Source organism: Methyloceanibacter sp., from assembly GCF_049590335.1.
Classification (GTDB): Bacteria; Pseudomonadota; Alphaproteobacteria; order Rhizobiales; family Methyloligellaceae; genus Methyloceanibacter.
Genome location: NZ_JBAWCQ010000056.1, coordinates 1 through 40,667 on the forward strand (window position 1 = coordinate 1; position 40,667 = coordinate 40,667).

Genomic DNA, 40,667 nt, shown 5'->3' on the forward strand with positions numbered 1-40,667 from the left:
CGCTGATCGCCGCGCATACGGGGGCCAGAGGCGCGCTGCCCCTGTTCATGCGGGCGGTCCCGCGTGCGCGTGCCGACGGCTTGTCGGCAAACGCGGGCCGGCCAAGTGCGGGCTCGGCCGCGGGCGCAGTCGCCATCGCGCTCTTCGTGGCCTTGGTTTGTGTCGGGTTTGGCACAACCCTAGTCTCGGCGCTCCTGATCGCCGCCGCCCTCGCGCTGCTCGCCCGCATGGGTCTCCGAAAGATCGGCGGTCAGACGGGCGACGTATTGGGCGCCGCCGAACAGAGCGGCGAAATCCTGATCCTGCTCACGGCCGCAGCCCTTCTCTAGGACGCTCACCGGGTCCCGGCACGTGTGCGGGTCAGGAAACAGCTAGGATGCGGGTGAGGTGACAGAAAGCGTGGCGTGCTAGGATAATCGCGGAAATGGACGACAGCGGCCGTCAGTATTGGGGGCCATAAGGAATTCTGTCCCATGCGTATTGCGATCGCCATTCTTGTCTAATTTGGCGCGTTCTGGGCCGCCGCCAGCCCTGCGGGCGCTGCTCCCGTGCCACTGGCCGGAGCCGCAGCCCACGCGATCTCCGAAAACACCGGCTCGCTGGTGGAGACCGCTGCAAAGCGGACGCGCAAGGCCGCAACCCGGAGCGCCCGGAAATGCAGCTGGCGATGCAAACGCTATTGGCGTCCGTATCAGTACCGCTATTGGAAGTTCTACTATCCCCATGGCGGCCCGCTGTTCTCGTCGCGGCGGTAACCCAGTTCATCTCCCCGCAATAAAAGGGTGACACCGCAGCACTGCCTTGTGGCAGAGTGCGCCGCGTGACGCTGCCGAGACCCGCCATAACTGCCCGTGCGATCGCGCTTTTCGAGGCTGCCCGTCAGCAGCCCGGCGTGCCGGACCCTCTTCCCGAGCGTCTCTTCCTCGTCGACGTCGAGCGGCAAACCGCGACGCTAATCGAGAACGGCGCGGCCGTCGCGGCATGGCCAGTCTCTACGGCGCGCAACGGCATTGGCGGCGAGAACAACTCCTTCAAGACGCCGCCCGGTTGGCATCGCATCGATGCGAAGATCGGGACGGGCGCGGGTGCAGGCACGGTGTTTTCCTCGCGGGAACCCACTGGCGAAACCTGGCAGGGCGAACCTTGCGAGACCGATCTCATTCTCACGCGCATTCTGACGCTGGACGGTCTCGAGGAGGGCATCAACCGGGGGCCGGGCTGCGACTCGCGCCAGCGCTACATCTATATTCACGGATCCAACCACGAGGCGCTGATTGGACGGCCCATGTCGTGCGGCTGTGTTCGCATGTCCAACGCGGACGTGACGGCGCTGTTTGACCAGGCCCGCGAGGGCGACTTTGTCCTGATCGCACCGTCCGATCCGCGCGCGATCCCGGATCCGTCGTCGGGACGCTTTCACTATGCGGGCCTTGGCGGCTCTGGCATGAGCGCCATCGCCCAATTCCAGGCGATGAAGGGCGGACGCGTCAGCGGCAGCGACAGGGCCTTCGACCACGGTGAACGGGCGGCCGTACGCGCGCAGTTCGAAGCGCTGGGGATCGGCGTGTTCCCGCAGGATGGGAGCGGAATCGAAGACGACTGTGCCGCCCTTGTCGTATCCACCGCGGTGGAAGAGACCGTACCGGACTTTGCCAGGGCCAAGGCGCGTGGGGTGCCGGTCGTGCACCGGTCGGAGATGCTGGCCTATTTCGTCGGCGCCTTCCGGTCCATTGCGGTGACGGGCACGAGCGGCAAGTCCACCGTGACCGGCATGACCTTCGAGATTCTGCGCGGGATCGGCGCCGATCCTTCGGTGATCACGGGTGGAGACCTGCCGGCGCTACAGGCACAAGGGTTTATCGGCAATGCCTATGCGGGCTGTAGCGACCTTCTCGTGGTCGAGGCGGACGAAAGCGACGGTTCCCTGGTGCGCTACGCGCCATCCATCGGCGTCGTTCTAAATCTCCAGCGCGACCATAAGGAAATGGAGGAGGTGGCGGCCATGTTCGCTACGCTGCGCGCGCGGACGCGCGACACGCTCGTGATCGGCGACGATGAAAATCTCGACGCTTTCGCGGGCGGGGCAATCCGCTTCGGTCTCAGCGAGCGTGCCGATGTTCGCGCGACGGACGTGGAACACAGTGCCGAGGGCGCGCGCTTCCGCGTGGAAGGCATCCCGTTCGAGATTCCGGTTCCGGGCATCCACAACGTGACCAATGCGCTGGCCGCCATCGCGGCCTGCCGGGCCGCCGGTTTTTCGCTTCAAGGCATGGCTGCGCCGCTGGCCGGGTTCTCTGGTATTGGGCGGCGCTTCCAGACCATCGGCCGAGCCCGCGGCATCGAGGTCGTGGACGACTTTGCCCACAATGCGGAGAAGATCGCCGCGGCCATCCGGACCGCGAAGTTGCGGGGGCAGCGTGTGCTGGCAATCTATCAACCGCACGGCTACGGCCCGACGCGCTTCCTGTGGCAGGATTTCGTGCGGACGTTTTCAAGCGAACTCTCCGCTCAAGATCGCCTGTTCATGCTTGAAGTCTTCTACGCGGGCGGCACGGCCACGCGGGATTTCTCCGCCGACGACATCGTGCGCGAAATCGCCGCAAAAGGCGCGCTAGCCTCGTTCGCGCCATCGCGAAACTGGCTGATCGAGACGGTGGCGAACGAAGCACGCGAGGGCGACGTGGTGCTGGTAATGGGCGCGCGCGATCCTTCCCTCACCGCGTTCGCACGCGACATTCTCGGCGCAATCGAAAGCGCCTAATCTGGCGGACTAGTTGCCGAGGATTCCCGAAAGGAAGTTGTCGACGCCATTGGCGCTGCGGCGGCGGCGCGGACGGGTGTCCGAGTACCGGCGGGTGGGACGCGTCTCTGCGAAATCCGCCGAATACGGTGCATTGAAGTGCGCGGGATTCTTGAAGAGCTTCGCGGCCATGCCGCTGTCGATGCCGTAGACGTCGCCGTATTCCTGGATCGACCCGTAGCCGTCGGCAACGGCCGTATTATAGGTGAGGTGGACCGGTATCTTCCGCTTGAGCGCGATGACTTTGGTCTGCCCTTGCGCCCGCGCGAGCACGTCCTGGACCGTGGCCATGGTCCAGCCCTTATCCTCGCCGAGCAGCAGCGCGGCGAAGCGTGCCGGCTGATTGACGCGAATGCATCCATGACTCAGCGTCCGACTCCGCTGCGAGAACAACTCCTTCTGAGTCGTGTCGTGCATGTAGATGGCGTGGCTGTTGGGGAAATTGAACTTGAACCGGCCAAGCACGTTGTGGGGACCGGGATCCTGGGTGAACGTATAGGCATGCACATTCGCGCTCCGCCAGTCGACCGCGTCGGCGTCGACCGGCTTGCCCTTCTGGCTGACCGTGAGTCCGTAGCGGCGCAACATTCTGTTTCGGGACTCTGGGCCGCTGAACAAGCCGCCCGAGCGGCGGGGCCCTTTCAATTTCGGGGCGATGTCCTCTTTGACGATGGTCGGCGGCACAGTCCAATTGGGATTGAACACGATGTTCCGCATCGGCGCCGAGAAGAACGGCGTGGCGTATTTTACCTGCCCGACGATGGACTTCTCCTGATAGACCTCGCGGCCGCCCTTGTAGACGCGGAACTGGAACTCAGGGATATTGTTCCAAACGTGGAAGTTGCCGAGGTCGGACGGAAGCCAGCGCCAACGCTCCATGTTAATGACGATGATCTGGACGTTCCGGTCGTCGTCCGGGTTGCCGCCGAGGCTCTTCGCCGTGTCACGGGCGTGCACCAGCGCGGTATGCAGCCGCTGATATTGCTCCGTCTGCGGATGAAGTGCCAGGAGCGCCTTGTCCGGGGTCTCCGATGCCGCGATCTCGGTCAGCACGGCCTTTGGCTCGCGTGCCTTGGGGCGGTAGTCGAAGAGCTTGTGGGCCCGCGCGGGCGTGAGCCGCCCGGTCTGGGCATGGCGTGCGTATTTGAGCGCGGCGCCTGACAGCGCGAGTTCCGCATCGGCCCGCGCCTCGTCTGTCGCCAAGGTAGTACCAGCCGCGGGCACGTCATAGGCGCCGGCGTCGAGGCCCCAATCGTCGGCATCGTGGATCGTCGCGATCAGGGCCTTGGCCTTGGACGTCAAGCCGTCCCCCGTGACCCAGAGCGGGTTGTCGTTACGCTCGCCATAAAGAGTTTTAAGGGCTTCCAGATCGGCCGTGGCGACCTTAGGCGCCGCAGGCCCATCCAGCTTGGACCGAACCGCCGCGATCACCGGATCGACGGGCGGAAGCGGAGGCGGCCCAATATCGACCGCTTTGCCTACCGGTGCCTCACCTTCGGCGGCGGAACCGTCATCCGAGGCGAGCGCCGAACCCGGGCTGAGCGCAGCTATTTTGGTGTCCTCGGCTTCAGGCTTCTCGGTGCCAGGCGGCGGCGACACATCCAGGACGACGGTCGCGTCGTAGGCGCGTGGATCGGGCTTGGGCGCCGCGTCCGTAGGCGCGTCGGCGGCACGGCCAACAACGGTCACATCCGGCGCTTCCACAGACTGGGCCGAATCGCTCGGTGCCGTTGCCGGCGAGATCGAGGCTGTCAGCTCAGGATCTGTATCGGGCTCCGAACTCGTGTCGGATGCCGTCTTTGTGCTCGTATCGGCATTAGCGTCAGCTTCGTTCTTGGCGTCAGCTTCGTTCTTGGCGTCCGAGCCGGTCTTGTTTGCAAGACGTGCCGCCTCGGGCTTCGGCTCCGAAGCCGGGGGCGCTGGCGAAGCGCCGTCGTCGGCCTTTGCGCTTTCGGTTTCGGACTTCTCGGTGGCCTCCTTGGCGCTGTCGGCTTCAGCCCTTGCAGCGAGCGCCGCTGCTGTAGCCGCCGCGGCCGTCTCGACGTCGGATGGCGCAGTCTCGGTTGTCTTCGCCGCGGCGTCTGCGGCCTCAGTGGCCTCGTCGGCCTTCTTCTGAGCCGTCTCTTCTTCAGCGGTCTTGGCTTCAGCGGTCTTGGCTTCAGCAGTCGTGTCATCGGCCTCGCCGGCTTCGCTTACTTGCGTCGTAGCATCTTTGTCCGCTCCGTCCGCATCCTTATCGGCGCCGGCATCGGCGGGCTTTACGTCTTCGGCGGTCTCGGATTCGCTAGCCTTGGCATCAGCAGCTTTAGCATCATCGACTTTGCTCTCGGCATCCCGCGCCTCCGCCGTCTTATCGGCCTCATCGATAGCGCTTGCGGTCTCGCTTGGCTTTGAGTCCGCCGCTGCGCCTTTGCTCTCGCCTTCCGTCTCTGCATCCGCCTCGGAGTCGGCTGTCTTGGAACCGGACGCCGTCTCGGTCTCAGCTTTGCTCGCCGACTTCGAATCCGTCTCGGACGCTTTGGGATCCGCCTTGCTCGCCAATTCGGTGTCGGGCTTGGATTGCGTCTTGCCGGCGTCCGCGTCGCTCGCGACCTCGTCGGCCGAGGACGCATCGTCCTCCGCAACGGCTGTCTTGGATTCAGATGTCTTGGAATCGGTTGTTTCGGATTCCGCCGTCTCGGTCTCAGCGATTTCGGTTTCCGCGGTGTCAGTCTTTGCAGTCTTGTTATCCTGCGCTTCGGTCTCTGCAGACTTGGTCTCTTGAGGCTTCGTCTCTTCGGACTTGATCTCTTTAGGGTTGGCCTTGGCGACCTCGGTCGGCGCCGTGGCCTCGTCCTTGTCGTCGGCCTTAGCTGCTTCGGCGGTTCGCTTGGGCGCCGGCAACGCCAAGGCAATACTTGCGGCCGACGTGGTGCCGACGCCGAGCACGGCGTCGCTGTTCTTGGCGACCTCCGGCGAGATGGCCTGAACGGACACGGTCGCGGACACGCGAGCGGGGTTCCGGTTCGGTTGGACGGGCTTACGTGCGCGGTAGCGCTTGCGTTTGACGGCCGGCTTGCCGCCGAACAGGCCGGGTGCGCGGAATTCGGCCGTCGCCGTGGACGAGACGAAAGACGTCCCGGCCGCAAAAGGCAAAAAGGCCAACGCCGTCAAACCAATAATGGCGAATCGCCCACTCATTCGTCGCCCCTCAAACCTCCACACATCATCTCTTGGTGTAGACATTCCCGCCACTATTTTGGAGAGGATCGCGCAAGAGCTTAGAACTAATGGCAAAACAGGGCAGTTCCTTGACCTTGACCTTGGTTGACGCGACCCATCACAAAAACGCCAGCCTCGCATCTTTTTAACGGTTTCGCGACAGCGATCGCGGCCGCTCCCATAGTCGAGCTGATGACTTCACGACCGCTTTGCCTGAAAAATGGGCATCTGCGCCTATTTGACCCGGTCATTCTGCCTGCCTCGATTTGATCGATACAGTCCTGGATGCAATAATTCAGGCGATCATTGCAATTCTCAGTTCTTCAAAGCGCTGCCGCCAAGGTGCGCAAAGCCTAGCGAAGTCGGCCCCATTCTTGCTTACATCTTGGAATAGGCGCTCTCGGTAGACTGAAACCTTCATCCCAATAAAGGCAATAAGACATGTGCGGATTGTGCGGCGAGATCACGTTTGACGGCTCGCCGGCGTCGGTCGAAGCCATGAACGCGATGACCGGGTCGATGGTTCCGCGGGGCCCCGATGGGAGTGGAATCGTGTCCCGCGGGCCGTTCGCTTTCGGCCATCGGCGTCTCAAGATCATCGATCTGTCGGAACGCGGCCAGCAGCCCATGGTCGATTCGGAGCTTGGTCTCACGCTCGTCTTCAATGGCTGCATCTACAATCACAAGGGTCTGAGGGCCGAGCTCGAGGGCAAGGGCTATCGCTTCTTTTCGACGAGCGACACCGAAGTCGTTCTCAAAGCGTGGCATGCCTGGGGGTCCGATGCACCGAAGCGCTTCAACGGCATGTTCGCCTTCGTAATCTATGAGCGCGATACGGGCCGTGTCGCCATGGGCCGCGACCGGCTCGGCATCAAGCCGCTCTACTACACGCTGAACGACAAGCACCTTCGCTTCGCTTCGACGCTTCCCGCGCTCGTCGCCGCGGGCGATGTCGATACGGCGCTTGATCCGGTCGGCCTTGCCCATTTCATGACCTTTCATGCCGTTGTGCCGCCGCCCCATACGATCCTGCGCGGTGTTCGCAAGCTGCCGGCGGCGACGCTGCGTCTGATAGAGCCCGACGGTCGCTTCAAGGACACCCAATACTGGGATCTTCGGTTCGAGCGCTCGGCCGAGGATCTCACGATCAGCCATGCCGAATGGAAGGATCGCGTCGGCGCCGAACTGCGCCGGGCGGTCGACAGGCGGATGATCGCTGATGTTCCGGTCGGCGTCCTGCTTTCGGGCGGCGTCGATTCCAGCCTGATCGTGGGCCTCTTGGCCGAGGCTGGCCAGCAGCACCTCAAGACCTTCTCGATCGGCTTCGAAGCCGCGCACGGCGAAGCGGGCGACGAATTCAAATACTCGGACGTCATCGCGAAGCACTTCGGCACCGACCACACCAAGATCATGATCCCGACAGAGCACATGCTGGAGTCCCTGCCGGACACGATCGGCGCAATGTCCGAACCCATGGTGTCCTACGACAATGTGGGCTTCTACCTTCTCTCCCGCGAAGTGGCGAAGCACGTGAAGGTCGTGCAGAGCGGCCAAGGCGCCGACGAAGTCTTCGCCGGTTATCACTGGTACCCGAAGCTCGCCAGCTCCAATGACGTGCTGTCCGACTACATGGCCTTGTTCTTCGACCGAGACCGCGAAAAGCTCGCAAGCCATCTCAACGAAGACTGGATGGCCGAGGAGGACGACCCTGCGCGCATGGTCGAGGCGCACCTCATGAAAGATGGCGCCGAAAGGCCGCTGGACCGTGTCCTGCGCATCGATACCACGGTAATGCTGGTCGACGATCCGGTGAAGCGCGTCGACAACATGACCATGGCCTGGGGGCTCGAGGCGCGCGTGCCGTTCTTGGACCACGAGCTTGTGGAACTGGCCGCACGCGTGCCGCCGGAAATGAAGCTTAGGGACGAAGGCAAAGGCGTGCTGAAAGATGTAGCGCGCGATGTTATTCCTTCGGCAGTGATCGACCGGCCAAAGGGTTACTTCCCCGTGCCTGCGCTCAAATATATCGACGGCCCCGTGCTAGACATGACGCGCGATGCGCTGTCCTCCCAGGCCGCAAGCGATCGGGGTCTGTTCCGGTCCGAATATCTCGACAGCCTGTTTGCCGACCCGAAAGCGCACATCACGCCGTTGCGCGGATCGGAGCTTTGGCAATGTGCGTTGTTGGAGCTCTGGCTTCAGTCCCACAATCTCTAGGCACCGGCATGAGTACGGAAAAGAGCATCCCCCAAACCGCTAACCAGGACAGCGCTCCTCACGGCACGACGCCACGCGCGGACCTGTCTCCGAAGGGCGCGATCCAGAGCGATGTTGCGTTCGATTGCGGCTGGGGACGGCTGCTGTTTGGCCAGACCTTTACGAAGGCGTCGGACCTGGCCAATTGTCTGCGTGCGGAGGGGCCAGGGCGGCGCGATATCGCGTTTTACATTCTCGATCCGCATGTGGTGTTGGCCGCGGCGCCCCAAGAACTGTTCCTAGATCCGTCCCACACCTATCGGCTCAATTTCAAAAAGTACCAGCCAGCGCCAAACCCGCCGCGCGGGTTCCATATCCGGCGGCTGACCTCTCTCCAGGACGCCGAAGAGATCAATCGCATCTATGCGGCGCGACGTATGGTGACGGTCGCACCGAACTTCTACTGGGAGCACCGCGATAGCGAGGCCATCACCTATATCGTAGCCGTCGACGACCAGACCAACGCGATCGTCGGCACCGTCACGGGCGTGCATCACAACGCGGCCTTCGGCGACATCGAGGACGGCTCTTCGCTTTGGTGCCTTGCCGTGGATACACAATCCACTCTACCGGGGATCGGCGAGGCGCTCGTGCGCGCGTTATCGGAACACTTCAAGGAGCGTGGCTGCGCCTACATGGACTTGTCGGTGTTGTACGACAACAAACAGGCCATTGCGCTTTACGACAGGCTGGGTTTCATCCGCTGGGCCACATTCACGGTGAAGCGCAAAAACGTCATCAACGAAAAGCTGTTTACAGGAAGCTCGGACGAATATGAGGCGCTCAATCCTTATGCGCGCATCATTGTCGATGAAGCACATCGGCGCGGCATCCGCGTCGAGATCATCGACGCGGAGGGCGGCTTTTTCCGGCTCGCCTATGGCGGACGTTCGGTTGTCTGCCGCGAGAGCTTGACGGCCCTGACCACCGCTATCGCCATGAGCATGTGTGACGACAAGCGGGTGACACGGCGCATCGTCAAGGCAGCGGGGGTGCGCGTGCCTGAGCAAATCACGGTGGATGAAAACGACAACGCGCGCGCCTTCCTGGAGCATTACGGGTCGGTCGTCGTGAAGCCCGCTCGTGGCGAGCAGGGCAAGGGCATCGCGGTCGGGCTCACGAACTGGGACAAAATGAAAGCGGCGATCGAATTTGCGAGGACGCTGTGCAACGAGGTTGTTCTCGAGGAGTTCGTCGAGGGCGTGGACCTTCGGATCATCGTCATCAACTACCGCGTAGTCGCGGCGGCGATCCGCAAACCTGCTACCATTATCGGCAACAACAAATCGACGGTGCGCGAGCTCATCGAGCGTCAGACCCGCCGACGACTGGCAGCTACGGGCGGCGAGTCCGCCATTCCCATAGACGCGGAGACAGAGCGCTGCCTGGCCGTGGCGGGCTATAGCTATGACGACGTTCCCGAGACTGACGCCTCGATCCCAGTGCGAAAGACGGCCAACGTGCACACAGGCGGCACGATTCACGACGTGACCGGAATTCTGCACCGGACGTTGATCGATGCGGCTGTCACTGCCGCGCGGGCCATCGAGATTCCCGTGACCGGGATAGATTTCATTGTGAAAACCCCGACCGAGCCGGAGTACTGGTTCATCGAGGCCAACGAACGCCCGGGTCTTGCCAATCACGAGCCGCAGCCGACCGCAGCTCGTTTCGTCGATCTTCTCTTTCCTCAGACCGTTCCAGCGACGGTGCGCAAGGCGCTTCAAATGTAAGCGCACTCGTACTACTCGTGACCAATCCATTGGGGGTGCGCCAGCAGGGCAGGTGCTCCGAACAACAGGGCTTGCGTGATGACTATTCTACACATCGATCTCGATTACCTCGCCGACACGCTTGAGACATTCCTAAACATTCCGAGCCCGACGAGCTACACCGACAACGCCGTGCGCTGGTGCGGCCAGGAGCTGGACCGGCTCGGTATTCCGTTCGAGGTGACGCGGCGCGGCGCCATCCGCGCCGTATTGCGCGGCAAGGAGCGGCGCCCGGCCCGCGCGATAGCCGCCCATCTCGACACGCTCGGCGCCCAGGTGAAGGCCCTCAAAAAGAACGGCCGTCTGATGATTGTCCCCATCGGCTATTGGAGCGCGCGTTTTGCCGAAGGCGCCCGCTGCACGATCTTCACCGAGCGCGGCAGCTATCGGGGCACGATCCTGCCGCTTATGGCCTCCGGGCACACTTATGGCGACGACGTCGACGAACAGCCGACCGGGTGGGAGCATGTGGAAATCCGGGTAGACGCGCGCTGCTCGAGTGCAGAAGAGGCGCTCAGGCTGGGCATTGATGTCGGCGACATCGTCTCGATCGATCCGCAGCCGGAGTTCCTGGAGAACGGGTTCATCTGCTCGCGGCATCTCGACGACAAGGCCGGCGTCGCGGTGATGTTCGCCGCGTTGAAGGCTCTGATCCCCGTCAAGGAACAGCTTCCGGTCGATGCGTATTTTCTGTTCACCATCGAGGAGGAAGTTGGCATCGGCGCCGCCAACATTCTCACCGACGAGATCGCTTCGCTTATCGCAGTCGACAACGGTACGTCGGCGCCTGGTCAGAACAGCGCCGAATTCGGCGTGACACTGGCAATGGCCGACCAGAACGGTCCGTTCGACTATCACCTAACGAGGAAGCTGGCTCGGCTGTGCCGTGAAGATGACATCTACTACCAGAAGGATGTCTTCCGGCATTACCGGTCCGATGTAGCTTCTGCGGTCGAGGCCGGTCACGATGTCCGCACGGCGTTGGTCTGTTTTGGCGTCGACGCCTCTCATGGGTGGGAGCGCATTCACGCTCACGCCTTGCGGTCCTTAGCCGAGCTCGTCACCGCGTATCTGCTAAGCCCGATTGCCTTCTGGCGCGATGCCGATCAGGTGGGCACGCTCAAGGACTTCCCGAGTCAGCCGACCGAGGAAGCGCAGCAGAAGCTCTCCTCCGATGTGCGCATGGACGAGATACCAGACGAAGCCGTCGAGGAGTAATGCTTGGCATAACCGGAAGCGCGTCGGCGTATCTTTTGGCTGACCCGCGCGTTAGCTCGACCAAACTCAAAACCGAGAGTGCAAGACATTTGTTTCGTCCTACCTGTCGCGCGATCAATCTTTGCCGTCTTGACCAACGAGAAGCTGGTGCTCGCGCGTGACGCCCCCTGCAAAGCTCAGGCGGTTGGCGCATCCATTGTCACAGCTTAAGCGTAGCTAATCATTTTTATTTTAATGACGGTCACTAGGCGGCTTATGACGCGGCAACCAGCAGATTGTCCGCTGTGTAAGACTGCCGCCCATTCGCGATGGCGGGGACCCCTCAGTGGCGGACGATCCTGGAAAGCTTAGCAAGTCTGCGATCCTCGGCATGGTCGCAATGGCCTTTGCTGTGTTCGTGATTGCTAACGATTTTACTGCTCTGTCCGTCGCAATCCCGGCGATCGAAAAGGACTTCGGCACCACGGTGAACACCACCCAATGGGTGATCAACGGCTATGCAATGGTGTTCGGCGTTCTTATCGTCACAGGTGGCCGGCTTGCCGACATGTTCGGGCGCCGGCGTGCCTTCTTCATCGGCTCGGCCATCTTTGCAACATTCTCCGTGCTGGGCGGACTAGCCCCCAATGTTTGGGTTCTGCTGGCCTGCCGTTTCGTGATGGGGGTCGGCGGCGCACTGATGTGGCCCGCCGTTCTCGGCATGACGTTCGGCCTTCTTCCGCGCAATAAGGCGGGGCTTGCGGGCGGGCTGGTGATGGGGTCCGCCGGATTCGGGAATGCGTTCGGACCGCTATTGGGCGGCGCCCTGACGGACACGGTTGGGTGGCGCTGGGTGTTCTTCCTGAACCTTCCCATCGCGGTTGCCGGGGTTCTGATCACTTATCTCGTGGTCGCCCCGGATGGGGACAGAGATAAACGAGAGAAGATCGATTATCGCGGCATGGTCGTCCTGACCGTGGCTGTGTTCTCGCTTTTGTTGGGGCTCGATCTTGGCACCCGAATCGGGTGGGATACCCCATGGAGCTACGGGCTCTTTTCCATGTCCGCCGCCGCATTCCTCATGTTCTTTTTCGTCGAGCGGCGAGCCCGCAACGATGCTCTGGTTCCAGACGACGTCATTCGTAATACGGGCTTTGCTGCGGCCTGTCTGACGGTCCTCGCCATGTCCGCGATTTTCTTCGCGGCCCTGCTCTATCTTCCACAATACATGTCGCATGAGCTGAAATTCAGCGCGATCGAGTGCGGCGCGGGTCTTCTGCCGATGATGGGCACATTCGCCGTCACTTCGTTCATCTCAGGGCGCCTTTATGAGCGCCTCGGACCGAAGGTCAGCGTAGTCGGTGGGGCGATTTTTCTTGCGGCGGGCATGTTCCTCCTATCGCGCGTTCACACCGGCACCACCTACGTCGACCTGATATTCGGCATGTTTGTGCTGGGCATCGGCGTGGGGCTATTCTACTCGTCCATCACCACGGCGGGAATTACGTGCCTCGACCCGGCACGCGCTAGTTTGGCCGGAGCCATCGTCTACATGTTCCAAATCGCCGGCGGTTCGATTGGACTGGCAGCCAACACCGCCATTGTCCTTAGCAATTCGAATTTCGCCGACGGAATCAGCATCGCCTTCCTGGTCGATGCGATCATCGCAGTGTGCGGCGCCGTGGTCGCGCTTCTCTTCGTCGGCGGGACGCTGGATAGGGAAAAACTGATGACCGCCTGGCGGCACAAGCATCGGGCACATGCTTGAAAGCACCGTGTTGCAATTTTGCATCGAGGTGCAAGAGAGTAGACTGGGCACACATATCGATTACCCGCCCCCACGAATCCATGTTAGAAAAAGGCTAATAATTCAATGGGGTCCGACGGATGCGGTTTGGGTTTGGTTTTTGGTGGCACCATGGCGCGGTCAATCGAGTCATGGGCAGACACATTGTGGCTGCAGTCGCTGCGTGTGCGGCTATAACGGGTGCAGGAGCTGGCCAACATGCACACGCCCAGGCTTCGATGGTCGATGGCCGAACGGGCGGCGAAACCACGGTCGCGAAGAGTAGACTCGGTCTGGGAGCTGCCGCGATTATCAAGCCCAAATACGAAGGTTCTCAAGAGCACGAAGTTATTCCAATCCCCATCGTGATGCCGAGATTCGTTCAAAAGCCAGAAGACGAAGCCTCTGCCTATTCGCAAGTGCGCAAGCGCGTGGCCTTCCGGGGGCTCGACGATATCCGGATTCGTGTTCTGGGTGGGGACAGGTTTCAGGTCGGCGCGGTAACCGGTTGGATCACGAAGCGCGACCAGGACGACGCTGATTTCTTGAAGGGGATGGGTGACATCGATGGAGGCCTGGTCGCCGGCGCCTATTCCGCATTTACTCTAGGCTCATTCACATTCGATGCCGCTTATCTTGAGAAGCTCACGGGCTCTTCGGCTGGACCGCAGTATCGTTTCGGCATCGAGACCACCCAGCAACTCTCGGACCGCGCCGACATCACGATCCGGGTCGGCACGACGTTTGCCAGCGCCGAGTTTATGCAGACCTACTTTGGCGTGACCCCTGCACAGAGCCGCAGAACTCGGGCCGGCCTGCCAGCCTACAGCCCAGACGGTGGCGTCAAGGATGTCTTCATCGCAGTCGGCGGTAGTTATGACATTAACGACCGCTGGGTCTTCAAGGGTGGGGCACGCTATGGCCGGCTGCTCGACGAAGCCGCGGACAGCCCCATTGTCGAGACGCCGGACCAGGTCTCCGGGACCGTTGGGCTTGCGTACCTGTTTGACTGGAACCGCTAGACGCAAATTTCGGAGCTGCCTCTGTTCCGGTGCCCTTCTCTGTTCCGTAACATCGGAATAGGCGCGGACGTAACAGTCCCTTAATCCACCTCGACAAAGAGCGAATCGAAGGCGAGGAAAAGCCGCGCCGCGCGTTAAAGCACTACGTGTATTTAGCTTAAGCGTATTCGTGCGATCAAAGGCTCTTGGTGCACACTGTCATAGATCGCATCGGTGGCAGAGTGGTAGAGCATCTCCTCGATTTCCTGATGGTGCCGGCGCCTGCATCGCCGCATTGTCGAAGGACCCCTCGCGGGTAATCGGCATGCATTTCTTAAATCCCGTGCAGCAGATGAAGCTGGTCAAGATCATCGACGCGTTTCAGACGAGCGACAAGGTCTACGATGCAGTGACTTCCAGGGTGTCGGCGGTCGCGATGCTAAGCGAAAGTCTTCAAAGACAGTTATGGATTCTTCATCAACCGCGTCCCGGTCCGCATTATCAACGATGAGGCCAACTGCGTGGCCGAGGGCGTCCTTAGTTCGGCCCGTCGTCACTTTTGGTGACAACGACAGCGAAGATGTCGGCGAGCACGAAGTTTAGAAGAGCCCGCATCTTCATCAAGGTACACCAGTCCGACAGTCAGCGCTGTGAGCAGGAACGGAGCCAGCAAGTTCACAGTCAATCGGCCACATGACGACTTCGACCGTGCCATTTCTCCGCTCCAGCTTGCGGCCGGAAAGTAGACTCCATTCCGAGGGGATGTTACCTCCACGCTGAATCCTCAAACGATACCGGCAGCGTCATTTCGTTGACAGAGCCGCGGCCACCAGAATTTGGACGGGATCGACCCAGCCTTGCCGACGGATGCGACTGCCATGCGCTTTTCCGGCCAAGTCGTCATAATCACGGGCGCGGCGAGCGGTATTGGACAAGAACTGTGCCGGCTGTTGGCACGTCACGGAGCGCGGATCGGCTTGGTGGATCGCAACAAGCCCGAGCTAGACGCGTTCGCTGAAGAGCTTCGCCAGACTGGATCCGTGTGCGCTGCGGTCCCCGCCGATGTCCGGCAGCGTGATAGCGTCCATGATGCTGTTGACCAGATTGTCGGCGCCCTAGGCTCCCCCGACATTCTCATCGCATCCGCCGGAATTTGTCGCGCCTCTACGGTTCACGATCTGAGGATTTCAGACGTGGAGGAAATCATCGGGGCGAACTTCCTCGGCATGGTCTATGCGATCGAGGCGATCCTACCCGCGATGCTGGGGCGCCGAAGTGGCCAAATCGTCGGCATCTCGAGTATGGCGGCCTTGCGCGGGATACCCTTCGAACCAGCCTATTCCGCGAGCAAGGCAGCGATGTCCGTTTATCTGGAGAGTCTTCGATCTGAACTCAGACCGCTGGAAATCGGCGTAACGATCGTATTCCCTGGCTACGTGCAGACCCCTTTGCTTGCCGAAATCAACGGTATGATGGGCTCAGATATGTCGAGCGGAAGGGCATCCACGAAAGAGGCTGCTGCTGCCAAGATCATGAGGGCTATCGAACGGCGAAACGCCTATGCCTATTTCCCGCGGCGACTGGCGTTGAGCGCCCGTCTGAGCCATTTCATGCCGCCACGCATGTATGACCGCGTGATGCGGCGGATCTTCAGCCGCTTTTCGATCTCCCGGCGCGGGGGCCGAATGTGAGCAGCCCTAGCGAGGGGCCGACGGCAAGTCCATAAGCCGCTCGTCCACCATCCAGTCGATGCACTCCTTCAGCATCGTCGCGACCGGTACGGGCCGGTAGTCGAGCTCACTCATTGCCTTGTCGCTCCGGCAAATGACATTGGCGCTTAACATTGCCGCCGATTCTGGAGAGATCATTGGCTCTTTCCTGGTGATCATCGACGCCCACTCCGAGATCTGACCGGCGAGGCGCAGCGCAATGGGACGGCCGACAGGCGTCTTGTTTGGCTGGCCGACCATATCACCTACGAGCTGCGCGATTTCGGCATAAGAGGCGACCTCGCCGCCTAGAAGATAGTTGTGGCCGGTCTGCCCTCTGTCGGCCGCCGCAATATGCGCCCGGACCACCGCGTCGACATCGCAATAGCAAGCACTGCCCGGCGGAAGCCGAAACAACTGATTGTTGGCGGCAAGGCGTATAAACGTCGACCACGTGCCCCAGTCATAGCGGCCGACGACATTGGCCGGATTAAGAATGACGGCATCCAGACCTTGATCGATGCCGGTTAAAACCTCTTCCTCGGCCATGGCCTTAGAATGCTGATAGTTGAAACTATCTCTGCCAAGCTTCGGCGCAGCCTCGTCGAAGGGTTCCGTTTGAAATCCGTAAGCGGCAGTGGAGGAGGTGTGGACGAATTTTCGGCACCGCTTGGCCAGCGCCGCTGCAACCAAATTGCGCGTCCCCACAACATTGGTGTGCCATTGCCGCTGCTTGTGGCCTGACCACTGGCTGGTATCTCCGGCGACGTGAAACACCGCATCGACATCCTCCGGGATGGCACGCTCAAGCGAGGTCATATCCTCGACCGACCCTTCAGCAAGACGGATTGGATAATTTCGCAGATGCGTCAGCCGGGAACTCGGGCGATGGAGAGCAATCACATCCCATCCGGACTCCGCAAGGTGCTCCACGAGGTTCTGGCCGACAAAGCCCGTGCCGCCTGTGACGAAAGCAGTCTTGTTTGGCATACTCAAAGGCCTTTCGTGTCCCCTTCTCGATTTGGGTCGCGTGGCGATCCCTGGTAACGCCAGTGTAGCGAAAATCGCGAGGAGGAGGCGTCTATCGTATCGTCGCGGTAGCGGAGAAAACCAGATGTTTTCATTGTCGACCCGGGTTCACGTGGAAGGTTTGTCCGGACGCGAGATCACAGATTTCCTTTCGACCTGCGATGACGAATTCTTTCAGTGCTGGTGGCCTGGCACGCATTTCCACCTCCACACCATTCGCGGAACGCCTGGAACGATTGGGTCCCATGTCCTTCTCGATGAGATGGTGGGAGACCGGCGCGTCAGGATGACTTGCGAGCTTGTGAGTTTGGTACCTGGGCAGGAGCTGGTGTGGCAACTCAGGTGGCCTTTGTTACGGCTTCCAGTGAAACTCACTCTTAGCCTTCAAGACGACGACACCGGTGTCCAGATCGAGCAATCGGTCCAAGCCGGATTCTCGGGAGCCGGAGAAATTCTCGATCCCCTTTTCAAGCTCTTTTTTCAGGAGAGCCTCGCGCGCGCTAAGGACGAGCATGTCCGCATGGAGTTTCCGAAGCTGAGAGATTTTCTGCACCAAGATGCCCGCTGACCGAGCGCCGTGAACTATGGAGCGCGCGCTGCGGTCGCTGTGACCCGTGTGGGCGCCCCACAGCCTGCATCGGCCGGCAGCCTATGCCGCCATAACGAGTTAGTCCGGCACGTTCTCGGCGTTGGAGACAACGACCGCGAACATGTCGGCGAGTGCACAAAGGCTGGCGTCTTGCACCTGCTTCGCAGATACATCGCTACTGGCCGCAGGGTTGGGAAGAGCGCGCGTGGCTGTGGCGCCGGCGACCACGGTATTGGCATAGCCGTGATTGAATGAGGCCCGCGTGGTGGAGTTCACGCACATATGGGTCATGAAACCCACATACACGACATTCTCGATGCCTTGTTTCTTCAGTTCCTGATCGAGTTCAGTTTGCTCGAATGCCGACGGGAATTTTTTGACTATGATCGTCTCACCGTCGATCGGGGCCACCACATCGGCAATCTGACCGATCGGTGCTCCCACGTCGTATGGCGTGCCCGCGCCGGCATCGTGCATGATGTGAATGACAGGGCGCCCCGCCTCGCGGAATCTCCGAAGGAGCTGGGCTGCATCTATCAGGGCCTGTTCCACGCCCTCGAGCTGCATCACCCCCTCGCGATAGGTCTGCTGGCAGTCGATCAGCACCAGCGCGCTTTCCGATATTGGCGCCGGATCCGGATTCATGCCGGTGAGTTCACGAAGTGTCGGGTTGGACATGGGGGTTACTCCTTAGGATCAGGCTAGCCTCGTCGATTGTCTCGACCCGCAGCGTAGCTCACGACTGCAAAGAAAGGCAGCCATCATCGTAAAGCGCTGTTTCGCGCCAGGGTGCATGAAAAAATGGTGCCGCAAGAGGGATTCGAACCCCCGACCTACGCATTACGAATGCGTCGCTCTACCGACTGAGCTATTGCGGCCCTTGGATGACCCGTGGATGACCCTCGGGTGCGACCTTGGGCGTGGCCCAATGAAGGCCCTGTGCTTAATGCCATTGGCGGCGCGGCGCAAGCGCGTGACACCTGAAGATTGAAGCGACCGCCGAGGGAGAAGTCCTTGGGCGAACGCTAGCGGATATGGGCGGCCCGGAGCCGTTCGAGCGAAATCTCGGTCTCGTCCGCGTCCTCGGGGGCAACGCCAGGATCGTCCGGCGGCCGGTCAGGAACAAGAGTGGCAGGCCGGGGCTCACCATCCGCCGCCGCGGTAGGTTCAGTGACCGACGGCGACACCGCGACGGACGTCCCGTCCGCGGCCTCCTTAGATGGCTCGGCACCGGCTCGCCCATGAGGGGTCTCTTCCGAAGTCGTCGCGTCCGAATCCGCCTCGGCCGCAGACGGGACAGGCCCGGTCTCGACCGTCGCGCCGGCCTCGGCTTCGGACACAACCACTTCTTCGGCGGTGCCCTCGATCACCTGATCATCCAGCGCCGGGGCGGCCTCTCCTGCTTGGTCGGCAGGCGCTACCTCGGCCACAGTCGCGGGGACGGTGTGGGCCTCACGCAGCATGGCACTGGCGTCGCGCGGCGGGCCGGTCCATTCCTCGATTTGAAGTGTCTCGTCGGGGCGCCCGATCGCGTCCGCAGGCGCCTTCCATTCGAACGCGTCAACGGCGCCGGTCACCGGGGACACCGGGAGCCAGCGATCCGAGATATAGCCGTCTGCGATCCAAGCCCGGTCGCGCGGCGCGCGCAAGGCCCGCGCCAGCCATTCGCGCTCCCGGCCCTTATCAGCGCTGCCCCCCTCGATGCGGGCCATGAGCGTGCAGATCCGCGCGGACGGTGCGTCTTGAAGATAGGGCGAGAGCACGTTGCGGGCCCGCTGCCACTCCTGCGCCTCCACGGCCGCCTGGGCGATGGCAACAGCGCCTTCGACGTCGTCCGGCGTCTGTTTGGCGAGATATTCGACACGCTTGAGCCGGTCCTTGGGCGACAGGCCGGGTTTGGCGAAGGCATAGGCCACGGCAAGATCGGGATGCGGCGATAACGGCCAGGTCCGCAGGAGCTGCCGCGATGCAGCGCGCACTTCGCCTTTCGAAGCGAGCAAGCGGCCTGCGAGTTCAGCTGCCGGGACAAGCGAGGGCGCCAACCGCAAGGCTTCGTTTGCGAGAATCAGCGCCTTGTTGGGATCGAAGGATTCGGTCTCGCGAGCCTCGGCGGTCAGCAGGACCGCACGGCGGCGGTTGGCGGCCGCCGAATCTACATGACGGTTCTGCCGGGCGATCGCGAGAGTGTTCAGAGCCTGGTCCCACTCGCCAGCCCGGGCCTGAAGGTCGAACAGAGCATTGACGCCCCAGGCGAGTTTGGGATCGCGCTCGACCGCCTGCTGTGCGAGCACAAGCGCAGCGCCCTCATCGCCCGCGCGCTTCGCCTCGAGAAAGAGGCCGCGCACGCCGAGCAACTCGGTCTCGTGGGTATCGAGCATCCCCTCGAAGGTGCGCCGCGCTGCCGCGTCGTCGCCCTTCAACTGTGCGGCTTGGGCCCGCAGCAACGCGGTCAGCGGCTCGCGCGGCAGGTTGCGCTGGGCGATCCCCGCATAGCGCTGCGCCTGGGAGCGGTCGCCGACGCCAATTGCCACGAGGCCGCGCGACAGGGCATCGAATCCCTGCTTCTGCTTGCGCTGACGCATATGAGCGGCGATGGCGGACGGCCGCGTCCAGACATAGCGCAGCACCGCCAAGATCAGCATCACGGCCAAGACGAAGACCGCGACGGTCAGAACCCCGATAAAGGCGCTCGTCTCGATCTGATAGCCGAACCATTCCAGGGTGATGGAGCCGGGCCGATCGGCGAGCCAGGCAAGACCCAACGCCGCCGCGATGACGAAAAGGGTGAAAAAGAGGATGCGTGTCATCGGCTATTCTGTCTCTTCGCCTTTTGGCTCGGCGGCTGGCTTCCCGCCGCTGCCGCTCCCAACCAGGGAAACAAGTAAAGCGTCCTGCAGCCGCTGCAAGGCCGTATTGGCATCGAGACGCGTAAGCGCATCGTCGATCCAGGTACCGAAGATCCTTGCAGGCGGCCCGTCGAGCTGTTCGACCTCCATGACGGCTTCGTGGAGTTTCCCCGCCTCAAGCTGTGCACCAGCCCGCGCCAGAATTGCATCCGGCCCATTGCCTTCGGTCTGTTCGCCGATGCGTCTGACTTTTACGAGAGATTGCGCGCGCCCCAACAGACGGCCGAGCAGATCGGGCTCCGAATCGGACGGCGCGGCAAGTGCTTCGTCCCGCAAAAGACCGAATGATGCGGCGAGCATCGGCACGGTCGGAATGCCAGTGTCCTCGTACTCGATCAGGTCCGCAAGATCGTCCAAGTCGGGCGATAGCGCGCTCATCGTTGCGAGTTCGGTGGCGAAAGGACGCCCCGCATTGACCGCTTCGCGCAGGCCCGAAAAGGCGATGGCGAGGTTGGCCCGCTTGGTCTGTGCGTTTTCCGCATCGATCTGTTCCGCCAAGGACGGTAGCGTCGTCTCGATGGCGCCAAGACGCCGCTCCAGCGCCGATATCTCCGGCGTCAACTTCGACCCGTCGTCCGTCGTGAGCGTAGCCTCGGTCAGAGCCTTGAGCTTGGCGTTGAGGTCGGCGACCTCGGTTTTGAGCCCCTCGACGGACTTCGCGTCGGCCGAAGGCGCCGCGCCGTTTGCCAGCGCCGACTCGATTCCCGACTGAATCTTTCCCTGAAGCTGGCTGTCGAGACGCTGCTCGGCCTCAGCGACCTGCCGGCTGATCGCCGCAGCGTCGCTCAACGAGCCGCCGTCCTTCGCGGCCTCGGCCATGGACTTGAGGCTGGTCTCCAGTTGCGCCACCTGCTCGGACAGGGCCTTGATCTCCGCCGGGTCGGCGCCAGGTTGCGACGGCTCCGCGGCCTTAGATTCAAGCGTCGCCAGCCGGGACTTCAGGGTCTCCAGCGCAGCCGCGTTGTCCGGCGTTTTCGGCGCCGATTCGAGTGCAGCGATCCGGCTTTCGATGCGATCTGCGTCGGCCGTCTCTTGCGGGGTGTTCGTAGGCAGATAACCCATGGGCAGATAGCCCCAGGACAGCGCCGCCAGGACGGCGAGGCCGCCGGCAAGTCCTGCCAGGGCATGGGTAAAGAGCGCGGCGATCCAGCTCAACAGCCTTGCGCCGAACGAGCGCCCTTTGGCTTCGGGTTGCGCATTGTCCGCTGGCGCAACCGGCGCGTCTTCGTCAGGTGTATCGTTGTTAGATGTGTCCTGGGCCTCGCCAGGCTCTTCACTGGGCGTTTCCTCAGCGGATGGCGCGGCTTCGAGCGCCGCCGCATCGATTTTGGCCGCATCAGCGCCCGGTTCGACCTCGGTCGCCGTGCCCTCGATTGTGGGCGCGGGGCGTTTGCCGGGGGAGTCGGATCCTGTGCCCCTCTCATCGAAGGTACCACTCATCGCATCATGACCTCTGCACTATCGCCAACGTGCCTACGACTCATACCGAAAGACCAATCACCCACCGGACTCCAGAAGCGCGATGAGATCTTCCTCACGCGCATATTGGGGAACGCGTGTCGCGAGCCCCAAAGGCACGACGGCCTCTGCTATCGCCTTCGACAAGCAATAGCAAACAAGTCCCTTCGCTTGTGTGACGAGGCCGTAGCGTTGCACAAGGCGCGCAAAGGCGCGGGCGGTCCGCGGTGACAATAACAAGACGCCGTCGATGTTCCCTTGCTTGAGATCAGCGAGGACCGCCTCGTTCAGACTCTCGACCGGATGGGACCGGTATAGAATGACGCGGCGCAATTCGAAGCCGCTATCTTCCAACGCGCCTTTGAGATCGAAGGCGACCTTCTCCGCGCCGATATGGACAAGCGGACCGTGGTCGGGATGGACCTCCCGGCAGATGATGGGCGGCAAGCCCGCGCCCGTCCCCGGGCCGATCGTCACCTCGGTGAAGCCCAGTTGCCGCGCAGCCCAAGCGGTCGCCTCGCCCACGGCGAAAAGCGGCAATTCGACAGCCCGCTCCCGTTCGGGATGGGGGCCCAGCGCGCGCAACGCGTTCCGGCTGGTGATGACGGTCGCCTGCGCACCCTCAAGGTTCAGAGGAACGTCCTCCAAGAACTCGATCTCAAGCAGGGCGGCACGCACAGGTTCGTGGCCAAGCGCCGACAACGTGTCGGCTTCGCGGGTCGCGTCGGGTTCTGGCCTCGTTACAAGTAGGCGCATTCAATTACATCACATCAGTTTTTCGAGGAAAGTTGGGCCGGCCCGGCCGCGCACGTCCTCGCCGGCCTGCCGTCCGATAGCGTCCGCTTCGGCAACAGGACCGGTCATTTCAACATTGTGCCACTCTGCGCCGTCCGGAGACAGAATCAAGCCGCGAAACCGGATTGCCCCGTCCTCAATTGCCGCAAGGCCCGCGATAGGCGTCCGGCACGATCCGTCGAGCTCCGCAAGAAACGCGCGCTCGCAACGGACTGCAACTTCCGTCATCGTATCATTCAGCGGTTCGAGGACCTCGCGTGTCTCGGCGTCGTTCGTGCGCGTCACGACACCGATCGCGCCTTGCGCAACCGCCGGCAGCATGTCCTCGACGGACAGGACCGACGTGGCCGCCGCGGCGAGGTCGAGCCGGTCGAGGCCTGCCTTGGCCAGGAGCGTTGCATCCGCGACGCCCTCGGCGAGTTTTCTCAACCGCGTTTGAACATTGCCGCGGAAATCGATGACGCGCAGATCCGGGCGCGCACGTTTGACCTGCGCAGCGCGGCGCAAGGACGAGGTGCCGACCACGGCGCCTTCCCGGAGCGCGGCCAAAGACGGCGCGACGGGACTGAGAAACGCATCACGGACATCGGCACGCGGCAAGACAGCGGCGAGGCATAGCCCGTCAGGAAGCTGTGTCGGCAGGTCCTTCATAGAGTGTACGGCGAGCGCGATGTCGCCCCGCAGCAACGCCTCGTCGATCTCCTTGGTGAAGAGGCCCTTGCCACCGAAATCGGCCAGCGGCTTGTCCTGAATACGGTCGCCGCTGGTGGTGATTACCTTCAAGGACGCTGCGCCGCGATCCAGACCGTGATAGGCGGCCAAGCGGTCGCGCACGTGTTCGGCCTGCCAGAGCGCGAGCGGACTGCCTCTTGTGCCAATAGGAAGAGATGCGGGCAAAGCGCCAAAAATCCTCTCATTAACAGAGTGCTGCGCCAGCTACTCACGGGTGGAGTGCCGCAGTATTGGACCGTTTCGCGCAGCCCTTCAATCTCCACGGTCGAACATTCACGGCTCGACCGGTCCTAAGGATTTGCGCTATCAGCGGAGCAGCCCGGACTGTCGCGCCACGGATATGTCGAGTATTACAATGCGGGACGGGTTCGGGTCAGATCACACATAGGTCAACGTTGAACACATGAGCGGCCTTCTCGCATTACTCGACGACGTCGCCGCCATCGCCAAGATGGCTGCTGCACAGGTCGATGACATTGCCGCGCACGCGGCTAAAGCCACCGGAAAATCGGCGGGCGTCGTCGTGGACGATGCCGCGGTGACGCCCAAATACGTCACCGGTATCGCGGCGGCGCGGGAACTACCGATGGTTGGCAGGATCGCGGCAGGGTCCATCGTCAGCAAGCTCGTGATCCTGCTGCCGGCGCTGCTGTTGCTTCAGGCCATCGCACCGTGGGTTATTGCGCCGCTGCTCATCCTTGGCGGCGCGTATCTCTGTTTCGAAGGCGCCGAGAAGATTTGGCATTGGATCCTTGGCCATCACGAAGAAGAGCACGAGACGGGTCAGTCCCTCGATGCGGCGCATCTCGAAAAACAGCGGATCCAAGGCGCGATCAAGACCGACTTCATCCTGTCTGCCGAAATCATGACGATCGCCTTGTCGACCATCGAGGTCGACAGTCTGTGGACTCGCGCCGCAGTGCTGGCGGTCGTGGCAGTGCTCTTCACTATGATTGTGTATGGCGTCGTCGCGCTGCTCGTGAAAGTCGATGATATTGGGTTGCATATGAGCCAGGAGGCGCCCCTGAAGGCTCTCCGGTCCTTCGGACGCGGACTCGTGGTGGCAATGCCCACAGTACTCAACGTCATCTCCGTCATCGGAACAATCGCCATGCTTTGGGTCGGCGGCAGCATCGTGGAGCATAGCCTGCACCAGCTTCATGTCTCTTGGCTGCACGAGACGACCGCTTGGATCGTAACGTCGTTGCTGGGCAATGATGCGAACGGCGCGGCGACCTGGATAGTCACCGCACTCCTGCACGCGATTTTAGGTTTCGTGCTGGGTTCTATCCTGATTCCAATCGTAACTGTGCTGCTCAAGCCCATCGGTGTGCTATTCCCGGAGAAATGAACCGGGCCCCGCTCACGCTATTAGGAATCGAGACGAGCTGCGACGAAACCGCGGCCGCGGTTGTGCGCCTCCATCGCGACGGCCGCGGCGAAATCCTCGCCAATGTCGTCCGCGCGCAACTCGACCTGCACGCAGCCTATGGCGGCGTCGTGCCGGAGATTGCCGCGCGCGCCCATGTGGACCTGCTGGACCCGGCGATCAAGCAGGCCATGGCGGAGGCATCCCTCAATTTCAACGATCTCGACGCCGCCGCCGCTGCTGCCGGACCTGGCCTGATCGGGGGCGTGATCGTCGGCCTGACCACCGCGAAGGCTATCGCGCTCGGATCCGGGAAAGCCTTCGTTGCCGTGAATCACCTGGAAGCGCACGCGCTGAGCCCGGGCCTCACCGATGACGTACAGCCCCCCTACCTGCTACTGTTGGTTTCGGGCGGGCATACCCAACTATTAGTTGTAAATGATTTGGGATCCTATACGCGCCTTGGCACCACGCTCGACGATGCTCTCGGGGAAGCCTTCGACAAAGCTGCCAAGCTCCTCGGTCTCGGCTATCCAGGCGGTCCGGAAGTTGAGCGCCACGCTGCGCTGGGGGAACCGAATATTCTGCTTCCGCGCCCCATGGCCGGCCGGCCCGAACCGCATTTCTCGCTCGCGGGGCTCAAGACCGCCTTGCGCCAGGAGGCCATGGCGCGCACCCCGCTCAGCGACAAGGACGTCGCCGACCTTTGCGCCAGTTTCCAAGAGGCCGTCGGCGATGTGGTCCGCGATCGCGTCATGCGGGCCATGACGCTGTTCGAGGACCGCATGCCTGAAGGGATGGCACTGACGCTGGTCGCTGCCGGCGGGGTTGCCGCGAACGGGCCGCTCCGGGCGGTGCTTGGCGAGATCGCGGCCGAACGCGGGTACCGTCTGGTGGTCCCGCCACCAGCCCTCTGCACGGACAACGCCGCCATGATCGCCTGGGCCGGCGCCCAGCGGCTTGCGCGCGGCTTCACCGACGACATGGGAGCACCGGCACGGGCGCGCTGGCCGCTCGATCCGGAAGCGCCACCGGCGCTCGGGGCTGGGGTGAAGGCTTAACTCCTTCTGCGTCCGCATTTTCGTCTACCTGAGCGGCGAATCTACGCTAAAACGAACTCGCGGTGGATGGCATGGAACTTCAGACCATTGGGATTGTCGGTGGCGGCGCCTGGGGGACAGCCCTTGCGACCGTGGCGCGGCGCGCGGGCCGCGACGTACTTCTCTGGGCCCATGAGCCCGAGACCGTAACCGCGATCAACGACACGCACACCAATCCCACCTACCTGCCGGGCGTCGAACTCGACCGGGCGATCGAGGCGACTTCGGAAGTCAGCGAGGTCGCGGCCTGCGATGCCCTGCTGATCGTAACCCCTGCGCAGCACGTGCGCGACATCGTGGGCGCGCTGCAGCCCTATTTTCACAACGGCCGTCCGCTCGTGATCTGTTCCAAAGGAATCGAGCAGACGACGGGGTTTCTGATGTCTCAGGTGGCCGCGGATGTACTGCCGGGCGCTACCATCGCGGCTCTGTCGGGCCCCAGCTTTGCGGCTGAGGTCGCGCGCCAGCTGCCCGCGGCCGTGACCCTTGCGACGGGTCAAGAGGATTTGGGGCGCCGACTCTCCCATGCGCTGAGTTGTCCGCCCTTCCGCTGCTATTGGAGCGGCGATGTGGTGGGCGCGGAAATCGGCGGGGCCGTCAAAAACGTCTACGCCATCGCCGCCGGGATCGTTGTCGGCAAGGATCTGGGCAAGAGCGCGCAAGCCGGGCTCATCACGCGTAGCTTCGCGGAGATGGCCCGGTTCGGCGTCGCCCTTGGTGCCGCGCTCGAGACGCTGATCGGGTTGTCCGGGCTTGGAGACCTCGTGTTGACCTGCGGCAGCGAGCAATCGCGGAATATGTCGTTGGGGACCGCGCTGGGTCGCGGGGCGGCCACGGCCGAAGTTCTTGCCGAGCGTCTGTCCGTCACCGAGGGCGTGGCCACCGCCAACGCCATGGTCGAAATCGCGCGCGAACGGGGCATCGAGCTTCCCATCGCCGAAGCGGTACATGCCATCCTCACCGGGGAGACAAGCGTCGACGCCGCTATCGGCGCCCTGCTCTCGCGCCCCTTGCGCTCCGAAACTAGATGACAGAGACGAGATAACGGAACGGCGTGGACGCCGTCCCGCCCGATAAGGAAATATGGGAGGCTCGAATGTATTTTGCGTTCATCTGCACGGACAAGCCGGACGCACTGCCGATCCGGAAGGCGTACCGCCCTGAACATCTCGCCTATCTTAACGGCCTCGGGGCCTCCCTGAAAATCGCAGGCCCCTTCACCGCCGAGGACGGCGAAACGATGAACGGCAGCCTGATCGTGATCGAAGCGCCCTCGCTCGCGGCCGCACGCGACATTGCGGCGGGCGACCCCTTCGCCAAGGCCGGCCTGTTCTCCTCTGTCGAGATTAGGCCCTGGCTGTGGACGCTCGGAAACCCCGAAGAGTAGCCGGAGGACCGATGGCTTATTGGCTGATGAAATCCGAACCCGGCACCTGGTCGTGGGAGGCGCAAAAGAAGGAAGGGCCGAAGGGCGCCGAGTGGGACGGGGTGCGCAACTACCAAGCGCGCAACAATATGCGCGCGATGAAAATGGGCGATCTCGCCTTTTTCTATCACTCGATCGGCGAAAAGGCTTGTGTGGGGATCGTCAAGGTCGTCGTCGAGGCGCACCCGGACACGACCGACACGACCGGAAAATGGGAATGCGTCGATGTGGCCGCGGTTGCCGACCTACCGAGGCCCGTGAGCCTCGACGAGATCAAAGCTGCGCCCGGACTTCAGGACATGGTTCTGGTCAATAACTCGCGCCTTTCCGTGCAGCCCGTCACGGCCGCGGAATGGAAAGCGGTTTGCGCGATGAGCGGACTGAAGAAACCGCCGGCAGCGTAGTGCTCCCAAGGACAGTTCTGAGTTAAGCTTTCCGCGATCAAGCCAGCCGCCAGGATGTAAGGGAGACACGCATGGCTTTCGCAGGCATGAACTATATTGCAGTGTTCGTCGCCGCGCTGGCCGGATTCGGTGTCGGCGCGGTCTGGTACGGCGTATTCGGAAAAGCCTGGCTCGACGCGCTCGGCAAGAGCGAAGACGACATAAAGGGCAGCGGCGCGGCCCAAGCCTTGCCGTTCGTGACCGGTCTCGTCGCCGACCTGGTGATGGCGATCATGCTTGCCGGGCTCATGGGCCATCTCGGCAACATTTCGATCCACGGCGGGCTGATCACCGGCCTCTTTGTCTGGGTCGGCTTTGTCATCACGACCATGGGCGTCAACCACGCCTTCAGCCGCGCCAGTCCAAAATTGACCGCGATCGACGGCGGGCATTGGCTCGCGGTGCTGCTCGTCATGGGCGCGATCATCGGCGCCATCGGGGTCTAGACGAAAGGATGACCTTCGAGTGCTTCTCCGCCGCAGCGCATGGCGTCATAATGTTCCGCATAGCAGCCAACAAGGCTGTGCGCGTTCTAGGGAGGAAACGGACAAATGTCCGAGCATGATTGGAACCCGAAGGAAACGATCGCCGTACCAGAGGCGTGGAAAGAAAATGCCTTCATCGACGACGCCGAGTATCGCGCGCTATACAAGCGGAGCGTCGAGGACCCCGACGCGTTCTGGGCGGAGGCCGCTCAGCGCGTTGACTGGATCAAGCCGTTCACGCGCGTGAAGAACACCACGTTCGCCTATCCGGACGTCGCCATCAAATGGTTCGAAGACGGTACGCTGAATATCTCGGCAAACTGCATCGACCGGCATCTCGACAGCCGCGGCGATCAGACCGCCATCATTTGGGAGCCGGACGATCCTGCCACGCCCGCGAGGCACATTACCTATTTGGAGCTTTACGAGAATGTCTGCCGCTTTGCCAATGTGCTGAAAGCGCAAGGCGTCAAGCGCGGCGACCGCGTGACAATCTATTTGCCGATGATCCCCGAGGCCGCCTACGCCATGCTGGCCTGCGCCCGGATCGGCGCCATCCATTCCATCGTTTTCGGCGGATTCTCCCCCGACTCGCTCTTGGGCCGTATCGACGGCTGCAAATCCGCGGTGCTGATTACTGCGGACGAGGGCTTGCGCGGGGGACGCAGCGTGCCCCTCAAAGCGAATGCCGACGCAGCGGCGGCCAAGAGCGAACACGTCGAGAAGATGATCGTGGTTCGTCATACGGGCGGCGATGTTCCGTGGACAGATGGACGTGATGTGTGGCTCGACGAGGCCATGGCGCAGGTTGACGCCGACTGCCCGCCAGAAGAAATGAACGCAGAAGACCCGCTCTTTATTCTGTATACGTCCGGTTCTACTGGGGCGCCCAAGGGTGTCGTGCACACCACGGGCGGCTATCTCGTCTACACCTCTATGACGCACCAATATGTCTTCGACTACCACGACGGCGATGTCTATTGGTGCACGGCCGACGTGGGCTGGGTCACCGGCCACAGCTACATCGTTTACGGACCGCTTGCGAACGGCGCCACGACCTTGATGTTCGAAGGTGTGCCGAACTATCCGGACGCGTCACGTTTCTGGCAAGTGGTCGACAAGCACAAGGTCAATATCTTCTACACCGCGCCGACGGCGATCCGCGCGTTGATGGGCGCGGGCGACGGGCCCGTACGGTCTACGAGCCGCGACTCGCTGCGGATCTTGGGTTCGGTTGGTGAGCCGATCAATCCGGAGGCATGGGAGTGGTTCTTCCGCGTCGTGGGCCAGGGCCGTTGTCCCATTGTCGACACCTGGTGGCAGACCGAGACGGGCGGGATTTTGATCACGCCGTTGCCGGGGGCGACACCGCTGAAGCCGGGGTCGGCGACGCGTCCCTTCTTCGGCGTGCAGCCCGCCCTTGTCGACCCCGACGGCAATGAGATCGAAGGCGCGGGGGCTGGCAACCTTGTCATCCTCGATGCCTGGCCGGCAATGATGCGGACGGTCTATGGCGACCACAAGCGTTTCGTCGAGACCTATTTCTCTGCCTATAAGGGCATGTACTTCACGGGCGATGGCTGCCGCCGCGACGAGGACGGCTACTACTGGATCACCGGGCGCGTGGACGACGTGATCAACGTGTCGGGACACCGCATGGGTACGGCAGAGGTCGAGTCGGCGCTCGTGGCCCATCCGAAAGTTTCCGAGGCGGCCGCGGTCGGCTTCCCGCACGATATCAAGGGGCAGGGCATCTACTGCTATGTGACCCTGATGGCCGGCGAGGACGAGGTGGACGCGCTCAAGAAGGAGCTGCGTGATTGGGTGCGCAACGAGATTGGACCCATCGCAGCACCGGATCATATCCAGTTCGCGCCGGGCCTGCCCAAGACGCGCTCCGGCAAGATCATGCGGCGTATCCTGCGCAAGATCGCCGAGGACGAGTTCGGGAATCTGGGCGACACCTCCACCCTGGCCGATCCGAGCGTCGTCGACCATCTGATCGAGCACCGTCAGAATCGCCAGACCTGACGGCTCGACAATGGCCGGCGGACCCGATCATAAGCCGTGGTTCAGCCGGGCTCCCCTGCGGGGTCGAACCGCGCTATGAACCTCGTACGAGCCTCGCCTGACGCGGGGCACATTTCACGAGGATGTGCGAATGGTGTGGATCATGCGAGGCCTGGTCGGAGTGGCGCTGGCCCTTGGGCTCGTGATCCTGATTGTGGTGCTGATCGGCAATGTCGGCTCGCGCGATGACGGCACTGAATCCACGGCGCTGACGGTCGGCACCCGGACTGTCACGGTCGCAGGCCACTACGAGACCCTCAGCCAAGAATCCGTCGCGGATGGGGTCAAAGTCATCGTGGAAGGGCACGAGATCATGGTCACCGCCGATCAGCTCTCCGTAGACGGCAACGCCCAGGTGCTCGAGCCGGAGGAGAACGTAACGGTCTTCGTGGCCAGGGACGGGACCGTGCAAGTGAACGTCGCGCCGGCGAAATAGCCGGCCGCCCAACAATAAAGGGGCCCCGCAAGGAGGCCCCCAATTTCCAACTCTGCATGGTCGTGCGGGCTCTCGTCGTCAACCGGCCATCAGCTTGGTGAACTGGGACAGCATAGTGTTCCAGGCTTCGCGCGTGTCGCGATCGAAAGACTTGTCGAGCGACCGCTCGAGCGTCCACACGAGGGCCCGCGACATGGTGCGGTAGTGGCGGGCGCGAATGCCCATTTGGCGATGGCGGGTGCCCAGCAACTTGAGCGTGGGGGCAAGGCCGTCTTCATGGCCGAGCGAGATCATGGCGAGCTTGGCGCCAGCCGAGAATTTCTTTGCCTGCATTTCGACCGGACCGTCGAACTTCTTGCGAAGACCGGGGTCGAGGCGGAACAGCTTAAGGAAGAAGAGTTGCGCGACCAGGTCCAGTGCGGGCTCGAGGCGCACAAAACTATTGAGAATCAAACGTTTTTGCTGAGTTGTCAGGTGCAGGTCTTTGGACGGCGCGCGCTTGGCGCGGCGTGCGGACTTCTTTGGCGCAGCGTCGGAAACGTGCATTGCGGCAGGCATGACGGGTTACTCCTTGATCTGTCTTACCGCCAGAATGCGCAAGTCGGATTGACGAAGCGTTAAGGTAAGCGCGAACTTAAGCATGCCGTCCCGGCGCGCCCTCATCGCGTCCGATTTTCGCAGCCCGCTCAAGCCCTTGCACCGGGCGAGTTCGCTCCCAACATATAAGAAGCGGCAGATTTCTGCGATTTTTTGGGCATATTGAGGAGGTCACATAGTCCATGAGTTATTTGCGCACGGCCATACTGCTCGCAGCGCTTACCGCCCTTTTCATGGGTATTGGATTTTTGATTGGCGGTCAGACAGGCATGATCATCGCGCTTGTGATGGCGGGGGGCATGAACTTGTTGGCCTATTGGAACTCGGACAAAGCCGTGCTGCGCATGTATGGCGCGCACCCTGTGGATCCGAATCAAGGCGGCGATGCCCGCGCGCTCTACGACATGGTCGGCGAGCTCGCGCGCAATGCGAACCTGCCGATGCCCAAAGTTTATATCATGGATAACCCGCAGCCCAATGCGTTCGCCACGGGCCGGAACCCCGAAAATGCCGCCGTCGCCGTGACCACCGGCCTGATGCAGACGGTCAACCGGGACGAACTAGCTGGCGTGATCGCCCATGAACTCGCCCATATCCGCCATCACGACACGCTGCTGATGACGATCACGGCAACCATCGCAGGCGCAATCGGTATGCTTGCGAACTTCGCCTTGTTCTTCGGCGGGAACCGCGACAACAACCATATGGGCTTCATCGGCACGATCGCCTTGATGATCCTCGGGCCCATGGCAGCCGGTCTCGTGCAAATGGCGATCAGCCGGACGCGCGAATACGAAGCCGACAAGGTCGGTGCCGAAATCTGCGGTCAGCCGCTGTGGCTTGCCTCCGCCTTGCAGAAAATCGCGGGCGGCGCGGCGCGCATTCCCAATGACGAGGCGGAGGCGAATCCTGCCTCCGCGCATTTGTTCATCGTCAACCCGCTGCATGGCATGCGTCTCGATAGAATGTTCGCGACCCATCCGCCGATGGAAGAGCGCGTAGCGCGGCTCGTGACCATGTCGGAGACTGCAGGCTCGGCCGGCTTTGATTGCGGATATCGCGACGATCCCGCCTCGGCCGGACCGTGGTCCGGCAGTGTGCCGGAGAGCCCGCGCGGCCGATCCCGCGGGCCATGGGGCTAGGCGTGTGCTAGACCTCACGCTCTAAATTATGGTCTCGGGGCCTCCGCCTGCGGGGCCCCGTTCTCCCAACGAACCATAGAAACCGAAGCACCTTGGAGACGACGACATGACTGCCACGACTCCCGCGAACAAGACGCTTTCGCGCACGCGCGACCAACAGGTCGGGCTGCCTGCCCGCCGCGCCGCGGCGAACCTGCTCGACGCCGTACTGCAAAAGAAGCAGCCCCTGGACGACGTGCTGGGGCGGGTCCGGGACGGCGCCATGTTCGACCTGCCCACGCGCGATCGGGCACTCGCACGTGCCATTGTCGGTACGTCCTTACGGCACAAAGGGCAGATCGATCGCGTGCTCGAAACCTTTCTTGAGCGCGGCCTGCCCGCCCGAGCCGGAACGCTCTACCCGATCCTGCTGTCAGGTGCGGCCCAGATCCTGTTCATGAACGTGCCACCCCATGCAGCCATCGATCTTGCCGTGCGCCTTGCGCAGTGGGACCCGCGCGCCAAGCGTTACGACAAGCTGGTCAATGCGGTGTTGCGGCGCGTGTCCGAGAAGGGCGCGGGCATCGCCGATGCCCTAGACGTGAGCCGGACCAATACGCCGGATTGGCTTTGGGACCGCTGGGTGCGTACCTGGGGCGAGGACCGGACCCGGGCGATCGCCGATGCCCAGCTCGTCGAGCCGCCGCTCGACCTCACCGTGACGGGCGACCCCGAAAAGTGGGCGGCAGAGCTTGGCGGCAAGATTCTGCCGACGGGCAGCGTGCGCCTGTTGCCTAAGGGGCGCATCGAAGGTTTGCCGGGGTTCACGGAAGGGGCCTGGTGGGTGCAGGACGCCGCGGCCTCCATTCCGGCGCAGCTTCTGCGCGACATTGCGGGCAAGCGCGTCGCCGACCTGTGCGCGGCCCCAGGCGGCAAGACCGCCCAACTTGCGGCCGCAGGCGCGACCGTGACCGCTGTCGATCTGTCCAAGGCCCGCCTTGCCCGGGTCGAGGAGAACCTCGCGCGGCTTGGCCTGGCCGCACAGACCATCGCCGCCGACGCCACCACGTGGCAGCCCGAAGCGCCGTTCGACGCGGTTCTGCTCGATGCGCCGTGCTCGTCGACCGGGACGATCCGCCGTCATCCCGACGTGCCTTATCTCAAATCGGACAAGGACATCGCGGAACTGGCCACGCTCCAGTCCCGGCTCCTCGACAACGCGGTGACCCTTCTGAAACCAGGCGGCACGCTGGTCTATTCGACCTGTTCGCTCGAACCCGAAGAAGGCGAGGCACAGATCGCGGCTCTCCTTGCACGGAACGAGTCGCTCCGTATCGAACCGTTGCGCGCCGATGAACCCTTTGGCAATACTGAGTGGGCGGAAGCCTCAGGCGTATTGCGGACGTTCCCTTACCAACTTCAGCTGGACTCACCCGAATGGAGCGGTATGGACGGGTTTTTTGCCGCAAGGCTTGTGCGCCCCAGCTAGGGAAGAACGTCTTGAGCCACTTGCCCTTGCGGTCCTGCTGCACGACAATGCGCCCGGCTTGGATGACAAGCAGCGGGGGAGAGCGCGGTACCGATTTGTCGTGTCGCCGCTCGCGTGGAGAACGATCCTTATGACGGGCGATCAAGCCTTCGAGCGCGAGTCCGGCGCTGAAGAGGTGAAGCTTGGCGGGCCCAGCCAGCTGAGGCGGTTGATGCTGTCCGGTCTGGCTGCTGTCAGCTATCCGGGCTCCCAGGCCGAGCAGCTTCTCCTCGCGCCGCAAGAGCTGCGCACCGCCGATCCGAGCTTCGCGACCGAGATTTACAACGGGCATTTCGGCTTGGCCGGCAAGCTGGCGGATATCGGCGCGCGGTCTCCTTTCGAGATCGAGCCGCCCTCCGTCAAATGGGCGCGCGAACTTTACGGCTTCGGTTGGCTCCGCCATCTGCGCGCCGCCGACTCCGAGCTGTCGCGTGAGCAAGCGAAAACCCTTGTGCACGATTTCATCCGTCTGCGGCGGCAACTTCCTCCGCTCGCGTGGCAACCCGAGATCGTCGCCCGGCGCGTAATCTCGTGGCTCTCGAACTCGGTCCTCGTGCTGGCTGCGGACGAGCCGGAAGCCTACGAATCGTTTCTGAAGGAGCTCACGGCCCAGCTGCGCTATCTCTCCGCGGGCTACCGGGACGCCCCGGACGGTGTGCCCCGGCTGCTGTCGCTCATGGCCCTGCTCTACGGCGGCCTGTGTATCGCCGACCAGAACCCGGTCGTTGATCGTTACACCAAGCCGTTTTGCCGCGAACTCGACCGGCAGATCCTGCCCGACGGCGGCCATATCTCCCGCAATCCGGAGGCGCTCATCGAGCTGCTGCTGGATCTGCTCCCGTTGCGCCAGTGCTTCGTGGCGCGGGACCGCACGCCGCCCAAGGAACTCACCGATGCCGTCGACCGCATCATGCCGATGCTGCGCTTCTTCCGGCTGGGCGATGGATCGATGGCTCGGTTCAATGGCGCCGGCCCGACGCCAACCGATGCGCTGGCCACGGTACGGGCCTATGACGATATCGAGGGCACCCCGGTCCGCTCGGCGGCCAACTCGGGGTATGTGCGGGTCGAGGCCGGCTCGACACTCATCCTTTGCGACCTGGGGCCGCCGCCCGTGACTTCCCTAACACGAGAGGCGCATGCGGGCTTTCTGTCCTTCGAGATGAGCTCGGGCGACGCGCCCATCATCCTCAACTGCGGCGCGCCGACGCCTGAGTTCGAAGAGTGGCGGCTCTTTTCACGTACGACCCCGGCACATTCCACACTCAGCCTCGAGGAAGACTCACTGGCCGAGTTCGAGGTGACGACCGAGGACGGCGAGCCCGAGGCGGACGCTACGCTGATCGGACCGCTCAACCCGCAAGGCGCTTTTTCCGACCAGGGCGAGGGCGGCAACTTGCGCATCAAGGGGTCCCATGACGGCTACGTGGAACGCTACGGGGTCAGCCATGCGCGGCAGATCCTCATCGCCCCCGACGGCAATCTCATCTCCAGCGAGGACAAGCTCTCGACCCGCGGGTTGAGGAGCCCCGAAGGCCTAATCGCCGGGTCCTACGCTGTGCGATTTCATCTCCATCCGTCGGTCAAGGCCCAGACCATGGGCGACGGGATGTCGGCGGTTATGGTCCTGCGCAACGGGGAGACCTGGCGGCTCAACGCCAATGCCGAGGAGATGACCATCGAGGAAAGCGTTCTGCTCGCCGATCCGCGCGGGCCTCAGATCACCTCTCAGATCGTGCTCAGCGGCATGATGGGCGAGGCGCGCGAGGTGCGCATTGTGTGGAACCTCGAAAAGACCAGCGAAGAGGCCGCGCCAAATCCCTTGGTGGATCCCAACGACACGCCGGATATTCGCTCAAACAACAGCTAAGCCATGCCAACAAGAAAGATCACGAGAGCGCTGATTTCAGTCAGCGACAAGACCGGGCTTGTCCCGTTCGCGCAAGCGCTCGCCAAGTACGAAATCACACTCGTCTCCACGGGCGGCACCGCCAAGGCCTTACGCGAGGCGGGGCTCACCGTCGTCGACGTCGCCGAGATTACCGGCAGTCCGGAAATGATGGATGGCCGCGTGAAGACTCTGCACCCGAAAATCCACGGCGGTCTCCTGGCGATGCGCGACAACGCCAAGCATGTGGCGGCTATGGACGCTCACAGCATCCCGCCCATCGATTTGCTGGTCGTCAATCTCTATCCGTTCGAAGCAACGGTTGCCGACGGCGCGGACTTCGAAACGGCCATCGAGAATATAGACATTGGCGGCCCGGCCCTGATTCGCGCGGCCGCAAAGAACCACGCGGGTGTCGCCGTCGTCGTCGACCCGGAAGACTACGAGCAGGTACTCGAAGAGATCGCGATCCATGAGGGCTGCACCACGGGCGGCACGCGCCGGCATCTGGCCGCCAAGGCCTTTGCCCATACGGGCGCCTATGACGGCGCGATCGCGACCTGGTTCGCGGATGAGCTCGACGTGACCGCGCCGCACAAGCGCGTGATCGGCGGCACGCGCGCGGTGAAGCTGCGCTATGGGGAGAACCCCCATCAATGGGCGGCGTTCTACAAGACCGCCGAACGGCGCGCTGGCGTTGCCACCGCCACGCAGGTGCAGGGAAAGGAACTCTCCTACAACAATCTCAACGACACGGACGCCGCCTTCGAGCTGGTGGCCGAGTTTGATCCAAACAGCTCCGCCGCCGTCGCGATTATCAAACACGCGAACCCGTGCGGCGTCGCCGTCGCGGCCACGCTGGCCGAAGCCTACACGAAGGCCGTGGCCTGTGACGGCGTCAGCGCCTTCGGCGGCATCGTCGCGCTCAATGCGACACTCGATACCGAGGCGGCCGAAGACATCATCAAGATTTTCACCGAAGTGATTATCGCGCCAAACGCGACGGATGCGGCGAAAGAGATCATCGCATCCAAGAAGAATTTACGGCTGCTGCTCACGGGCGCCCTGCCCGACCCGCACGCTGAAGGCCTCACATACCGGGCGCTCGCCGGTGGCTTCCTCGTGCAATCGCGCGACAACCGCCTGGTCGATCACGAAGCCCTCAAAGTGGTGACCAAACGCAAGCCCTCGGAGCAGGAGCTGTCGGATATGATCTTCGCTTTCACTGTCGCGAAGCACGTGAAGTCGAACACGATCGTCTATGCGAAGGACGGCGCGACGGTGGGTATTGGCGCTGGCCAGATGAGCCGCGTGGATTCGGCCCGCATCGCGGCCCGCAAGGCCCAGGACGCAGCCGAGACCCTGGGGCTGTCCCAGCCGCTCACGATCGGGTCCGTGGCGGCATCGGACGCCTTCTTCCCCTTTGCCGACGGTCTGCAGGTGGTGGCGGAGGCGGGCGCGACCGCCGTGATCCAGCCGGGCGGGTCGATGCGCGACGACGAGGTCATCGCCGCCGCCGACGCGGCGGGCTTGGCCATGATCTTCACAGGCATGCGCCATTTCCGGCATTAGCCGACGCGCAATCCAAAAAGGCCTTCCCAATGGAAGGCCTTTTCGTCAGGTCTGTTGAGGCCGCGCCTAGAGCCCGTCCGGATAAACCGGCTGCGGCTGGTTCGCCGAGGGGGCCTCGCCCTTATGCGGTGCCCTCGGTGCATCCTCCGAGACCATCGGCGGCACCACGATTGTCACATGGTCCTCCGAGATGACGACCGTCTTGCCTTCTGGCGTCGTCATCACGGCCTCTGCTTCCTCGACAATCAAAGCAGCCGGCTCGCCGGCATCGGCGCCGTCCGGATAGACCGGCTGCGGCTGGTTCGGCGACGGCGGCTCGCCCTTGTGGGGCAGCTTCGGTGCGTCCTCGGACACCATCGGTGAGGTGACCGTCACGCCCTCTATGACCGCTTCTTCCTCGGCGGCCGCCGCTGGTTCGTCCGCTTCGGCTGCAGGCCCTTCGGGTTCCGCGGCGGGTTCCTCAGGTACCACGGGCTGCGGTTGGTTCGGAGAAGGCGGCTCGCCCTTGTGGGGCAGCTTCGGCGCGTCTTCCGAGACAGTCGGCGACACCACTATGGTCTCCTCCGTGGTCACCTCCTCCAAAGCGGGCGGCGCGACGTCCTTTTCGGTGACTTCGTCCTTCGGCTTCTCGCAAGCAGCAAGCACGCTCGCCGCCAGCATTGCCGCTCCCAAACCCAAATGTTTCATGATCGTCCCCCGGTCTATCGATATTGCGCAAAAATATCCAAAGTATCCCAGTGCGGAGCGTAGCGCGAATACGCGCGAATTGCGACGGCGCGGGAACATGGTCCGCGCGTGAGCGTCGATGGTGCGGATAGATACATGTCAGGTGTGACGCTGTATTGGTCGCAGTTATGGCAATTTCCGCCGATACGCGGCTCGCGCCGCAAGAGGCGCCACTGGGCCTCAGCGAGCGACGCGGACCGGCAGCAAGAGCATGAGCCCGGCAATCAAGAATACGAGACTGACTGAAATCCCAAGACGTTGGCTGTCGGTTAGCGCCGTGACGATGCCGATCGCCAGAGGGGCAGAGAAGGCGGTGACCTTCCCGGAAAAGGCGAAGAAGCCGTAGAACTCGGTCGTCTTGTCCGGCGGACAGATGCGGGCAAGCAATGTGCGGCTCGAGGCCTGGATCGGCCCAAGAGCGATGCCCAGTAAAAGGGCGAAGCCGAGCAAAACCTGCTCGCCCGCAGACGCGAAGAGCCCACCGCCGACCGCTTTTGCCTCGACAGGCACGACAAACAAGATCTCGTCCGGGTCAACCGACAACACGCCAATCGAACCCACGATGAAGATGAGGAGCCCGACGAAGATCACCGTTTTGGAGCCGACCCGGTCGTCGACCGCACCGCCGATGCACGCTCCGGTAAAGGCGGCGACGGTAAGAATGATCCCGAACAGACCGAGCTCGGTCACGCCCCAGCCAAACACGCTGGCCGCGTAGATGCCGCCGAATGAGAACACCGCGGCGCACCCATCGGCGTAGATCATGCGCGCCAACAAAAAGAGCGCGAGGTTGCGGTGTTGGCGCAGCAGGTCCTTCAGCGAACTCACGAGCCGGCCGAGCCCCTCCCGCACAGGGCTCGCTGCGGCCGGTGCCCCGTGCCGGTCCGGCGTGAACAGAAACATCGGCAGGACGAAGACTAGATACCAAAGCGCGCAGAACGGGCCGACCAAGCGGTCGCCCTCGCGCGTGGCCGTATCGAGCGCAACGATCGGGCTCAAGCCGAACAAGGTCTTGCCGGTGTCCGGGCTCGTCACCAGAAGCCCGGCGACCAGAGCCAGGCTGACCAGCCCCCCGGCATAGCCGACGGCCCAGGCAAAGCCTGAGAGCCTCCCGAGCCGCCGCTCGGAGACGAGGCCGGGCATCATGGCATTGTTGAATTGGGTAGCGAGCTCAACGCCGAGCGTTGCGATCCCGAAGGACAGCAACACCAACGGGACGGACGTGGCCGAACCCGGGGCGGCAAACCAAAGACCGCCGAGCCCAAGGAGCAGCATCGCCGAGAACGCGGCAATCCATGGCTTGCGGGGAAGACCGGCGTCGGCGATCGCACCGAGAACAGGTGCGAGCACAGCGGCAAGGAGTTGTGCGGCGCTCGTGGCAAAGGCCCACAGCGACTGCGCGTCAGCCGGATCGTCCATAAAACCGTTCACAAAATAGGGCGCGAACAGAAACGTGACGACCAGCGTGTAATAGGGCTGGGTGGCCCAATCGAATAGCGCCCAACCGACGATGCCGCGCTTCCCGGGCGGCCGGGCGGCGCTAGACGTATGGTTGGGCATCGAGCACGATCAGGTGGTTTGGCAGTTCGTCCTCTCCGAGCGGTTCGGGCGGGAAGTGCTCGGCCAGGATTTCGCCGCAGCGCTCGACGGCAGCGACGAAGCCCTGCACGCGGTTCCCACTGCCGATCCGGTCCGTGAGATCCGCGATCAGGTCGTCCCACACTTGCTGAGGCACCTTTTCATAGATCGCGTTGTCGGCAATCACCTCGGCATAGTGCTCCGCGTCCGAGACATAGAGAAGAACGCCGGTGCGCCCCTTTGTCGTATGAAGGTTCTGGGCAAGGAACTGTTGGAGGGCCCGCAAATGGGCGCGGGCTTGCTTAAGCCGCCTTGGTGCGATCGCCACTCGGAACCGCTCTGACTGGGCCACGATCACACCGGCCGCAAACACGCCAAGCTGCAGCAGATACACATATTCGATCGGCCATTTGGTGAAGTGGATGAACGGCAGCGGAACCGCCAGCGCGGCCATCGCCACACACATCAGCGCGAAAAAGTGATAGCCCGACGAGCACTTGGCCACGACCACGACGATCTCGCCGCTGGTGGTCTTCTCGGCGCACGTAATGGCCTCGGCAATCACGGCATGTTCATCGCGGGTGAAGGGCTTCATCGCTTATGGTCTTCGCAAATCAGGGCGCTTGTGTGCGCCCTGGCACACTATGGCGGGAATCGTCGGCTTTGAAACCGGCAATGTAGTGCGCAGTGCCAAGGAGGCGTTCGCGCCTGTCCGCCCACGGAGGATGAATGTCGTTTCGCTTTCTCCCATGGCGCCGGCGCAAAACCGCAACGCCGTTGGGTCTCACACTTATTGCCACCCTTATCCCCACCGTTGCCCTTGTCCCCATGGCGTTCGCGATCTTCGTCGGCCTGCCGGGCTCGCTGCTGGCGCGTGGACCCGAAATGGCAGGCGGTATCGCCTTTCCCTTCGGGCCGAGCCTTGCGGCCGCCGGCTGGAAGGCCGTGAGCTTTCCTGGCCGCAGTCCGGCGACGTTCACCGCGCGCGGCAAGGATGCGCTGCGTGTTGAGACCGCGGGCGGCGCTGGGTTGCTTTGGCGCCCGGCGCCGGCGAGCGTTGCGCGCGCCGAGAGGGCCACGTGGCGTTGGCGCAAGGC

At 62.9% G+C, this 40,667-nt stretch carries 35 protein-coding genes and 1 tRNA gene; 24 read left to right on the plus strand and 12 right to left on the minus strand.

Translation table 11 applies throughout. The annotated features are described in order from the left end of the window. The 3 genes from WBQ77_RS04215 to WBQ77_RS04225 all read left to right on the plus strand — a co-directional run. Nucleotides 1-329 (plus strand): adenosylcobinamide-GDP ribazoletransferase (locus tag WBQ77_RS04215; protein ID WP_424059050.1); only part of this gene is annotated, 329 nt, incomplete at its 5' end. 219 nt (nucleotides 330-548) lie between these two features. Then, complete coding sequence (locus WBQ77_RS04220) at nucleotides 549-755, plus strand: hypothetical protein (RefSeq protein ID WP_424043901.1); 207 nt, start codon at nucleotides 549-551, stop codon at nucleotides 753-755. Nucleotides 756-820: 65 nt separating this feature from the next. Next, nucleotides 821-2,761 (plus strand): L,D-transpeptidase family protein, encoded by a 1,941-nt coding sequence (locus WBQ77_RS04225; RefSeq protein ID WP_424043900.1) that lies wholly within the window; start codon nucleotides 821-823, stop codon nucleotides 2,759-2,761. Between the two features lie 9 nt (nucleotides 2,762-2,770). On the opposite strand, the gene WBQ77_RS04230 is transcribed toward WBQ77_RS04225, so the two are convergent. After that, nucleotides 2,771-5,980 carry a L,D-transpeptidase family protein gene (locus tag WBQ77_RS04230; RefSeq protein WP_424059051.1) on the minus strand — a complete coding sequence of 1,070 codons (3,210 nt, stop codon included), beginning with the start codon at nucleotides 5,978-5,980 and terminating at the stop codon, nucleotides 2,771-2,773. A gap of 462 nt (nucleotides 5,981-6,442) precedes the next feature. Here WBQ77_RS04230 and WBQ77_RS04235 point away from each other — a divergent pair, with 462 nt between their 5' ends. The 7 genes from WBQ77_RS04235 to WBQ77_RS04265 all read left to right on the plus strand — a co-directional run bounded on the left by WBQ77_RS04235 (nucleotide 6,443) and on the right by WBQ77_RS04265 (nucleotide 15,704). After that, entirely contained in the window at nucleotides 6,443-8,218 is a 1,776-nt protein-coding gene (locus tag WBQ77_RS04235; RefSeq protein ID WP_424043896.1) for an N-acetylglutaminylglutamine amidotransferase, read from the plus strand. Nucleotides 8,219-8,226: 8 nt separating this feature from the next. Further along, a complete protein-coding gene (ngg, locus tag WBQ77_RS04240) occupies nucleotides 8,227-9,990 on the plus strand; it encodes an N-acetylglutaminylglutamine synthetase (protein ID WP_424059053.1) in 1,764 nt (587 codons plus the stop codon). A gap of 78 nt (nucleotides 9,991-10,068) precedes the next feature. Continuing rightward, entirely contained in the window at nucleotides 10,069-11,247 is a 1,179-nt protein-coding gene (locus tag WBQ77_RS04245) for an osmoprotectant NAGGN system M42 family peptidase (RefSeq protein WP_424043894.1), read from the plus strand. Between the two features lie 325 nt (nucleotides 11,248-11,572). Then, nucleotides 11,573-12,994 (plus strand): MFS transporter, encoded by a 1,422-nt coding sequence (locus WBQ77_RS04250; protein WP_424043893.1) that lies wholly within the window; start codon nucleotides 11,573-11,575, stop codon nucleotides 12,992-12,994. Nucleotides 12,995-13,251: 257 nt separating this feature from the next. Continuing rightward, nucleotides 13,252-14,034 carry a MipA/OmpV family protein gene (locus WBQ77_RS04255; protein WP_424043892.1) on the plus strand — a complete coding sequence of 261 codons (783 nt, stop codon included), beginning with the start codon at nucleotides 13,252-13,254 and terminating at the stop codon, nucleotides 14,032-14,034. A gap of 169 nt (nucleotides 14,035-14,203) precedes the next feature. Then, entirely contained in the window at nucleotides 14,204-14,524 is a 321-nt protein-coding gene (locus WBQ77_RS04260) for a 3-hydroxyacyl-CoA dehydrogenase NAD-binding domain-containing protein (RefSeq protein ID WP_424043890.1), read from the plus strand. A 367-nt stretch (nucleotides 14,525-14,891) separates the two neighbouring features. Next, complete coding sequence (locus WBQ77_RS04265; protein WP_424043888.1) at nucleotides 14,892-15,704, plus strand: SDR family NAD(P)-dependent oxidoreductase; 813 nt, start codon at nucleotides 14,892-14,894, stop codon at nucleotides 15,702-15,704. 6 nt (nucleotides 15,705-15,710) lie between these two features. Here the strand turns inward: WBQ77_RS04265 and WBQ77_RS04270 are convergent, their stop codons facing one another. Continuing rightward, complete coding sequence (locus WBQ77_RS04270; protein ID WP_424043886.1) at nucleotides 15,711-16,712, minus strand: SDR family oxidoreductase; 1,002 nt, start codon at nucleotides 16,710-16,712, stop codon at nucleotides 15,711-15,713. A 403-nt stretch (nucleotides 16,713-17,115) separates the two neighbouring features. Here WBQ77_RS04270 and WBQ77_RS04275 point away from each other — a divergent pair, with 403 nt between their 5' ends. After that, nucleotides 17,116-17,319, plus strand: a complete 204-nt coding sequence (locus WBQ77_RS04275; RefSeq protein ID WP_424059055.1) for a hypothetical protein — start codon at nucleotides 17,116-17,118, stop codon at nucleotides 17,317-17,319. A gap of 99 nt (nucleotides 17,320-17,418) precedes the next feature. On the opposite strand, the gene WBQ77_RS04280 is transcribed toward WBQ77_RS04275, so the two are convergent. The 6 genes from WBQ77_RS04280 to hemC form a co-directional block, all read right to left on the minus strand. After that, entirely contained in the window at nucleotides 17,419-18,018 is a 600-nt protein-coding gene (locus WBQ77_RS04280; RefSeq protein ID WP_424059057.1) for a cysteine hydrolase family protein, read from the minus strand. Nucleotides 18,019-18,142: 124 nt separating this feature from the next. After that, nucleotides 18,143-18,218, minus strand: a tRNA-Thr gene (locus WBQ77_RS04285). A gap of 147 nt (nucleotides 18,219-18,365) precedes the next feature. After that, complete coding sequence (locus WBQ77_RS04290; protein WP_424041990.1) at nucleotides 18,366-20,147, minus strand: heme biosynthesis HemY N-terminal domain-containing protein; 1,782 nt, start codon at nucleotides 20,145-20,147, stop codon at nucleotides 18,366-18,368. Between the two features lie 3 nt (nucleotides 20,148-20,150). Then, the gene (locus WBQ77_RS04295) at nucleotides 20,151-21,686 is read right to left on the minus strand and encodes a COG4223 family protein (protein WP_424059058.1); all 1,536 of its coding nucleotides are present in this window, start codon (nucleotides 21,684-21,686) and stop codon (nucleotides 20,151-20,153) included. Between the two features lie 57 nt (nucleotides 21,687-21,743). Then, on the minus strand, nucleotides 21,744-22,460 hold the full coding sequence (locus WBQ77_RS04300; RefSeq protein WP_424041987.1) for a uroporphyrinogen-III synthase: 717 nt from the start codon (nucleotides 22,458-22,460) through the stop codon (nucleotides 21,744-21,746). Between the two features lie 9 nt (nucleotides 22,461-22,469). Further along, complete coding sequence (hemC, locus tag WBQ77_RS04305) at nucleotides 22,470-23,396, minus strand: hydroxymethylbilane synthase (RefSeq protein ID WP_424041986.1); 927 nt, start codon at nucleotides 23,394-23,396, stop codon at nucleotides 22,470-22,472. Between the two features lie 238 nt (nucleotides 23,397-23,634). Between hemC and WBQ77_RS04310 the strand changes: the two genes are divergently transcribed. From WBQ77_RS04310 to WBQ77_RS04345, 8 genes are all read left to right on the plus strand, one after another. Next, nucleotides 23,635-24,582 carry a DUF808 domain-containing protein gene (locus WBQ77_RS04310; protein WP_424041985.1) on the plus strand — a complete coding sequence of 316 codons (948 nt, stop codon included), beginning with the start codon at nucleotides 23,635-23,637 and terminating at the stop codon, nucleotides 24,580-24,582. Next, entirely contained in the window at nucleotides 24,579-25,661 is a 1,083-nt protein-coding gene (gene tsaD, locus WBQ77_RS04315) for a tRNA (adenosine(37)-N6)-threonylcarbamoyltransferase complex transferase subunit TsaD (protein ID WP_424041984.1), read from the plus strand. Before WBQ77_RS04310 ends, tsaD begins: the two co-directional genes overlap by 4 nt. Nucleotides 25,662-25,732: 71 nt before the next feature. Next, nucleotides 25,733-26,731, plus strand: coding sequence for an NAD(P)H-dependent glycerol-3-phosphate dehydrogenase (locus tag WBQ77_RS04320; protein ID WP_424041983.1), 999 nt, complete (start codon nucleotides 25,733-25,735; stop codon nucleotides 26,729-26,731). A gap of 65 nt (nucleotides 26,732-26,796) precedes the next feature. Next, nucleotides 26,797-27,087 carry a YciI family protein gene (locus WBQ77_RS04325; protein WP_424041981.1) on the plus strand — a complete coding sequence of 97 codons (291 nt, stop codon included), beginning with the start codon at nucleotides 26,797-26,799 and terminating at the stop codon, nucleotides 27,085-27,087. 11 nt (nucleotides 27,088-27,098) lie between these two features. Beyond that, nucleotides 27,099-27,530, plus strand: a complete 432-nt coding sequence (locus WBQ77_RS04330) for an EVE domain-containing protein (protein WP_424041980.1) — start codon at nucleotides 27,099-27,101, stop codon at nucleotides 27,528-27,530. Between the two features lie 71 nt (nucleotides 27,531-27,601). Next, entirely contained in the window at nucleotides 27,602-28,015 is a 414-nt protein-coding gene (locus tag WBQ77_RS04335) for a DUF1761 domain-containing protein (protein ID WP_424059060.1), read from the plus strand. Nucleotides 28,016-28,120: 105 nt separating this feature from the next. Beyond that, nucleotides 28,121-30,085, plus strand: a complete 1,965-nt coding sequence (gene acs / locus WBQ77_RS04340; RefSeq protein ID WP_424059062.1) for an acetate--CoA ligase — start codon at nucleotides 28,121-28,123, stop codon at nucleotides 30,083-30,085. A 130-nt stretch (nucleotides 30,086-30,215) separates the two neighbouring features. Continuing rightward, a complete protein-coding gene (locus WBQ77_RS04345) occupies nucleotides 30,216-30,560 on the plus strand; it encodes a hypothetical protein (protein ID WP_424042517.1) in 345 nt (114 codons plus the stop codon). Between the two features lie 78 nt (nucleotides 30,561-30,638). Here WBQ77_RS04345 and WBQ77_RS04350 read toward each other — a convergent pair whose 3' ends face one another. Further along, nucleotides 30,639-31,118, minus strand: coding sequence for a globin domain-containing protein (locus WBQ77_RS04350; protein WP_424042516.1), 480 nt, complete (start codon nucleotides 31,116-31,118; stop codon nucleotides 30,639-30,641). Between the two features lie 221 nt (nucleotides 31,119-31,339). Here WBQ77_RS04350 and htpX point away from each other — a divergent pair, with 221 nt between their 5' ends. The 4 genes from htpX to purH all read left to right on the plus strand — a co-directional run bounded on the left by htpX (nucleotide 31,340) and on the right by purH (nucleotide 37,266). After that, nucleotides 31,340-32,299 (plus strand): zinc metalloprotease HtpX, encoded by a 960-nt coding sequence (htpX, locus tag WBQ77_RS04355; RefSeq protein WP_424059064.1) that lies wholly within the window; start codon nucleotides 31,340-31,342, stop codon nucleotides 32,297-32,299. Between the two features lie 106 nt (nucleotides 32,300-32,405). Continuing rightward, the gene (rsmB, locus tag WBQ77_RS04360; RefSeq protein ID WP_424059065.1) at nucleotides 32,406-33,767 is read left to right on the plus strand and encodes a 16S rRNA (cytosine(967)-C(5))-methyltransferase RsmB; all 1,362 of its coding nucleotides are present in this window, start codon (nucleotides 32,406-32,408) and stop codon (nucleotides 33,765-33,767) included. A gap of 130 nt (nucleotides 33,768-33,897) precedes the next feature. Continuing rightward, nucleotides 33,898-35,676, plus strand: a complete 1,779-nt coding sequence (locus WBQ77_RS04365) for a heparinase II/III family protein (protein ID WP_424042513.1) — start codon at nucleotides 33,898-33,900, stop codon at nucleotides 35,674-35,676. 3 nt (nucleotides 35,677-35,679) lie between these two features. Continuing rightward, nucleotides 35,680-37,266 carry a bifunctional phosphoribosylaminoimidazolecarboxamide formyltransferase/IMP cyclohydrolase gene (gene purH, locus WBQ77_RS04370; protein WP_424059067.1) on the plus strand — a complete coding sequence of 529 codons (1,587 nt, stop codon included), beginning with the start codon at nucleotides 35,680-35,682 and terminating at the stop codon, nucleotides 37,264-37,266. Between the two features lie 66 nt (nucleotides 37,267-37,332). Here purH and WBQ77_RS04375 read toward each other — a convergent pair whose 3' ends face one another. The 3 genes from WBQ77_RS04375 to WBQ77_RS04385 form a co-directional block, all read right to left on the minus strand. Next, nucleotides 37,333-37,953, minus strand: coding sequence for a hypothetical protein (locus WBQ77_RS04375; RefSeq protein WP_424059068.1), 621 nt, complete (start codon nucleotides 37,951-37,953; stop codon nucleotides 37,333-37,335). 219 nt (nucleotides 37,954-38,172) lie between these two features. Further along, nucleotides 38,173-39,552, minus strand: coding sequence for an MFS transporter (locus tag WBQ77_RS04380; protein ID WP_424059070.1), 1,380 nt, complete (start codon nucleotides 39,550-39,552; stop codon nucleotides 38,173-38,175). Beyond that, nucleotides 39,533-40,165, minus strand: coding sequence for a TPM domain-containing protein (locus tag WBQ77_RS04385; RefSeq protein ID WP_424045370.1), 633 nt, complete (start codon nucleotides 40,163-40,165; stop codon nucleotides 39,533-39,535). The genes WBQ77_RS04380 and WBQ77_RS04385 overlap by 20 nt, the downstream gene beginning before the upstream one ends. A gap of 134 nt (nucleotides 40,166-40,299) precedes the next feature. Here WBQ77_RS04385 and WBQ77_RS04390 point away from each other — a divergent pair. Further along, a partial coding sequence (locus tag WBQ77_RS04390) for a hypothetical protein (RefSeq protein ID WP_424059072.1) occupies nucleotides 40,300-40,667 on the plus strand: 368 nt, incomplete at its 3' end.

What these genes read in the sequence shown, in the direction of transcription:
- WBQ77_RS04230 (WP_424059051.1), bottom strand. Translation starts at nt 5,980, where the DNA reads ATGAGTGGGCGATTCGCCATTATTGGTTTGACGGCGTTGGCCTTTTTG.
- WBQ77_RS04235 (WP_424043896.1), top strand. Translation starts at nt 6,443, where the DNA reads ATGTGCGGATTGTGCGGCGAGATCACGTTTGACGGCTCGCCGGCGTCG.
- ngg (WP_424059053.1), top strand. Translation starts at nt 8,227, where the DNA reads ATGAGTACGGAAAAGAGCATCCCCCAAACCGCTAACCAGGACAGCGCT.
- WBQ77_RS04245 (WP_424043894.1), top strand. Translation starts at nt 10,069, where the DNA reads ATGACTATTCTACACATCGATCTCGATTACCTCGCCGACACGCTTGAG.
- WBQ77_RS04255 (WP_424043892.1), top strand. Translation starts at nt 13,252, where the DNA reads ATGGTCGATGGCCGAACGGGCGGCGAAACCACGGTCGCGAAGAGTAGA.
- WBQ77_RS04265 (WP_424043888.1), top strand. Translation starts at nt 14,892, where the DNA reads ATGCGCTTTTCCGGCCAAGTCGTCATAATCACGGGCGCGGCGAGCGGT.
- WBQ77_RS04270 (WP_424043886.1), bottom strand. Translation starts at nt 16,712, where the DNA reads ATGCCAAACAAGACTGCTTTCGTCACAGGCGGCACGGGCTTTGTCGGC.
- WBQ77_RS04280 (WP_424059057.1), bottom strand. Translation starts at nt 18,018, where the DNA reads ATGTCCAACCCGACACTTCGTGAACTCACCGGCATGAATCCGGATCCG.
- WBQ77_RS04290 (WP_424041990.1), bottom strand. Translation starts at nt 20,147, where the DNA reads ATGACACGCATCCTCTTTTTCACCCTTTTCGTCATCGCGGCGGCGTTG.
- WBQ77_RS04295 (WP_424059058.1), bottom strand. Translation starts at nt 21,686, where the DNA reads ATGAGTGGTACCTTCGATGAGAGGGGCACAGGATCCGACTCCCCCGGC.
- WBQ77_RS04300 (WP_424041987.1), bottom strand. Translation starts at nt 22,460, where the DNA reads ATGCGCCTACTTGTAACGAGGCCAGAACCCGACGCGACCCGCGAAGCC.
- WBQ77_RS04310 (WP_424041985.1), top strand. Translation starts at nt 23,635, where the DNA reads ATGAGCGGCCTTCTCGCATTACTCGACGACGTCGCCGCCATCGCCAAG.
- tsaD (WP_424041984.1), top strand. Translation starts at nt 24,579, where the DNA reads ATGAACCGGGCCCCGCTCACGCTATTAGGAATCGAGACGAGCTGCGAC.
- WBQ77_RS04320 (WP_424041983.1), top strand. Translation starts at nt 25,733, where the DNA reads ATGGAACTTCAGACCATTGGGATTGTCGGTGGCGGCGCCTGGGGGACA.
- WBQ77_RS04325 (WP_424041981.1), top strand. Translation starts at nt 26,797, where the DNA reads ATGTATTTTGCGTTCATCTGCACGGACAAGCCGGACGCACTGCCGATC.
- WBQ77_RS04330 (WP_424041980.1), top strand. Translation starts at nt 27,099, where the DNA reads ATGGCTTATTGGCTGATGAAATCCGAACCCGGCACCTGGTCGTGGGAG.
- WBQ77_RS04335 (WP_424059060.1), top strand. Translation starts at nt 27,602, where the DNA reads ATGGCTTTCGCAGGCATGAACTATATTGCAGTGTTCGTCGCCGCGCTG.
- acs (WP_424059062.1), top strand. Translation starts at nt 28,121, where the DNA reads ATGTCCGAGCATGATTGGAACCCGAAGGAAACGATCGCCGTACCAGAG.
- WBQ77_RS04345 (WP_424042517.1), top strand. Translation starts at nt 30,216, where the DNA reads ATGGTGTGGATCATGCGAGGCCTGGTCGGAGTGGCGCTGGCCCTTGGG.
- WBQ77_RS04350 (WP_424042516.1), bottom strand. Translation starts at nt 31,118, where the DNA reads ATGCCTGCCGCAATGCACGTTTCCGACGCTGCGCCAAAGAAGTCCGCA.
- htpX (WP_424059064.1), top strand. Translation starts at nt 31,340, where the DNA reads ATGAGTTATTTGCGCACGGCCATACTGCTCGCAGCGCTTACCGCCCTT.
- rsmB (WP_424059065.1), top strand. Translation starts at nt 32,406, where the DNA reads ATGACTGCCACGACTCCCGCGAACAAGACGCTTTCGCGCACGCGCGAC.
- WBQ77_RS04365 (WP_424042513.1), top strand. Translation starts at nt 33,898, where the DNA reads ATGACGGGCGATCAAGCCTTCGAGCGCGAGTCCGGCGCTGAAGAGGTG.
- purH (WP_424059067.1), top strand. Translation starts at nt 35,680, where the DNA reads ATGCCAACAAGAAAGATCACGAGAGCGCTGATTTCAGTCAGCGACAAG.
- WBQ77_RS04375 (WP_424059068.1), bottom strand. Translation starts at nt 37,953, where the DNA reads ATGAAACATTTGGGTTTGGGAGCGGCAATGCTGGCGGCGAGCGTGCTT.
- WBQ77_RS04380 (WP_424059070.1), bottom strand. Translation starts at nt 39,552, where the DNA reads ATGCCCAACCATACGTCTAGCGCCGCCCGGCCGCCCGGGAAGCGCGGC.
- WBQ77_RS04385 (WP_424045370.1), bottom strand. Translation starts at nt 40,165, where the DNA reads ATGAAGCCCTTCACCCGCGATGAACATGCCGTGATTGCCGAGGCCATT.